This is a genomic window from Burkholderia sp. PAMC 28687 (assembly GCF_001577465.1).
In the GTDB taxonomy this organism is placed as follows: Bacteria; Pseudomonadota; Gammaproteobacteria; order Burkholderiales; family Burkholderiaceae; genus Caballeronia.
Genome location: NZ_CP014505.1, coordinates 285076 through 342746 on the forward strand (window position 1 = coordinate 285076; position 57671 = coordinate 342746).

The following is a 57671-nucleotide window of genomic DNA, read 5'->3' on the forward strand; positions in this document are numbered from 1 at the left end:
CTCGTGGTCTACGGGTTTTTTGCGGTCGTCATCTCGAAGTTGTTCTTCCCGTCGGGCAATGATTCCGTGTCCATCCTGCTGACGCTCGGCACATTCGGCGTGTCGTTTTTCATGCGGCCGCTGGGTGCGATCGTGCTCGGCGCCTACGCCGACAAAGCCGGCCGCAAAGCCGCGCTCACCCTATCCATACTGTTGATGATGGTGGGCACGCTGATCATCGCCGTGTTGCCGACGTATTCGTCAATCGGGATTGCCGCGCCGTTGATCCTGGTCCTCGCACGCTTGATGCAAGGCTTTTCGGCCGGCGGCGAGTTCGGCAGCGCGACGGCGTTTCTCGCCGAACACGTGCCGGGGCGGCGTGGCTTTTTCGCGAGCTGGCAGGTTGCAAGCCAGGGGTTGACGACGCTGCTAGCTGCCATCTTCGGCGTGGTACTGACCGGGAATCTATCGCCGGAACAGATGAATTCGTGGGGCTGGCGCATGCCGTTTTTCTTCGGCTTGCTGATCGGGCCGGTGGCCTACTACATCCGCACACGGCTCGATGAAACGCCTGAATTCCTTTCCGCCGTCACGACCGCGACGCCGTTGCGCGACACGTTTGCATCGAACAAGGAGCGCTTGCTGATTGCCATTGGCACGGTGGTGCTGGGAACGGTGGCGACCTATCTCGTGTTGTTCATGCCGACCTACGCGATTCGCCAGTTGGGCCTTGCGCCCTCGGTTGCATTCACGGCGATCCTGCTGACGGGCGCGATCCAGATGGTGCTGTCGCCGCTGGTAGGCCATCTCTCCGATACCCACGGCCGCACCCGCATCATGCTGATCTCGGCCGTGCTGTTGCTCGTGTTGATCTATCCGCTCTTCTCGTGGCTCGTCGCGCATCCGGCGTTCGGCAACCTGCTGGTCGTGCAAGCGGTGCTCGGCGTCCTGATGACCGGGTACTTCGCCGCGCTGCCGGGATTACTCTCGGAGATGTTTCCGGTTGCCACGCGCACGACGGGGATGTCGCTGGCTTATAACATCGCGGTGACGGTGTTCGGCGGGTTCGGGCCGTTCATCATCACGTGGCTGATTGCATCGACGGGATCAAAGGCCGCGCCGAGCTTCTACATGATTTTCGCGGCCGTGATCAGCCTTGTAGCGTTGATGGCGGCGCGCAAGAGACTGGGGTTCAAGTGACAAGTCGCGGGGCCGCGCGCTTACGAGTGGCGCTTTTGTTGCGCCTGCATGTAGGCGCGCAAAAGCTTGTTGATGCGTGTCTGGTAACCCTCGCCTTGTTCCTTGAACCAGGCCAGCACGTCGGCGTCGAGACGCATGGTCACCGCCTGCTTGGGCGGTCTCTGCAACTCGGCGTTCAGGAAGAACTCGTCGCCCAGTTCGGGCATCTCGCTTGTATCGATGCTGGAATCCGGCATGGTTTCCAGGCGCTTCCAGTCGGTCTTCGTGGTTTTGCTCATGATTGTGTCCCTGCTTCAATTGCCGCGATCATTGAGAAATGGCGTCTCCATAGCGTTTTATCTCGGGTCGCGTTGCCTTGCGTGCTGAAATAATCCGTACGATGTCGCCGTCGCGCTCTACATATACGGCCAGCGCCACGATCAGTTTCATCCACCCCAGTGCAATCCAGCGATCTTCGTCGAAATCCTCGCGGCGATCCGCAGCGGTCAGCACTGGATGCTTGAAGATTTCGATAGCATCATTGAAGTCGACGCCGTGTTTGCGGACGTTGCTTCGATTCTTTGCTTCATCCCACTCGAATCGCATAGCGCTTCCTGTATTTACGATTGTACATACATCGAACCAGCTTAGGAACCACTTGGGCTTGCTACGCGTGGCTATCCGCGTCAGCTCCACCAAATGTTACAAATGCCCGCCAAAAAGCGAAAAAGGCCAATTCTTTCGAATCGGCCTTCGTACTTCCTTACTTCCAGTCTCTAATCCTGCGCCTTCAAACCTCTGCTCCGGCGTTCGGATCGCCCGGATCGAATTTCGGCTTCTTGTCCTTCACCAGATCTTCGCGCTTCACGCCAAGCCACATGGCCAGCGCGGCGGCAACGAACACCGACGAATAGATCCCGAACAAGATACCCACCGTCAACGCCAGCGCAAAATAGTGCAGGGTCGCGCCGCCGAAGAAGAACATGGACAGCACCATCATTTCGGTACAGCCATGGGTGATGATGGTTCGCGACATGGTGCTCGTGATTGCGTGGTTGATCACCTCGATCACCGTCATCTTGCGCTGCTTGCGGAAGGTCTCGCGAATCCGGTCGAAGATGACCACCGACTCGTTCACCGAGTAACCCAGCACCGCGAGAATCGCTGCGAGCACCGACAGCGAAAACTCCCACTGGAAGAACGCGAAGAAACCGAGAATGATCACCACGTCGTGCAAGTTGGCGATCACGCCGGCCACTGCGTATTTCCATTCAAACCGGAACGACAGGTAAATCACAATGCCGATCACCACGCATGCCAGCGCAAGCAGGCCGTTGGTCACGAGCTCTTTACCGACCTGCGGACCGACGAACTCCACGCGCTGCAACTGCACCTGCGCGTCCTGGTTCTTCAGCGCGCTCATCACCTGATCGCTCTGCTGCGCCGACGTCAAGCCCTGCTTCAACGGCAAGCGAATCAACACGTCACGCGAGGTGCCGAAGTTCTGCACCTGGGCATCGGGATAACCGAGCGCGCCCAGCGTGCTGCGTACCGGTTCGAGGGGCACGGCTTGCGGGTATTGCACTTCCACCACGGTGCCGCCGGTGAATTCCACCGACAGATGCAACCCGCGATGCAACAGGAAAAATACAGCGGCAAGAAACGTGATGAGCGAGATCGCGTTGAACAGCAACGCTCGCTGCATCAACGGCAAGTCGCGGCGAATACGAAAGAATTCCATGATTTATTCTCCGGGACTCAGTTGGACGAGCCGGGTTTTTTCGGTTCGACACCCGGACCCGAGCGGCGGCGAACAACCGGCTTGCCGTTGCGAAGCGCGGGCGCAGCCTGCTTTGGCGGACGTGCGGGAACCGGCGCCTTGACGCGGGCGGCCGGCTGGATGATTTCGTCGACAGGGGAGTCGTCGCCGCGCTGATTCGCGAGGTACGCCGCTGTTGCAGCCGCCGTATCGCCGCCTTCCGGACGCCATACCTGTCCAATCGCGAGCGATTGCAGCTTCTTCTTGCCGCCGTACCAAAGGTTCACCAGACCGCGCGAGAAGAACACTGCCGAGAACATGGACGTCAGGATGCCGATACAGTGCACGACCGCAAAGCCGCGAACCGGGCCCGAACCAAACGCGAGCAGCGCCAGGCCGGCAATCAGCGTGGTCACGTTCGAGTCGAGAATCGTCGCCCATGCGTGCGAGAAGCCGTTCTGGATCGCGAGCTGCGGCGGCGCGCCGTTACGCAGTTCCTCGCGGATCCGTTCGTTGATCAGCACGTTTGCATCGATTGCCATACCGAGTGCCAGCGCAATAGCCGCGATACCCGGCAGTGTCAGCGTGGCTTGCAGCATGGAGAGAATCGCGACCAGCAGCAGCAGGTTCACCGACAGCGACAGCATGGAGATCAGGCCGAACAGCATGTAGTACGCGATCATGAAGACAGCGATGGCGGCGAAACCGTACTGCACGGAATCGAAGCCCTTCTTGATGTTGTCGGCGCCCAGGCTCGGGCCGATCGTGCGTTCTTCGATGATGTCCATTGGCGCCGCGAGCGAACCTGCGCGCAGCAACAGCGCGAGATCGGTTGCGGCTTGCGGCGAGGGCTGGCCGGTGATCTGGAAGCGGTCGCCGAGTTCCGACTGGATTGTCGCGACCGTCAGCACTTCGCCCTTGCCCTTTTCGAACAGGATCATGGCCATCGGCTTGCCGATGTTGTCACGCGACACGCTGCTCACCGAACGCCCGCCGGCGGCGTCGAGGCGAATGTTGACGGACGGACGCTGATGTTCGTCGAATCCCGCCGATGCGTCGATGATCCGGTCACCCGAGAAGATCACCTGCTTGCGCACGAGAACGGGGCCGGTGTTGCCTTGCGTGAAGAGTTCGTCGCCCGGGGGGACTGGATCGTTCGGACCGGGATGCGTATTGGTCGGATCGGCGAGACGGGCTTCAAGCGTGGCGGTCCGTCCGATGATGTCCTTCGCCTTCGCCGTGTCCTGCACGCCCGGCAACTCGACCACGATGCGGTCGGAGCCTTGCTGCTGGATCACCGGCTCGGCCACGCCAAGTTCGTTCACGCGGTTATGCAGCGTGATGATGTTTTGCTTGAGCGCGGCGTCTTCAACCGTCTTTTGCGCAGCCGGCGTGAACGTGCCGACCACCTGGTAACCGTCGCTGCCCTGACGCGTCGCCCATTGCAACTCGTTCAGGCTGGTCGAAAGCAACGTGCGCGCGGAATCGGCTGCGGGCTGGTCGGAGAAATTCACCACCACGGCCTGGTTCACGCGATTCACACCGCCATCGCGGATGTTCTTGTCGCGCAAGAGGGCGCGTGCGTCCGTGGCGTTCGAATCCAGCTTCTTGTTCAGCGCGCCTGCCATGTCCACTTGCAACAGGAAGTGAACGCCGCCGCGCAAGTCGAGGCCGAGATACATCGGCAATGCATGCAACGCGGTGAGCCAGCGCGGCGAAGCTGCCTGCAGGTTCAACGCGACGACATATTGCGGATCGCTCGGATCGCTGTTGAGCGTTTTCTGCAACAGATCCTTCACGCGCAGTTGCGTGTCCGTGTCTTTCAGGCGCACTCGGATGTTTGCATTGGCCGACGAGTTGTCGAACGTGACTTCGTCAGGCGTGATCTTGCTCGCCGACAGCGCGCTCTCGACATTGGCAAGCGTTGACGAATCAAGCTTGACCGTTACTTTGCCGCTCGATACCTGCACCGCCGGCGCTTCGCCGAAAAAATTGGGCAGTGTATAGACGAGGCCGATGACGAGCGCCACCAGCATCACGGCATATTTCCAAAGTGGGTAGCGATTCATGGGGATGGCCGAACAGGAGAGTTGGCGAGGAGGGGATAAGCGATGCGTCCGGCAATGAGCGGGCTGTCGGTTTTTGAACCGAGAGCGCGCGGGCCGCGCCGGACGCGAGACAAGTTGGCCTTACAGCGACTTGATCGTGCCTTTCGGGAGGATGGTCGTGACAGACGCCTTCTGGATGGTGATTTCCGTGCCTTCCGCGATCTCAACGCCTACATACGCGTCCGTCACCTTCGTCACCTTGCCGACAATACCGCCGTTCGTTACGACTTCGTCACCCTTCGCCATCGCGCCCAGCATGTTGCGATGTTCCTTCTGACGCTTCATTTGCGGGCGAATCATGATGAAGTACAACACAGCGAACATCAAGATCAGAGGCAGAAAACTCATGATGCTCGATTGCGCACCGTCGGCGCCTTGTCCGAAGGCTCTTGAAATAAAATCCACGTCGGTCTCTCCGTTATAACGATCAGAAAATTAGCCCGCTATTCTAACACCGGGCTTCGCCGCACAAGCGCGGAATGCGCTTTGTGATCAAGCTGTTAAAGGGCGGCGTAAAGCAATTGTAATGTTTATTGCGTCGGCTGAAGATCGAATGACTGAACGTTGGCCATCAGGTCGACGTTTTTGTCAGTCGATTCCGCGTGCGCGGTTCTCGTGAAACACCTTCACGAACGCACCGAACATGTGGTTTTCGATCGAATCGCGGATTTCCTGCATCAGTTGCAAGTAGTAATGCAGGTTGTGGATCGTGTTCAGTTGCGAGCCGAGGATCTCCCCCACACGATGCAAATGGTGCAGATAGCCGCGCGTGAAATTGCGGCACGTGTAGCAGCCGCAGCTTTCGTCGAGTGGCTTGAGTGAATTCTTGTGCGCGGCGTTGCGGATCTTTACGTCGCCAAAACGCGTGAACAGCCAGCCGTTGCGCGCATTGCGGGTCGGCATCACGCAGTCGAACATGTCCACGCCAGATGCCACGCCCGCGACCAGGTCTTCCGGCGTGCCCACGCCCATCAGGTAATGCGGTTTGTCGGCGGGAAGCTTCGGGCCGATATGTTCCAGCACCCGCATCATGTCTTCTTTGGGCTCGCCCACCGACAAGCCGCCGATCGCAAAGCCGTGGAACCCGATGTCCGCCAGTCCGGCCAGCGATTCGTCGCGCAAGTCTTCGAACATGCCGCCCTGAACGATCCCGAACAGCGCGTTCGGGTTGCCGCCTTTGGCGAATTCATCGACGGAACGCTTTGCCCAGCGCATCGACATGCGCATGGAGTCAGCCGCGTCCTTGTGCGGCGTGGGTACGCCGATGGTGGCGTAGGGGGTGCATTCATCGAACTGCATCACGATGTCCGAATTCAGCACTTTCTGAATCTGCATCGAGATTTCCGGCGATAAAAACAGCTTGTCGCCATTGATGGGTGACGCGAACGTCACGCCGTCTTCGGTGATCTTGCGCAGATCGCCGAGGGAGAAAACCTGGAAACCGCCGGAATCGGTGAGGATCGGCCGGTTCCAGTTCATGAACCTGTGCAATCCGCCATGCGCCGCAATGGTTTCGAGCCCCGGGCGCAGCCACAGGTGAAACGTGTTCCCGAGGATGATCTGCGCGTGCATTTCCTCGAGTTCGCGCGGCGCGACGGCTTTCACCGTGCCGTATGTGCCGACAGGCATGAAGATCGGCGTTTCGACCACGCCGTGGTTCAACGTGACGCGGCCACGGCGGGCCTGGCCGTCAGTGGTGATCAGGTCGAACTTCAGGCCGTTTTCGGGGCGGGTTGTGACGTTGGTTACTTCTTTCATGCAAAGCTCCTGTGCAACCAGAGAACAGTCCGGCGCAGATTGGTAATTTATTGCCGCGTCAGCAACATCGCGTCGCCGTAACTGAAAAACCGGTACCGCTTTTCGATCGCGTGCGCATATGCGGCGCGGATCGGGTCCATGCCGGCGAACGCGGAGACGAGCATCATCAGCGTCGATTTCGGCAAATGGAAGTTTGTGACGAGCCGGTCAACTACGCGAAACTGATAACCCGGCGTGATAAAAATATCGGTCTCGGCGCTGGTTTCGGCGAGCGGCCGGCCGGCTTCGTCGGCGTCGCGGGCGGCGGCTTCGAGGGCGCGCATCGACGTGGTTCCAACTGCGATCACGCTATTTCCACGCGCTTTCGTGGCCGCGATCTTGTCGGCAAGCGCCTGCGGCAGCCTGTACCACTCGCTGTGCATCTTGTGCTCCGCGAGGTTTTCCACGCGCACCGGCTGGAACGTGCCCGCGCCGACGTGCAGCGTCAACGTCGCGCGTTCCATGCCGCGGGCATCGAGCGCTTCGAGCAGGTTTGCATCGAAATGCAGGCCCGCCGTGGGCGCTGCGACCGCGCCGGGATTGGCCGCATAGACCGTCTGGTAGCGGGTTTCGTCGTAGGCATCGGGATCGTGTTCGATGTACGGCGGCAACGGCAAGCGCCCATATTGCTCGATGAGCGTCAGGCAATCCGCCGGGAAATGCAGCGTGTAGAACGGTTCCACGCGCTCGCCGACGGTGACTTCGAACGCATCGGCGAGGACAATCTTCGTGCCCGGCTGCGGACTTTTGCTCGCCCGGATCTGCGCAAGCGCGGTCGTCGCCCCCGTCAGACGCTCGACGAGCACCTCGATGCGCCCGCCGCTGGCTTTCTGGCCGAGGAACCGCGCCTTCAGGACTTTGGTATCGTTGAATACCAGCAGGTCGCCGGGTTCCAGCAGACCGGGGAGTTCCGTGAACTGGCGGTCGGTGAAAGCGGGCGAAGCCGCGCTGTTGTCCACCTCGAGCAGACGGCTCGCGCTGCGCTCGGTGAGCGCCGTTTGCGCGATCAGCTCGGGCGGCAGATTAAAATCGAAGTCGGAAAGCGTGAACATTGGGAAAGCGTATCTGTGCGCGATGGTCCGCGCGGTATTTTGCAAAAATGCGTGCAAGGCGGCGCGCGACGGCGCTGTGGTGATGAATGCCCGGCGGCCGCGAAACGAGGCTTCGCCGTGCCGAACGAAGCCGATATTGTACTTTGAAGAGATTAGATGCCCTTGTCCGACCGCCGTTTGCTCGTCGATCCCGACGCCGAAATTGCTCCTGAAGCAGCGGGCGAACCGGACGCGCCCATACAAAAGCCCAAGCGCGCACGCGCGAGAAAACTCGCCGATCTTGAAATCGCGGACAAGGTCCAGCCGCTCAAACCCGCCGCGCCGACGCCCAAACCCGTCGATAAACTCGCGAAGCTCGGTTTGAAATCGGATATCGATCTGGTGCTGCATCTGCCGATGCGCTATGAAGACGAAACGACCATCACGCCGATCGGCCATCTGATCCCGGGCGACAACACCCAGACCGAAGGCGTCGTATTCGACAACGAGATTGCCTACCGGCCGCGCCGCCAGTTGCTCGTGAAAATGCACGACGACGCTGGCGACGAACTCACGCTGCGCTTCCTCAATTTCTACGGCTCGCAGGTCAAGCAGATGGCGATCGGCGTGCGTTTGCGGGTTCGCGGCGATGTGCGCGGCGGCTTCTTCGGCATGGAGATGGTCCATCCGCAAGTGCGTCCTGTCGATGAAGACACGCCGCTGCCCCAGGCGCTCACGCCGGTTTATCCGAGCACAGCGGGCGTGTCGCAGGCGTATTTGCGCAAGGCCATCGACAGCGCGTTGTCGCGTGTTCATCTGCCGGAACTGCTGCCCGAGAAAATCGCCCGCGCGCATCTTCAGCCGCTGAACGTTCCCGGCCTGCTCGACGCCGTAAGAACGCTGCACCATCCCCATGCCGATTCCGATGAAAACGCGCTGATCGACGGCACGCACCCGGCGTGGACACGTATCAAGTTCGAGGAATTGCTCGCACAGCAGTTGTCGTTGAAGCGCGCGCACGAGGAGCGCCGCACGCGCGCCGCGCCTGTGATGCCGCGTTTGCATGACGCGCCTGAATCGCTCGTCGCGCGGTTTTTGAAGACGCTGCCGTTCAAGCTGACCGGCGCGCAGGAACGGGTGTGCGCGGAGATCTCGGGCGAACTGACGTTGCCGCATCCCATGCAGCGTCTGCTTCAGGGCGATGTGGGCAGCGGCAAGACCATCGTGGCTGCGCTGGCTGCGGCGCAGGCCATCGACGCCGGTTATCAGGCCGCGCTGATGGCGCCGACCGAGATCCTCGCCGAGCAGCACGCGCGCAAGCTCCGCGCGTGGCTTGAACCATTGGGCGTGACCGTCGCGTGGCTTGCCGGTAGCTTGAAAGCGAAAGAAAAGCGCGCGGCGCTCGAAGCCGCGGCGTCCGGCGCGGCGCAGCTCGTGATCGGCACGCACGCGATCATTCAGGACGCGGTGGAGTTCGCGCGCCTGGGTTTTGCGATCATCGATGAACAACATCGCTTTGGCGTGGCGCAGCGGCTTGCATTGCGCGCCAAGGCGCAAAACGCCGGCGATGGCGTGCAGAATTTCCAGCCGCATCAACTGATGATGTCCGCCACGCCGATTCCACGCACGCTCGCGATGACGTATTACGCGGATCTGGATGTATCGACTATCGACGAGTTGCCGCCGGGCCGCACGCCGATCCTGACCAAGCTCGTTTCCGATAACCGCCGCGACGAAGTCATCGCCCGTGTGCGCGAGGCGGCGCTGACCGGCCGGCAAGTGTATTGGGTTTGTCCGCTGATCGAGGAAAGCGAGACGTTGCAGTTGCAGACGGCGGTGGAAACCTACGAGACGCTGGCCGTGGCGCTCCCCGAATTGCGAATCGGGCTCGTGCACGGCCGTTTGCCGCCCGCCGAAAAAGCCGCCGTCATGGACGCGTTCACGCGCGCCGAAGTCCAGTTGCTGGTTGCAACGACCGTGATTGAAGTGGGCGTGGACGTGCCGAACGCGTCGCTGATGGTGATCGAGCACGCCGAGCGTTTCGGCCTCGCGCAGCTTCATCAGTTGAGAGGGCGCGTGGGGCGGGGAAGCGCCGCGTCCGTATGCGTGCTGATGTACGCGGGGCCTTTGTCGCAGACGGCGCGCGCCCGATTGCAGACCATGCGCGAAACCACCGATGGCTTCGAAATCGCGCGCCGGGACCTCGAAATTCGCGGGCCTGGCGAATTTCTCGGCGCACGGCAATCCGGCGCTGCGATGCTGCGCTTTGCCAGCCTGGAAAACGATGGCTGGCTGATCGAGCCCGCGCGCGCGGCGGCCGATCAGATGCTCGCGCAATTCCCTGAAGCCGTGACCAGCCATCTCGCCCGCTGGCTCGGCGCACGCGAGCAGTACCTGAAAGCGTGAACGCGGCGGGGTTCCGCGGGTCTTAAGCATTCGCATGAAACGCAAGACTGCGTTTTTGGCGCGACTATTCTTGCGCGAGTTGGCGAATCCACCCGACGGGTGTATAAGTCAAATCCTATCGATTCATTGACTCTGATTGGCCCCTAATGACCCTTACCGAATTGAAGTACATCGTTGCAGTGGCCCGCGAGCGGCATTTCGGCCGTGCGGCCGAGGCGTGTTTCGTAAGCCAGCCGACTTTGTCGGTGGCAATCAAGAAGCTCGAAGACGAACTGAACGTACAGATTTTCGAACGCGGTACCAGCGAAGTCAGTGTGACACCCATCGGCGAACAGATCGTGACTCAGGCGCAGCGCGTCCTGGAACAGACGCTCGCGATCAAGGAAATCGCCAAGCAGGGCAAGGATCCGCTGGTCGGGCCGCTGCGGCTGGGCGTGATCTATACCATCGGGCCGTATCTCCTGCCCACGCTCGTCAAGCAGATGATCAAGCGCGTGCCGCAGATGCCGCTGATGCTGCAGGAAAACTACACGCTCAAGCTGATCGAACTGCTGAAGCAGGGTGAAATCGATGTCGCCATCATGGCGCTGCCGTTTCCCGAAACTGGCTTGATGGTCCGTCCGCTCTTCGATGAACCGTTCGTCGTTGCCATGCCTGCCGGTCATCCGTGGGAAAACCGCGAGAAGATCAACGCCGATGACCTTAAGCTCGAAACCATGCTGCTGCTCGGCAGCGGCCACTGTTTCCGCGACCACGTGCTCGGCGTATGTCCCGAGTTGATGCGGTTTTCGCAGAACGCGGACGGCATCCAGAAGACGTTCGAAGGGTCATCGCTGGAAACCATCCGGCATATGGTCGCAAGCGGCGTGGGCATTACCGTGCTGCCGCGCATGTCGGTGATGGAAGTGAAGCCGCATGCAGCGGGCGTCGATGCCGGTTTGCTCAGCTACGTTCCCTTCAATGACCCCGTGCCGGATCGTCGTGTCGTGCTCGCGTGGCGCAAGAGCTTCACGCGGATGCCGGCCATCGAAGCGATCTGCGATGCAATCGCCGCCTGCAATATTCCCGGCGTAACGCGGCTTGAACTACCCGCCGCAGTCAATTAAGCGTTTCTGCCGCGCCTGTCCTGGCGCGGCCTCTGAATCCATCCCTATTTTTCAAGTCCAACCGTCCCGAGCATTCGTTCGACCTATCGGATAGATTAAGTTAATTGAATTATAAAAATAGATAGCCTTTGTTATGCTTCTTCCCATGGGTCGGCACCGATCCAGCAAAACAACGCCAGAGGAAGCCATGACGATGATCGCTCGCCGCGCCACGCAACTTACCGCGAGTTATCGCGAAGCACGCAGCGTCGTGGTCGACGTGCTGGCCAGTTTCGCCGGCACGTGCTGAACAAACCCCGCAAGACGCAATTCGCCGAATACATTTCAGGAGCACTCGATGACCAATCGCACCCTTACCACCGCAGCAGGCGCGCCAGTCGGCGACAACCAGAATTCCGTGACCGCCGGCCCGCGCGGCCCGATTGCGCTGCAGGATTTCTGGCTGATCGAAAAGCTCGCGCACTTCGACCGCGAAGTGATTCCGGAGCGCCGCGTGCATGCCAAGGGATCGGGCGCGTTCGGCACGTTGACGGTCACGCACGACATCTCGCGTTTCACGAAAGCCAAGGTGTTCGCGGAAGTCGGCAAGCAGACGCCGATGTTCATGCGCTTCTCGACGGTTGCCGGCGAGCGCGGCGCAGCCGACGCCGAGCGCGATGTGCGCGGTTTCTCGATCAAGTTCTACACGGAAGAAGGCAACTGGGACGTGGTCGGCAACAACACGCCGGTGTTTTTCATCCGTGATCCGCTGAAGTTTCCCGACTTCATCCACACGCAAAAGCGCGATCCGTACACCAACATGCGCAGCAACGTGGCGGCGTGGGACTTCTGGTCGCGGCATCCGGAGTCGTTGCATCAGGTCACCATCCTGATGAGCGACCGTGGCATTCCGAAGAGCTACAGGCAGATGCATGGTTTCGGGTCGCATACGTATTCGTTCATCAACGCGAACAACGAGCGGTTCTATGTGAAGTTCCACTTCAAGTCGCAGCAGCCGCTCGAGAATTTCACCGACGCCGAAGCGTCGGCCGTAGTGGGCAGTGATCGTGAAAGCGCGCAACGCGATCTGGTGGACAACATCGATCGCGGCAATTTCCCGAAGTGGAATTTCCGCATCCAGGTGATGACGGAGGCAGAAGCGGCGACGTATCGCATGAATCCTTTCGATATCACCAAGGTATGGCCGCACAAGGATTTCCCGCTGATCGACGTGGGCACGCTCGAGTTGAATCGCAACGCAGGCAACTATTTCGCGGATGTGGAGCAAGCCGCTTTCACGCCGGCGAACGTGGTGCCGGGCATCGGCTTCTCGCCGGACCGCCTGCTGCAAGGCCGTTTGTTCTCGTATGGCGATGCGCACCGGTATCGTCTGGGCATCAATCACCATCAGATTCCGGTGAATGCGCCGAAGGCCGCTGTGCAGAACTCGTTTCATCGCGATGGCGGCATGCGTGTCGATGGCAACAGCGGCGGCCGCGTGAACTACGAGCCGAATCGCTTCGGCGACTTCTCGCAGGACGCGAGCGTGAATGAGCCGGCATTGGCGGCGGGTGCGGTGGAGCGCTACGACCATCGTGAAGACACGGACTACTACAGCCAGCCGGGCGACCTGTTCCGTCTCTTCGACGACGCGCAAAAGCAGCGCTTCTTCGGCAACATCGCGCGGCATATCCACGGCGTGCCGAACGAGATCGTGAAGGTTCAGATCGAGCACTTCCGGCGCGCCGACCCCGCGTATGCGGCGGGTGTGGTGAAAGCGCTGGCGGCATTGGGCCAGGTAGTCGAGACCGCCGACGCGGAGCTTGAAGCAGCAATGAAGTAAGCAGACCGGGGCGCTTGAGAAAAAGCGTCCCATCGATTGAAAACGCAGGACTCAAGGAGAAACGGCGATGACACAAGCGATCATGAATATCGAACGGGCGGTAAGCGGCTTTGAGGCCAAAAGCCTGAACGCGTCGCGCGGCGTGCGGCTCGCGATCGGTTTTGGCATCGTCGCGGCGAGTTACGCGGCGGTGGTTATCGAAGGATTGCGTGGTGCGGGGCTGGTCTGACGGACTTGTGCGATCCCATTGATGCGCGTCGTATCGACGCGCCCGATAACCCTCCGGACCCGCGCTGCACGGCGGGTCCGGCTGCGTTTCTAAGATAAACTCACGAACGCCCGGCGGAACCCGATCCACGATCTGGATCAGTCATTCGCCCGCATTGTTCGTATCACTCTCACGGAGTCACCATGGCGAAGAAAATCGCATCACCGGCTGTGAATATCGGTATCAGCGACAAAGACCGCAAGAAGATTGCCGATGGCCTGTCGCATCTGCTGGCCGACACCTACACGCTGTATCTGAAGACGCACAATTTTCACTGGAACGTCACGGGGCCGATGTTCAACACGCTCCACCTGATGTTCGAAGGTCAATACACGGAACTGGCGCTGGCGGTGGATGCCATCGCCGAACGTATCCGCGCGTTGGGCGTGTATGCGCCGGGCAGCTATCGCGAGTTCGCGAAGCTCTCGTCCATCCCGGAAGCCGATGGCATTCCGGCCGCCGAGGAGATGATCCGTCAATTGGTGGAAGGGCAGGAAGCCGTGGTGCGCACCGCGCGCGCAATCTTCCCGCTAACCGATAACGCCAACGACGAACCGACGGCCGATCTGTTGACGCAGCGCATGCAGATTCACGAAAAGACGGCGTGGATGTTGCGCGCGATGCTGGCGGAGTAAGACGCCGGCTGAGTATCACTTAGATTGCGATAAAGGCCCCGCGCTCGTCCGAACGCGGGGCCTTTTGCTGTGCGCGCCGCTCTAAACCGCGCTGCCTTAAAATACCGTCACTGTCATTCGGTGCAACCTGCCATGCTCGCTCGTCTTCCGCTTTATCTCCGCCTCGTCCGCATGGATAAACCCATCGGCAGCCTGCTTTTGCTGTGGCCGACGCTCAATGCGTTATGGATTGCATCGGATGGGCACCCATCGCCCATGCTTCTGCTGATCTTCGTGCTCGGCACGCTGCTCATGCGCTCGGCGGGTTGCGCGATAAACGACTACGCCGATCGCGATTTCGACAAACACGTGAAGCGCACCGAAAACCGGCCGATCACGTCCGGCAAGATTGCCGCGTGGGAAGCGGTGGCGCTGGCGGCGGTTTTATCGGCGATTGCGTTCTTGCTGATCCTGCCGCTCAACACGCTGACAAAAGAACTCTCGGTGTTTGCGCTTTTTGTCGCGGGAAGTTATCCGTTCACCAAGCGGTTCTTCGCCATTCCGCAGGCGTATCTGGGCATTGCATTCGGATTCGGCATTCCTATGGCGTTCGCCGCCATTCAGGATCACGTGCCGCCGCTCGCGTGGATCATGCTGGCCGCGAACGTCTTCTGGTCGGTCGCCTACGACACCGAATACGCGATGGTCGATCGCGACGATGACATCAAGATCGGCATCAGGACGTCGGCCCTGACGTTCGGCCGCTTCGATGTCTTTGCGATCATGCTTTGTTATGGCGTGACGCTCGGGATCTATGCGTGGATTGGCGTGACCCTGGCGTTCGGCTGGATGTACTGGATCGGCTGGGCGGCGGCGGTGGCGTGCGCGATCTATCACTACACGCTGATCAGGAACCGCGAGCGCATGTCGTGCTTCGCCGCGTTCAAACATAACAACTGGCTGGGCGGCGTCTTGTTCGCGGGCATTGCGGCGCATTACGCGTTTTTTCGCTAGGTCGGCGATCAGTTGGCGGCTTGATCACTGCTGCGGGCTTTGACCCGCAGCGGCGTTTTCTCAGGCCTTGCCCAGTTCCTCGCCCATCTCTTTCGCCCGCGCATCCGCGGCCAGTGCGCCGCGCACGATTGCATCCTTGACGCCCTGTGCATCGAAGGAAGCCAGCGCCGCAGCCGTCGTTCCGCCCTTCGATGTGACCCGCTCTCGCAACACACTCGCCGGTTCACCTGATTGCGCCGCCAACTGTGCCGCGCCGGTAAATGTCGCGACGGCGAGCGCCCTCCCTTGCTCTTCATCCATGCCAAGTTGACGCGCAGCTTCCTGTATTGCTTCGATGAAATAGAACACGTACGCCGGACCGCTGCCCGAAATGGCGGTGACGGCGTCGATCTTCGCTTCGTCGTCGAACCAGACGGTTTCGCCTACCGCTTCCAGCACCTTCGACGCCAGCGCCTTCGCTGCATCGTCCACGCCGGGCAACGCGGCCAGACCCGTCACGCCCATGCCGATCAACGCGGGCGTGTTCGGCATCGTGCGCACGATTTGCGTGTAGCCGCCAAGCCAGCGCGACAGGTCGGCCGCGCGAATGCCGGCCGCAATGCTGATCACCAGTTGCTTCGACAACACCGGCTGCAGCGCCGCTGCCACGTCCTTCAAGACCTGCGGTTTGACGGCAAGCAGAATGGCGTCGTATTCGCTCAGCTTCGAGTCGATCGATGCGCCTGTCGCCGCACCGAATTCCTTCTCTACGCGTCCTCGCGCTTCCTCGCCCGGATCGACGACATAAAGATCCGCCGCCGCCACGCCACGCTTGATCAGGCCGCCGATAAGCGCCGACGCCATGTTGCCGCCACCAATAAACGCAATTTTCATAGTGAGTTCAGATCGAAAGTCAGTTGGAGTAATCGCGTGCGCCGAAGATTGCCGTGCCGATGCGAACCATCGTCGCGCCTTCCAGGATCGCGGCTTCGATATCCGCCGACATGCCCATGGAAAGCGTATCCAGTTCAAGGCCGTCCGCGCGCAAGGTGTCCATGAGTTCGCGCAGACGCTTGTGCGGTGCGCGTTGTTCATCGAGTGTGGCGGCTGGTTCGGGAATCGACATCAAGCCGCGCAGCTTGAGATTGGGCAAGGCCGTGATCGCGTGCGCAATCGCCAACGCTTCTTCAGGCGCCACACCGCTTTTCGATTCCTCGCCGCTGACATTCACTTGCAGACAGACGTTGAGCGGCGCCATGCCGTCCGTGCGTTGAGCCGATAGCCGCTCGGCAATCTTCAGCCGGTCGACGGAATGCACCCAGTCGAAATTCTCGGCGACGACCTTGGTCTTGTTCGACTGCAATGGTCCAATGAAATGCCACTGGATCTGTCTGCGCAAGTCGGCGAGTTCGGCGATCTTCGCGACCGATTCCTGCACGTAGTTCTCGCCGAACGCGCGTTGTCCCGCGTCGAATGCGGCGCGGACATCGCCGGCAGGGAAAGTCTTCGATACCGCCAGCAACGCGACCGATGCCGGTTCGCGCGACGCTTCAGCCGCCGCTTTCGCTATGCGTTGACGAACTTCGTCGAGATGAAGGGCTATGTGAGAGGACATGGAAACGGACGCCGCAAGAAAAGCAGAGATCCGATTATACGGACGTGAGGCGGCTGCACGCCTCGCGCCGGCTGCCGTCAGCCATACAGCAGATGTTCCACGAGCTGGATCCAGTGCACGACAGGTGTCGATGTGCCGCTTTGCAAATGCGCGATACACCCCACATTCGCGGACACGATCATCTGCGGTTCGAGTTTCTCGAGCTTGTCGATTTTCTGGTCGCGCAACGTGTACGAGAGTTTGGGCTGCAGCACCGAGTAGGTCCCGGCCGAGCCGCAGCACAAGTGGTTATCGGCGGGAAGGTGAACTTCCATGCCGAGCGCCGTCAGCAGGTTTTCAACGCGGCCTCGGATCTGCTGGCCGTGCTGCAGCGTGCACGGCGGGTGAAACGCGACGGTATGGACGGCGCGCCGCCTCACCATCGCGGTCAGTTCTTCTTCGTACTGCGGCAGGATTTCAGCGAGGTCGCGCGTCATGTCCACGATCCGCGCGGCCTTCTCCGCGTAAGCCGGATCGTTGCGCAGCAAATGCGCGTACTCCTTGACCGTCGCGCCGCAACCGGATGCATTCATCACGATCGCCTCGACGCCGCTTTCAACATAAGGCCACCACGCGTCGATGTTGTTGCGGATATCGTCGAGGGCGTCGTCGTTGTAGCCCAGATGCAGGCGGATCGCGCCACAACAGCCCGCGTCCGGCGCGGTCAGCATCTGGATGCCCAGTGCATCGAAGACGCGCGCCGTTGCCGTGTTCACGTTGGGCATCATGGCCGGCTGGACGCAACCGGCGAGCATCAGCATCTTGCGTTCGTGGATGTTGGTCGGCGCTGCGAGCGGCCGTTGCGCCACGGGAATCTTGGCGCGCAAGGTCTTTGGCAGGAGCGGCCGGAATTGCTGGCCGAGCTTCATTGCGGGGGTGAAGAGCTTGCTGTTCGGCAGGAAGTTTGCGAGCAACTTGCGCTGCACGCGCTGGCCGAATGGCCGCTCGACCTTCTCCTCCACGATCTTCCTGCCGATTTCCACCAGCCTTCCATATTGCACACCTGAGGGGCACGTGGTTTCGCAATTGCGGCACGTAAGGCAGCGGTCCAGGTGCAGTTGCGTGCTGCGTGTCACGGGCGCGCCTTCCATCATCTGCTTCATCAGGTAGATGCGGCCGCGCGGGCCATCGAGTTCATCGCCGAGAATCTGGTAGGTCGGACACGTCGCCGTGCAGAATCCGCAATGCACGCACTTGCGCAGGATGGCTTCGGCTTCGTCGCCGTCGGCCGTGTTGCGCATGAAATCGGCGAGGTTGGTTTGCATTGCGTGGGTCGGTCAGCTTAAAAGTCGGGGTAGAGACGGCCGCGATTGAAGATGCGCGCGGGATCGAACGCAGATTTCAGGCCACGATGGATTTTCATCATCGGCGCGGGCAGGGGGGTGAAGACGCCGGCATTGCGGTCGTATGATGAACCCGAGCGGAAGATGGTCGCGTGTCCGCCGGCCTGCTTCGCGCTGATGCGCACGGTCTGCGCGTCGGCGTCGGTGATCCACCAGCGTTGCGCGCCGCCCCATTCCATCAGGTGCGGACCCGGGAGATGCATGGGCTCGGCAATCGATGGCAACGACAACCGCCACAACGCCGATTTCGGCGGCAGCACGGCAAAAAACGGATCGGACTGTTCGCGCAGGCCGCACCAGAAACGATCGGCTTCTACTGCGTCGACCACTTCGCCCCCGAGCGCCGTGCGCGCCGATTTCACAGCGGCTTCCGCGCCGCCGAGCCGCAACGCGAGCGTGTGGTCGCGCCACGCGCTGCCGGTGATCGGCAACGGATGGCCGCCCCATTCGTTGAGCTTGCGCACGGCATCGGTATCGTTCATCTCGAACTTGAGCGTGATTTCGGCGACCGGTTTCGGCAACACTTTCACCGATACCTGCAGAATCATCCCGAGCGTTCCAAGCGATCCGGCGAGCAGGCGCGAGACATCGTAACCCGCAACGTTCTTCACCACCTGGCCGCCGAAATGCAGCACGTGGCCCTGGCCGTTCATCACCACGGCGCCCAATACGAAATCGCGCGGCGCGCCGGCCGCGGCGCGCCGCGGGCCGGCGAGTCCTGCAGCAATGCAGCCGCCAATGGTTGCATCGTGGCCAAAGTGCGGCGGCTCGAACGGCAGCATCTGGTTGCATTCGTCGAGGCGCGCTTCGATCTCGCGCAGTGGTGTGCCGGCCTTCGCGGTGATCACGAGTTCGGCCGGGTCATGTTCGATGATTCCGCTGTGCGCGCGTGTATCGATGATTTCGCCTTGCAACGTCTGGCCGTACCAGTCCTTCGTACCGCCGCCGCGAATCCGCAAAGGCGTGTTGCTCGCTGTCGCGGCGCGCACGCGCTCGGACCAGCTCGCGACAATGTCTTCCTCGTTCATGGTGTCCTGCGTGTTGATGCTGGCCGTCTGCTGGCCAAATGGCTAGTTTTTGATGCTCCAGACCAGTGTATCGGCGCGTGCTGGTAAGGCCACTCGTATAAACGTGGATATGTTTCCTGCATCTGAACGGCCGCTGATGCCGGTGCGGCCGTTTAGTTGCCACGTCTGAACACGATGCCTAAAAGCGCGGAATTTCCGGATGCGGGAGCAAACCGCCGCGGATGTGCATCTTTCCGTACTCGGCGCAGCGCGCGCGCGTGGGAATGCCTTTGTCCGGATTGAGCAGGCCGGGAGGATCGAAGGCGCGCTTGATTGCGTGGAAAGTGTCACGTTCCTCCGGCGAAAACTGCACGCACATGGAATTGATCTTTTCGATCCCCACGCCATGCTCGCCCGTCACCGTCCCGCCGAGTTCCACGCAGGCTTCCAGGATGTCCGAGCCGAACGCTTCAGCGCGATGCCATTCGTCGAGATCGTTGCCATTGAAGAGAATGAGCGGATGCATGTTGCCGTCGCCCGCATGGAACACGTTCATGCAACGCAGCGCGTACTTGACTTCCATCTCTTCGATACGCGCAAGCAAAGGCCCGATCTGGCGGCGCGGCACGGTGCCGTCCATGCAGTAATAATCCGGCGAGATCCGCCCGGCTGCCGGAAACGCGTTCTTGCGCCCGGACCAGAATTTCAGCCGTTCGGCTTCGGAACGCGAAATCTGGATGCGGTTTGCGCCGAACTCGCGCAACACGGCCGTCATGCGAACGATTTCTTCGGACACTTCGTCTTGCGTGCCATCGGATTCGCACAGCAGGATCGCCTTGGCTTCAAGGTCGTAGCCGGCCTTCACGAATTCTTCGACCGCGCGCGTCGCGGGTTTGTCCATCATTTCGAGGCCGGCCGGGATGATCCCCGCCGCGATGATCGCCGCGACCGCGTTGCCGCCTTTCACCACGTCGTCGAAACTCGCCATGATGACTTGCGCCGTTTGCGGCTTCGGGATCAGCTTGACGGTGATTTCGGTGACGATCGCGAACATGCCTTCGCTGCCAATCAACACCGCAAGCAGATCGAGCCCGGGTGCGTCCAGCCCGAGTGAACCGAATTCGAGAATGTCGCCTTCCATCGATACAGCCCGCACCCGCATCACGTTGTGACACGTCAGGCCGTATTTGAGGCAATGAACGCCGCCGGAATTTTCACTGACGTTGCCGCCGATCGTGCACGCAATCTGCGATGAAGGATCGGGCGCGTAATAAAGCCCGTACTGCGCGGCGGCTTCGGAAATGGCGAGATTGCGCACGCCCGGCTGGACGGTCGCGGTGCGCGCATACGGATCGACTTCCATGATCTTGCGAAACCGCGCAAGAGACACCACGATGCCATGCCGTATCGGCATGGCGCCGCCCGACAAGCCCGTACCGGCGCCCCGCGGGACGATGGGCACGTCGAGCCGCGCGCAAATCTGCACGACGCGCTGAACCTGCGCCTCGGTTTCCGGCAATGCAACGGCAAGCGGCAAACGTCTATACGCGGCCAGTCCGTCGCATTCGTACGCGGCCGTGTCTTCCTCGCGATACAACAGGCAATGCGTCGGCAGCACGGCCATCAATGCCTGGACCACTTCGCGCTGGCGTTGCGCGAGAATTTCCGGCGAAAGCTCGGCGGGTGCGTTCATGTCTCCTCCCGGCGGTTTGTGCGCTGGAGCATTTCCAACAGCAGATCGCCTGATCTTGCACCTGGGCGTCCCCGCCGTCGATTGGGCTAATTACGGGGACGGAGCGCGTTTTCCCTGAGACGCCGAGTTATCAGGCGTCGTACGTAAAGATCTTGCCTGGATTCATCAGGTTGTTCGGATCGAGCGCGTGTTTGATCGAGCGCATCACGCTGATTGCGTCTTCGCCATGTTCTTCGATCATGAACTGCATCTTGTGCAGGCCGACGCCATGCTCGCCGGTACACGTTCCGCCCATGCGCAGCGCGCGCTGCACGATCCGGTGATTGATGCGTTCGGCTTCTTCGAGTTCTTCTGGCTTCGCGGGATCGAGCAGCATGGCGACGTGGAAATTACCATCGCCGACGTGGCCAACTATCGGGCAAGGCAACGTGCTCGCCTTCAGATCCTGTTCCGTCTCCATCACGCATTCGGCCAGGCGCGAGATCGGCACGCATACATCCGTGGTCACTGCGCGGCAACCGGGTTTCAATTGCAGCATCGCGAAATAGGCGTTGTGGCGCGCGTTCCACAGGCGGCTGCGATCTTCCGGGCGCGTCGCCCACTCGAAATCCGTGCCATGGTTTTCGGCAATGATCGCCTGCACCGTTTCCGCTTGCTCCTTCACGCTGCTTTCCGTGCCATGGAATTCGAAGAAGAGCATTGGCGATTCGCGGAAAGTCATGTTCGAGTGGCGGTTGATCGAACGCACGGCGAGCGAATCCAGGAATTCGACGCGGGCGACCGGCACGCCCATCTGGATTGTTTCGATGGTCGCGCGCACGGCGTCGCCCATCGACGGAAATGCGCACACCGCTGCCGATACCGCTTCGGGCTGCGGATAAAGCCGCACGGTGATCTCGACGATCACGCCAAGCGTGCCTTCCGAGCCGACGAACAAGCGCGTCAAGTCATATCCCGCCGATGATTTGCGCGCACGCGTGCCGGTCTTGATGACGCGGCCGTCGGCGAGTACGACGGTCAGGCCGAGCACGTTCTCGCGCATGGTCCCGTAACGCACGGCATTCGTGCCCGAGGCGCGCGTGGCGGACATCCCGCCAATGCTTGCGTCTGCGCCCGGGTCGATCGGGAAGAACAGGCCCGTGTCCTTCAATGCTTCGTTCAACTGTTTGCGCGAAATCCCGGGCTGGACCGTGACGGTCAGGTCTTCGGCGTCTATCGACAAGACGCGGTTCAGGCCGGACATGTCGATGGACACACCACCCTGCACCGCCAGCAAATGACCTTCAAGCGACGAACCATTGCCGTACGGAATCACCGGCACATTGTGTTCGGCGCACAGCTTCACTACGGTCTGGACTTCTTCCGTGCTCGTCACGAACACGACGGCATCGGGCAATTGCGGGTCGAACGGGGATTCGTCGCGGCCGTGGTGCTCGCGCACGGCAGCCGTGGTCGAAATGCGATCACCAAAAGCAGTTTTCAGCGCATCGAGCAGGGTGGCAGGAAAGGTGCGGCGAACGGCGATTGGAGGGACGGGATGGTTCACGGCATGTCTCCGGACATCGATGTGACGGACGTTGGGATGCACGAAATCCGGCAATGACGTGCGGGATTCATGCGTTTTATGCGTCTATTTTACGCCGATACCCCAAGTCCAGCCGATGCCCGGTCGATGCCCGGTCGATGCCTATAATGAACACGGACGCTGACCTTCGTTCGCGTCAACCTGGGAGACAACATGGGCAATCGCCTGAGCAAGATAGCGACGCGCACCGGCGACGACGGCTCGACCGGCCTCGGCGACGGCAGCCGCGTGCAGAAAGACGACGCGCGGATCGCGGCCATTGGAGACGTCGATGAACTGAATTCGCAGATCGGCGTGCTGTTGTGCGAAAAACTCCCCGACGATGTCCGCGCGGCGCTGGTCGCGATCCAGCACGATCTCTTCGACCTTGGCGGCGAGCTTTGCATTCCCGGCCATTCGATGATCGAAGAAGCGCATCTTGCGCGTATCGATGATTGGATCAACGAGTACAACGCCAACCTGCCGCCGCTGAAGGAATTCATCCTGCCGGGTGGATCGCGGGCGGCAGCGCTTGCTCACGTTAGCCGGACGGTTTGCCGTCGCGCGGAACGCTCGATCGTCGCGCTTGGCCGTGTGGACAAGATCAACGCCGAGCCGCGAAAATACGTGAACCGGCTTTCTGATTTGCTGTTTGTCCTGTCGCGCGTGCTGAACCGCGTAGATGGCGGGTCGGACGTGTTGTGGAATCACGAACGCAAGCTGTAAAGTAAAAAGGCTGCGAATCCGTCTTCGCAGCCTTTTCATCTTCAGTTGCCGTTACCACGCGCCACACGGCGCTGCTTCACGGCGGCGGCCAGCCCTTCCAGCACGCCCAGACTGTCTTCCCAGCTAATGCATGCGTCGGTCACGCTTTGACCGTAGACCAGCTCGCAGCCTTCCATCAGATCCTGACGCCCCGCGACCAGATTCGATTCCACCATCACGCCGACGATCCGCTCGTCGCCACCGGCAATCTGCTTGCCAATATCGGCGCAAACCGGGATCTGGTTCTCGTGCTTCTTCGAGCTATTGGCGTGGCTTGCGTCGATCATCAAGCGTGCCGCCAACCCTGCCTTGCCGATGTCGCTGCATGCGGCGTCGACACTTTGCGCATCGTAGTTCGGCGCCTTGCCGCCGCGCAAAATGATGTGGCAATCCTCGTTGCCGGCCGTCGACACGATCGCCGAATGCCCGCCCTTCGTCACCGACAGGAAATGGTGCGGCTGCGACGCGGCCTTGATCGCATCCACGGCAATCTTCACATTGCCGTCCGTCCCGTTCTTGAAGCCGACCGGGCACGACAATCCCGAAGCCAGTTCACGATGCACCTGAGATTCTGTCGTCCGCGCACCGATCGCGCCCCACGAAATCAGATCCGCGATGTACTGCGGGCTGATCATGTCGAGGTACTCGGTGCCGGCCGGCAACCCCAGTTCGTTGATGTGCAACAGCAGTTCGCGGGCGGTGCGCAGACCGTCATTGATTTTGAAGCTGTTGTCCATGTACGGGTCGTTGATCAGGCCCTTCCAGCCCACCGTGGTACGCGGCTTTTCGAAGTACACCCGCATCACGATTTCCAGCTCGCCCGCGAAACGCTTGCGCTGCTCGACCAGACGGCCGGCGTATTCCATCGCTGCCTTGGTGTCGTGAATCGAGCACGGTCCGATGATCACGATCAGCCGGTCTTCCATGCCGTGCAGGATGCGATGCATCGACTGGCGCGAGTTGTAGATGAGGTTCGAAACCGGCTCGGCGCACGCGAACTCGCGGATCAGGTGAGCAGGGGGCGTCAGTTCTTTCAATTCGCGGATTCGGACATCGTCGGTGTTGTGCGGGGGCATGCTGGTTCTCCAGGAACTCGTTTTGGTGCTGTGTTCAATGTGATGAAAGAAAAAGGCATAAAAAAACCGCCAGACTCGGCTGGCGGTTTTTCGGGAAACTTGGGTTCAGCACAAACGACTCACCCCTCTCGATCCGCCAGCGGCTTGAGATGCCAAAAGAAATAAAAATAAAACTTGGCGGACATGAGGTTTCGGTCTTTGGTAAAAATTGAACGTCTTGCTTTATAACCCCAAACTTGCGCGGGTGGCAAGTTGCAAGTTATTAAAATGCGGATAATCCGCATGCATTATGCTATTTTTGCGTGAGACGTGAAGGTTTCATGCGGGTTTTCCGCATGCCGCGCTTGCTTTCGACAAGCGGCGCGGCATGCGGAAGAGTGGAAGAGTCAGGTTAAACCGTGCCGCCCACCGTCATCTTTTCGATGCGCAACGTCGGCTGGCCCACGCCCACCGGCACGCTCTGGCCTTCCTTGCCGCACACGCCCACGCCGCCGTCGAGCGCCATGTCGTTGCCGATCATGGTCACGTACTTGAGCGATTCCGGGCCGCTGCCGATCAGCGTTGCGCCCTTCACCGGGTACGTCACCTTGCCGTTTTCGATCATGTACGCCTCGGACGCCGAGAACACGAACTTGCCGTTGGTGATGTCGACCTGACCGCCGCCGAAATTCACCGCATACAAGCCGTTTTTCACCGATGCCAGGATTTCGCCCGGATCTTTATCGCCGTTGAGCATGTACGTGTTGGTCATGCGTGGCATGGGCAGCGCCGCGTACGATTCACGTCGTGCATTGCCCGTCACCGGCATTTTCATCAGGCGCGCGTTCAGCGAGTCCTGGATGTAGCCCTTCAGGATGCCGTCCTCGATCAGCGTGGTGCACTGCGTGGGATTGCCTTCGTCGTCGATGTTGAGCGACCCGCGGCGATTCGGCAGCGTGCCGTCATCGACAACCGTGACGCCTTTCGCCGCCACCCGCTCGCCGATCCGGCCAGCAAACGCCGACGAGCCCTTGCGGTTGAAGTCGCCTTCCAGACCATGGCCGATGGCTTCGTGCAGCAGCACGCCGGGCCAGCCTGGTCCGAGCACGACGGTCATGGCGCCTGCCGGAGCGGGACGCGCGTCGAGATTGACCAGTGCCGCGTGCACGGCCTGATCGACGTAGGTGGAGAGAATTTCGTCGGTGAAGTAAGCGTAGTCGTAGCGACCGCCGCCACCGCCGCTGCCAATCTCGCGGCGTCCGTCCTTCTCGGCGATCACCGTCACAGAAACGCGCACGAGCGGCCGGATGTCGGCGGCCAGGGCGCCGTCGCTGCGCGCGACCAGCACGACGTCGTACTCGCCCGCCAACCCTGCCATAACCTGAACGATGCGCGGGTCGCGTCCCCGCGCCATCTGCTCGACGCGCTCGAGCAATTTCACCTTGGCGGTGGCATCGAGCGACGAAAGCGGATCCGACGGCAGATAAAGGTCGCGGCCGAACACGCCGGTCAGCGAACTCGCCGATTTGATCTTGTGTTTGCCCCCGCCTGCTTTCGCGATCGCGCGCGTCGCCATGGCCGCCTGGCGAATGGAATCAGCCGACAGATCGTCCGAATACGCGAACGCCGTCCGGTCGCCCGACACGGCGCGAACGCCCACGCCCTGGTCGATGCTGAAACTGCCCGATTTGACGATGCCTTCCTCCAGGCTCCACGCCTCGCTGCGGGTGGACTGGAAATAGAGATCCGCATAGTCAACGCGGTGCGTGAAGATCTCTGCCAGCGTGCGCGTAATGGTGGATTCGTCTAGGCCGTAAGGCGTCAGAAGAATCTCTTTCGCGGTGGCGAGATTTCGGATGCCGGGTTCGATGATGTTCATTCGGTGCCTGTGGCGAAGTCTGTAGGGATTAAAAGCATTCTAACGTCGGAGCATTTATGCCACACCCTGACCAAATGGAGGGGTACTCCGAAAAAAACAAGCCAACTAAACAAGCTAGCTCCCAAGCTAGCCCAGTACGCGATGACGAAAGGCCGGCAGGCTCTGCCGGACAGACGCGATGCGCGCTTTATCGATATTTCCCGCCGCCACGCCCGGGCCTTCTTCCACCACGGCCACGATCTCGCCCCACGGGTCGATCAGCATGCTGTGGCCCCAGGTGCGGCGCCCGTTCTCGTGTTTGCCGCCCTGCGCTGCGGCGAGCACGTAGCACTGGTTTTCCACCGCACGCGCCTTGAGCAGCGTTTCCCAGTGCGCCTCGCCGGTTGTATACGTGAAGGCGGACGGCACGACCATCAACGCGCAGTCGCCCATCTTTCTATAGAGCTCGGGAAAACGCAGGTCATAGCACACCGACAAACCCACCCGTCCGAACGGCGCTTCGAATGTACGCACTTCGCTGCCCGGGCAGATGGTGCGGGCTTCATCGAAGGATTCCGAGCCTTTTTCGAAGTTGAACAGGTGGATCTTGTCGTACCGGGCGACCGGCTTGCCGGTGGGATCGAAAACGAGCGTGGTATTGAGCACACGCGACGCCTCCGATGATTCCAGCGGCAACGTCCCGCCGATGATCCAGACCCGATGCTCGCGCGCGGCATCGGACAAGAACTGCTGGATCGGGCCCTGGCCGAAGGTTTCGCGGATCGCGAGCTTGTCCGTGTCCTTGAAACCCATGAAGCAGAAGTACTCCGGCAGCAGCACGAGCTTCGCGCCGTCACGCGCGGCTTCGGCGATCAGCCGTCCCGCTTCCGCGATATTTCGGTCGCGATCCGCCACGCTGACCATTTGCAGCGCGGCGACGCGGAAATTTTCGGGGATGCTTTCGCTCATGTCAGCCTTTCAGAAAGGGCACGATAAATGATCGATTTGCCGTCAACGCAAGCCATTAGCGCGACAAGCGCGCTCAATCCGCCTCTGCGGCAGCAGGAATTTCGATCTTACCCTGATCGCCTTTGACCCGCTGAATGACGGGTTTCGACCACGGGCCGGTAATGGAATAGTCGCGGGTAAAGGCTTTGCCAATCGACTTCGACAACACCAGATCCCCGGCCAGCGTGGCGAGGCCGAGCAGCGGATTGATCACGGCCGCGCCAATGGCCACCGCGCCCGCACTGATCGTCGGGATGACCTTGGCATGCAAGTCCTGCGTGTGCTTCGGCAGATCGACGAGACCCGTCAGTTCGACGCGCGCCGGCGGGGTGACCATCTTGAAATCGTCCGTCCGTCCGATGCCATCCTGAACCGTCGCGGTGCCGGTGATCTTCTCGAACGGCAGGCCCTTGCCGACGACATCCTGGAAGTTCAGCGTAAGAAAGTGCGCGAGGCTCTGCAGGCTGAATACGCCGAGCCATTTGACCGCCGCCGCGTTTTTGACTTTCAGGATCTGGCCGTGCTCGAAATCGACGGCGACCTTGCCGTTGAGCGTGGGCATGTCGATCGCGGCGGGACTGCCGTCCCAGCCGAGCTGGCCCGTGACCGAGCCCTTGCCATTCTCCACCGTCTGCGGCAAACCCATGCGCTCGACGAGCGCGCCGGCATCGAGGATATCGAGCTTGAAATCGACTGCCGTGCGGCGCGGGGCGTCATCGTCGGAAGCGGTTTCCGGATGCGCTCCGGCGCCCGGAATCGTGCGCCAGTTGGCCGTGGCGGAAAGCCTCGCGTCCGGATTCTCCAGGTCGAGCTTGTCCAGATGCCAGACCGGCACGCCGTCTTCCACGCCGTTGCGCGCGTTGACTTCCAGCCGCCCGAGCGTGCGTTCGCGCACCACGAGTTCGTTCACGATCAAGTCGATGGACGGCATGTTGCTCGGCGGCGGCCTGCGGATCATTTGCCCGACCATGTCGTTCTCCGTCTTGTCCGGGATCACGACCTTGGCGAAGCGCGCCTGCAGGGCGCCCGGACTCTCCTTGGTCGCGCCGGGCAGCCATTCGACATATCCCGATACCTGATTCGACGCGATGTTCGCCTTCCACTTGCGGTCGTCGTCACCATCGCCGCGCGTGGCGCCGATGGCCACGTTTTCCCAGCGCCGGGCGAGCAGCTTGAGCGTGGTGAAGTGCAGGGCGATGCGGTCGGGAACGAACTGCTTCGCGACTGCGGAAGGGGCCTTGCCATCCGCCAGCCGGACAGGCGGCGCGGCGGCAGGGACAGGGGCAGGGGCTGGCATTGGCCCGAGATCCGAGATGGTCTTGCGCCAGGCATCGGCATCGAGTTCATCCAGGTCGACCGCTGCTGTCACGCCTTCGGCCGGAAGATCCGCCGGCTTGTTCACGCCGATGGCGCCGCGCTCCACAACGGGCGCCGCCTTGCCTTCGCGCTTGAGCAGGTAGTGCGCATTGACGGGCCCGAGCGTGAGCTTTGCATCGTGTTCCACCTGCGATCCGGCGACGGGCGCGAAGGTGAACGTGAAGGGCATCGGCGCGCCCTGGGCCTTGTTGAACGGCGCAGGGAAATCGAGGCCGAGGCCCGTCAGATCGGAGTTCGCTTCAACGCGCGGCAACGCGTTTTTTACGCCGCGCACCCGCAGGTCGTAAGGCGCTGTGCCGCTGAGGTGTTTGAGCAGCGCCACCGTCTGCGCCTGATTGCGCAGGTTCAGGCTTTGGGCCGCGTCCGCACCGATACGGCCAGTGACATCGAATGCATAACTGCCGTCGGGTTTCACGCCGCCCGTACCGCGCACGTCGCCGCCGAGGAACTTGCCGGTGATGCCATCGAGCGATGCGGTTTTTTCTCCGAAGCTCGCGCGGCCTCTCAGATTCGACAGGGGCGGAAACGCCTCGTATTCGAGATCGTTGCCGGCGAACGTGAGCGAGCCCTTGTAACCCACGCGTTGCCGCTGACCGGGCGGCGGCGCGACGCGCGGAATCTGCAATTGCAGCGCGAGCGCGGCATTGCCGGTCGCGTGGATCTTGGTCGCGACATGTTGCGAGAGCGAGCCGAGCGAACTGTCTTCTACATAGCGCAGCATGTCGGTGATCGGACCGTGCGCGTCGGCATCGATGATCAGTTTCGATTCACGATTTCCCAGGTCTTCAATGCGCCCCGTGGTCTTGCGCACGCCTATGCCCAGGTAATGACCGCGCGTGATATCGAAGCCGAGTTTGTTTTCGGCGAGATGAAACGTCCCGTCGATACCATCAAAGGCCGGCCATTGATTCGGAGTGCCGTTTGCCATGGTCTTGGGCGGGTAGGGCGTGGGCTCGAACTTGCCGCCGGTGAACGGCGCGACGATGCGGAACTTGCCGGCATCGGGGAAACGGGAATAGGGAAATTTCGTCAGGTCGCCATGAATCTCGATGGTGCCATTACGCGAGACGCCCGCCTGCAACGCGTGGCCAAGATACATGCGCAGCTTCTCGCTGATGCTCGTCGGCAAGAAGTGGGTGAGGCTCGTCACCTTCAGATACTCGGCCGTCGCCTTCAGGTCGAGCGAACCGCGCCCTTCGCCTTCGTTCTTGTAATCGGCCGTGGCGCGGGCTTCGGCGTCGGCGTTCTTCACGTGCAGATTGTCGATATGCGCCGTGATCGCCTTGTGCGGCTTGCCGGGGGCGTTGGCGACGGTCCAGGTCACGCGGCCATCGATCTGATCCATGACGAGGCGCGGGTTGTCGAAGACGCCGGGAAGCGTGATCGCGGTATTTTTCGTATCGATGACCGCGCTGCCGTGGTCCTGGTCTGCGTCGATCCTGCCCCACAGGTTTTCCACGCCTGGAATCCCGGCGCGCGGATGATTGTTCACCGTCAGGCCCGGCGGCGGTTCCTGCGCCAGCACGCTCACGCCGCGAAGGTCCCCCTTGACGGTGTAACGCGTGGGCGGCTCGGTGCCTTTTTCGCGTTGCGCCTGCGCCTGAGCAGGTGTGGTCGGCGCGGGACGTTCGGTTTCCAGCGTGTAGTTGGCAATCTGTCCGTGCGGATCGAAGCGGATCAGGTCGTTCTGCACCTTCGACGGCAACGGCAGCGCGCGCATGAATTCGCCAAGAATGCCGAGATCCACGAAATCGCCCGACACGCCGAACTTCTGCCCGAGATTCACGGACGCCGCGCGGTATCTGCCGGTAAGCGTGTGCATGGCAAGCAACCGGGACACGGGCGTGCCGTCGGACATCGGTTTCTGGCCGAGCTCGGCTTGCAGATTGGCGAGATGCAGCGTGTATTCGTTGTCCTGGAAGCCGAGATCCCAATTGAATTTCGCGATGGGCATGTCGAGGCGCGGCTGCGTCGGGCGCACGCGCAGCGCGATGTCCGAACCCGTCAGGTCGCCGCCCGCCGTCTTCAGTTTGCCGTCTGCAAAGTCGAGCCAGATGCGGTTATCGAAGCGGCCGCTGTAGGTCGCGAACGGCATCTTCACGTAGTGCGCGAGCGTGGGTAGATCGACGGGTCCCGTCGATAAATACGCGTCTCCCGTCCAGTTCTCCGGACGGCCCGCCGTGCTGAACCGCGTATGGGTGAAATCCGCGCGGAAATCGAGCGGACCATGCAGCACGTCGCCATCCGGCGGCGCCTGAAGCGCGAGGCGGTGGCGATTGCCATCGGTGAGAATCGCGAGCTTGATGCGCTTGAGCGCAAGTTCCGGCGCGCCGCGCTGCGCGTCATGCCAGCGCAGCGTGCCGTCGCGCAGCACGATGGCTTGCTGGCTCAACAGCCAGGTCATGAACGTATTGTTGCCGGTGTGTTTGGCCGGGATCGGCACGCCGGCCACGCTGAACGTGCCGTCCTTGTTACGCGCAATGATGACGTCGGGTCCATCGACCGTCAGGTTCGAGAGCACCGGGATGGGCCCGAGCAGCGAACGCCACGCGACCGTCGCGCTCGCGTGCGGGACAGCGACGCCGGGTGAACCGTCGGCGGCGTCGATGCGCAGGTTGTCCATATCGAAGGAAGGCTGCAGGCCGGACCATTTCGCGGTGATCCGTCCAAGGCGTAATTGCGCATGAATTTTCGCCGATACCATCTGCTCGATGCGCGGCCTGAACGCATCGATCTGAGGCAGCACGGCGTAACGCAAGACCAGGTAGATACCGGCGACCGCGAAATACACCATGGCGACCAGCACCAGAAGGACTTTGAGCGCCCGCGTCAAAACGCGCTCGACTCGACCGCCAAGCTTCATTGGTACAGCTTCTGGCAGGTCGGCAAATTCCTTTTGGTCGGACATGCGGCGGCGGATCGGCGATATGGTAGGTTTTCGAGATTTGACGTTGAAATGTAACACAGCGCGCAGTTCAAAAAACTGCGGAGAGACGCTACGATGCGCCCGCTGAGCCGCGCCGGATGGACCTTTCCCGTCTTCTGCGCACTTTGTTACAAAAGCCCCGGCAACGAGCCGGACATGTTTGCAGAGCAATGACCGAGCCCGACTTTCCATGACCGAAGCATCCTTGCTGAGTTCCAGCGCCTCGAACTACGCGGCGCGCCTCTACGCCGCGCGTCCCGAACTGCCGGCGCACATCGCGCAATGGTCGAAGGCGCCGGTCCGGCGCGCGTGGATCGAGGAGCGTCTGGACGCGTTGTGCAACGTGTGTGCAGGCGGTGCCCGGTTCGATGAAGCCCGGCTCAAGACCGCGTTGCGCAGGCTTCGTGGAGAGGTTTTCTGCACGGTGATGGAACGCGATCTTGCCGGTCTCGCCGACGTCGCGGAAGTTACCGGCGCCATGACCGACCTCGCGGAGCTGACCATTCGGCGGGCGTTGGCGGTTTTGTCGGCGGATCTGGAGACCACCTTCGGCGAGCCGCGCGGACAGGACGGGCAGCGCCTGACGTTGGGCGTCGTCGGCATGGGGAAACTGGGCGGACGTGAATTGAATGTGTCGTCGGATATCGACCTGATCTTCGTTTATGAGGACGATGGCGAGACGACGGGCGGGGAACGCGCGGCTTTATCGACGCAAGAATATTTCACGCGGCTTGGGCGCAAGCTGATCGGCGCGCTGGCTGAAGTGACGGAAGATGGCTATGTGTTTCGTGTCGATATGCGCCTGCGTCCGAACGGCGATGCCGGTCCGCTGGCCTGCGGACTCGGCATGCTCGAAGAATATTTCTACGTGCAGGGCCGCGAATGGGAGCGCTATGCATGGATCAAGGGGCGGCTGGTTTCCGAGGGCGAAAGCGAAGCGGCGCAACGGCTCGCCAGGCAACTCGAGGCGCTGTCCACGCCATTCATATACAGGCGGTATCTGGACTACGGCGTGATCAGCGCGATCCGGTCGCTGCATGTCCAGATTCGCCAGGAAGCGCAGCGCCGTGCGTCCATGCGCCCCGATAAGGCCGACGACATCAAGCTCGGCCGCGGCGGAATCCGGGAGATCGAATTCAGCGCGCAAGTCTTCCAGTTGATCCGGGGCGGCCAGCTTGCCGATCTGCGGATTCGTCCGACTTTGTCCGTGCTGGAGAAGGCCGTGGCGTACGGACTGATCGCGCCCGCCGTCTGCGCCGAGCTCACCGAGGCATACCTCTTCCTGCGTAAGCTCGAACACCGCTTGCAATATAGAAACGATGCACAGACGCACGCCATGCCGGTCTCGCCGGAGGACCGTTCGGTGCTTGCCGAAACAATGGGTTTCTCCAGTTACGAAGCGCTCAAGGACGCGCTGGAAGCGCATCGGGCGCGCGTCGAATATCAATTCGACCAGACTTTCGCCGACAAGGTGAACGGCGACGGCGGTTGCGGCGTGGCGGAGGATTCGGCGGCTTCGTGGGTCTGGAGCAGCGCGCTCGCCGACGACAGCGCTGAGGAACGACTGCGCGAACGTGTGACGGAACTTGGATTTACCGATGCCCCCGCCGTGCTCGCGCGCTTGCGCAGCGTGTGGACATCGACACGATACGAAGGCTTGCCCGAGCGCAGCCGCGAACGCTTCGACATCATTGCGCAACGCGCGCTCGAAGCCGCGCAGCGAGCGCAGCCGCCCGAGCGGCGCGGCGACACGATCGCGCGGCTGTTCGATTTGCTCGAAGCGGTCAGCCGGCGCGGCGCTTATCTCGCGCTCCTGACCGAATATCCGGCCGCGCTGGAGCGGGTGCTGGCGGTGCTGGGTGCATCGCGCTGGGCCGCGGGGTATCTGATCCGCCATCCGCAACTGCTGGATGAATTGCTCGACGACGAAGTCATTTCCAGCCCGTTCGACTGGCAGGAATTCCGCACGACCTTGCGCGCGCAAATGGCCGCCGCCGATGGCGCAGAACAGCAAATGGACTTGTTACGCCACGCGCACCAGGCCGAGGTGTTCCGGATCTTGCTGATTGATCTGAGCGGCAAGATCACGGTCGAGCACGTGAGCGACCTGCTGTCGGCGCTGGCCGATGCCGTGCTCGATGTCACCATCGAAACGGTGTGGGCGCAGTTTCCGAAGCGGCATCGCGAAGTGCCGCGCTTTTCCGTGATTGCATACGGGAAACTCGGCGGCAAGGAGCTGGGTTATGCGTCGGACCTGGATTTGATCTTCCTCCACGACGACCCCGACGATTCCGCCAGCGATATCTACGCCATGTTCGCTCGCCGCCTCGTGACGTGGCTCACCACGGCGACCGGTGCCGGCACCTTGTTCGACGTTGATCTGCGCCTGCGTCCAAACGGCGAATCCGGTCTGCTGGTGACAAGCGTGGAGTCGTTCCGGCGCTATCAGATTCGTGAAGGCGATGCCGCGAATACGGCGTGGGTCTGGGAACATCAGGCGTTGTCGCGTGCGCGTTATTGCGCCGGCGATGCCGAAATTGGCGCGCGCTTCGAAGAGATTCGCGCGCACGTCCTGACCATGCCGCGCGACGCCAATGCCCTCGCTCAGGAGATCGTCGCGATGCGCGAGCGCGTGTACGCCGGCCATCCGAACAAAAGCAAGCTCTTCGACCTGAAGCATGATCGCGGCGGGATGGTGGACATCGAGTTCATCGTGCAGTTCTGGGTGCTGCTGCACTCACGCGAGGACGGCGAGTTCGTGCGCAATCTCGGCAATATCTCCCTGCTGGGACATGCCGCGCGCTTTGGCGTGATGAGTGACGAAGAAGCGGAAACGGTGGCGGCGGCTTATCGACGGTACAGGAAGTTGCAGCACACGCTGCGGCTCGATGGCATGGAAAAGGCGCGGGTCGAGCCAGACGTGGTCGCAGCCGAGAGGGAGGCAGTGAGCGGGCTTTGGGCGCGGGTGTTTGGGTAGTACGAGTCGCGGCGTTTACTTGACCAGGCGAATCGGACTCGCTTTGTACTCAGCTACCGTTTCGTCATTGGTAGCAAGATGATGCCCTCGACCGTTGCTTGCGCAATCAGCAGCCGATCGAACGTGTCTTTGTGGTGGTCGGGCAAGTTGGCGACTGCCGCAGTGTGCGCGCTGCCGATCACCAATTCGATGTAGCCATTGTCCAACAGCGCCCGGCGAAACAGATGCGAATCGACTTTGAAGTCGGGTCTTCCCAGCCCGTTCTTGATTGCCACTTCCCAGACGCTGGCCGCATTGAAGAGTAGTTCGTTTTCCTCATCCTCAAAAAGCTCCTTGGCCTTAGCTGACTTGGGTTAGTCTGCCACGAGCGCAAATCGTTGAGTTTTGATGCTACGCGCTGATTCACGCCGCCAGCATTTCCTTCGCGTGCTTGCGCGTGGTGGCCGTGATCTCAAGTCCGCCCAGCATGCGTGCGACTTCTTCCACGCGCTTCGATTTATCCAGAGGCGTAACCGTGCTGACCGTACCGCCCGATGAATCACCGGCTTTCGCCACCTGGAAGTGATGATCGCCGCGCGCCGCGACTTGCGGCAAGTGCGTGACGCACAGCACTTGCCGGTCGCGTCCAAGTTGATGGAGCAACCGCCCGACGACTTCCGCTACGCCGCCGCCAATTCCCGTGTCCACTTCGTCGAAAATCAACGTGGGCGTCGGGCTCGCCGTGCTTGCAATCACCGCCAGCGCCAAACTGATCCGCGCGAGTTCCCCGCCCGATGCAACCTTCGCCAGCGGCCGCAGCGTCACGCCGGCGTGACCGGCCACGCGGAACTCGATCTGCTCGAGCCCGTACGCGCCGCCTTCGGCAAGCGGCACGAGCGCGACCTCGAAGCTTCCGCCGGCCATCGATAATTCCTGCATCCCCTGCGTAACCGCCTTGCCGAGCGACTTCGCGGCTTTTGCGCGCGCTTTCGACAACACCGTCGCTTCAGCCAGATAAGCTTCCTTCGCTTTCGTCACTGCGGCGCGCAACGCGTCGAGATCGGCGGCGGCGTCGAGAGCGGCCAACTGGCGGCGGCGCTCCGCATGCTCCTCGGGCAACGCTTCCGGCTGCATGCGGAACTTGCGCGCGGCCGAATGCAACTGATCCATCCGATGCTCGACCTGTGCCAGACGGTTCGGATCGAGTTCCAGCCGCTGCGCGTAATGCGACAGCGAATACGACGCCTCCTGCAACTGGATCTCGGCGGGTTCGAGCGACGCCAGGACATCGGCGAGTGCGGGATCGATATCAGCGAGACCACGTAGTTTCGACACGATCGCGGCAAGTTGCGTGATCATGGCTTCGTCGGATTCGGACAGCGAGTTCAGCGCGCCTTGCACGCCATCGATCAAACTCGCCGAATGCGATAACCGGTGATGCTCCCCGCTGACGTCTTCCCATTCGCCGGGCTGCGGCGCGAGCTTGTCGAGTTCGCTCAGTTGCCATGCCAGGCGCTCCCGCTCCAGTTGCAACTCGCGGTCGCGGTTTTGCGCAAGTTCCACCGCGTGCGTAGCGTCGCGCCAGACCCGATGTGTCCGCGCCACTTTCTGCGCGGTTTCGAGCAGGCCGGCGTGGGTATCGAAGAGTTCGCGTTGCGCGTCAGGACGCATCAGCAATTGATGCGCGTGCTGGCCGTGAATGTCGACGAGCATTTCGCTCAGCTCGCGCAACTGCACGAGCGTGGCCGGCGTCCCGTTGATGAACGCTCGCGAGCGGCCGCCCGAATCCACGACGCGCCGGAGCATCACCGTGTCGCCGTCGCCGGTTGCGAGCGCATGTTCGTCGAGCCACTGCACGACCTGCGCGTGCGTTGAAAACTCCGCGGTGATATCGGCGCGTGCCTCACCCGTACGCACGATGCTCGCGTCGGCGCGGGCGCCGAGCGTAAGTGCGAGGGCATCGATAAGAATCGATTTCCCCGCGCCGGTTTCACCCGAAAACACGGTGAAGCCGCGCTCGAACTCGAGGTCGAGCGCAGAAACAATGACGAAGTCCCGAATCGATAAATGACGGAGCATGGGTGTTTAGAGTTTCGAAACGTCTTCGTGCGAAGGATATTCGTTCCAGTGCAGCTTCTTGCGCAGGGTGGCGTAATGGCTATAACCCACCGGATGCAGCACCGGCACGGTATGCCGCGAACGCCGCACTTCGATTGTGTCGTTCAGCTCGACGGCAGTGAATGACTGCATGTCGAAGTTCACGTTCACATCACGCCCGCCGATGATCTGGATATCGACCTGGGAGTCGTCCGGCAGCACGATTGGCCGATTGGACAGCGAATGCGGCGCAATGGGTACGAGCACGAATCCCCCCAGTTGCGGATGAAGAATGGGTCCGGAAGAAGACAGCGCGTAAGCGGTCGACCCGGTTGGCGTCGCCACGATCAGTCCGTCCGAGCGCTGGTTGTACATGAAGCGCCCGTCCACGGAAACACGCAGTTCCGCCATGCCCGAAAAGCCGCTTCTGTTCACCACTACGTCGTTGAACGCCAACGCGTGGTAGATCGGCTGGCCGTCCCGGACAATGCGCGCTTCGAGCAGGGTCCGCTCTTCGCGCTCGAAACTGCCTCCCAGCATTTGCGGAACGAGTTCCTGCATTTCGGCAAGCGTAATGTCCGTGATGAAGCCGAGCCGACCGTGGTTCACGCCGATCAGCGGCGTCCGGTACGGCGCCAGTTGCCGCCCGAGGCCAAGCATGGTGCCGTCGCCGCCCAGCACGACCGCGACGTCCGCGCGGGCGCCGATCTCGGGCGCGGTCAACGCCGGATAATCGGTCACGCCGACTTCCTGCGCCGTATCGGCTTCGAACACGACGTCGAAGCCGCGCTTCGCGATGCAGGCGGCGAGCGCCGTCAACGGCTCCCTGATGCCGGGCGTATTGTTGCGCCCTACGAGCGCGACGGTCTTGAATTGGGTGCCAATATCCATGGCGGCATTACACCATAGGTGAGTGTCGAAAAGAACCGCGGGCCGCGTCGGGATTACCTTTGGACCAGATCTGGCTTGTTCCCGGGCTGTCACGGGGCTGTCCCGTTACGGTAAGCTCCGGCGCGGCAGTTAATTCTCGTTAGAATGATGTGCAACATGAATTGATGACGGACGAATGAAAAAGGGTGGTTTGCTCTTGTTCAGCCGATCACCGCGTTCGCTGCTCCAACCACGTTGAGCTAAAATTTCCCCATGCTAGACCCACGTGCCCAGACCCTCCTCAAAACGCTGATCGAGCGATATATCGCAGAAGGTCAGCCGGTCGGTTCTCGCACGCTGTCGCGTTACTCCGGCCTCGAGCTCAGTCCCGCCACCATCCGCAACGTGATGTCGGACCTGGAGGACCTCGGGCTGGTGGTGAGTCCCCACACGTCGGCGGGCCGGATTCCCACGCCACGCGGCTATCGGCTCTTCGTGGATACCATGCTGACCGTCGAAACCACCGACGACGAAGCCATGACCTCCGCGGTCAAGATCAAGCTGCAAGGCGGCGAACCGGCAAAGATCGTGGCTGCCGCCGCGAGCGTTCTTTCTAACCTCTCTCAATTCGCGGGCGTCATTCTCACGCCGCGCCGCAGCCATATGTTCAAGCAGATCGAGTTCATGCGGCTGTCGGACAAACGCATTCTGCTGATCATCGTCACACCTGAAGGTGACGTTCAGAACCGCATCATGGCGACACAGCGTGACTATTCGCCGTCGCAACTCACCGAGGCGTCGAATTACATCAACGCGAATTTCGCTGGCTTGTCCTTCGACGAAGTACGCCGCCGACTTCGCGAGGAAATCGACGCGCTTCGCGGCGACATGACAACGCTGATGCAGGCAGCGGTGGCCGCGAGCGTGGACGAGACCGATCCCGGCGAGACCCTGCTGATTTCCGGCGAACGCAATCTGCTGGAAGTGGCGGACCTCTCCTCCGACATGGCGCGGCTGCGCAAGCTTTTCGACGTATTTGATCAAAAGACGAGTCTCCTTCAATTACTCGACGTGTCGAGCCACGCCCAGGGCGTGCAGATATTCATTGGCGGCGAGTCGAATCTCGTGCCGATCGAGGAAATGAGCGTGGTGACCGCGCCATACGAGGTGAACGGGAAGATCGTCGGCACGCTCGGCGTGATCGGACCTACACGCATGGCGTACAACCGCGTCATTCCAATCGTCGATATCACCGCGCGGCTCTTGTCCCTCTCGCTCAGTCAACAATAAGCCGGTTCCGAAGGGGGAAAATCCCGCAATCCCCCGTCCGACAACTCATCTTGCCCCGTGCGAAGCCGGCGCGCCACTAGGCCGATCGGCCGATGTTGCGTTCCGAAACGCGCCGCTATAATGGGTTTTACTCAATCACGCTGGCTTGCCGAGCTTCTCTTATATGCGCTACGACCTCGAGTTGCCCTCGCAGCCTTCCGCTTCGCACCGCGTTGCCGTGCTGCTGATCAACCTCGGCACGCCGGACGCGCCCACGCCGAAAGCGGTGCGCAAGTACCTCGCCCAGTTCTTGTCGGACCCGCGCGTGGTGGAGATTCCCGCAATTGCGTGGCAGGTCATCCTGCGCCTGGCAATCCTGCCGTTTCGCGGCCGTGCGTCGGCGAAGAAATACGCTCAGGTCTGGTTGCCGGAAGGCTCGCCGCTGCGCGTCTATACGGAAAAGCAGGTTGAGGGGCTACGGCGACTCTTTGCCGTGAACGACTACCATGTAATCGTCGATTACGCGATGCGCTACGGTTCGCCAGGCATTCCTGCGATGCTGAACCAACTCAAGCTGGAAGGCGCTGAGCGCGTGTTGCTCGTGCCCATGTACCCGCAGTATTCGTCATCGACCACGGCAACCGCCTTTGACGATGCGTTCAATGCGTTGCGGCGCGTACGTAATCAGCCGGAATTGCGCACGATTCGCCATTACGCAGACCATCCGGCGTATATCGGCGCGTTGGTCGAGCAGGTTCGCGAATACTGGCGCCAGCACGGGCAGCCGGACTTCGCTTCGGGCGACAGACTGGTGCTCAGCTTTCATGGCGTTCCCAAACGGACAATGGACCTCGGCGATCCGTATCACGACCAGTGTCAACAGACGGGTTCATTGTTGATGGCCGCACTCGGGCTTTCGCCGGTCGAATGCCGCGTGACATTCCAGTCGCGGTTTGGTCCCGCTGAATGGTTGCAACCGTACACGGCTCCTACGCTCGCCGAACTGGGCGCCGCCGGTGCGAAGCGCGTTGACGTGTTCTGCCCGGGCTTCACGTCGGATTGCCTGGAAACGATCGAAGAAATTGGCATTGAAGTGCGCGATGACTTCCTGAAGGCCGGCGGCAAGGAGTTTCACCGGATCCCCTGCTTGAATGCATCGCCGGCGTGGATCAAGGCGCTCGGGGAAATCGTCGCGCAGCATCTGCAAGGCTGGCCGGTTCAGACGCCACAAGCCTTGAGCGCCGCTGCATAAGGTTCGAGCCATGAACTACGCCATCTCAACCGATTCCAGCGCACGCCTTCGTATCGACAAATGGCTGTGGGCGGCGCGTTTTTTCAAAACGCGTTCGCTCGCAAGCGATGCCGTAGAGAAGGGTCGCGTGCGGATTGGCGGCGCGAACGTGAAGCCATCGAAGGACGTGCGGGTCGGCGATCTGGTGGAGATCGAGATCGAGCACGTGCTCTGGCAAGTGGACGTGGTGGGGATCTGTGAAGTACGCGGTCCGGCAACGGTTGCGCAGACGCTTTATAAGGAAACAGTTTCAGGCCGGGAGAAGCGCGTGGCGGAGAGCGAGCGCAGAAAGACGTACCGGGAACCGGCGGCCGCGCTGCAAGGCCGGCCGACCAAACGGGACCGGCGAATTATCGACAAACTTTCAGGTGCTGACTAAACAGGCTTTCCATGGTAGCGGATACGCCGCCATACTCCACATTGTGGTCGTTCACTGCGCCCGACATGCAGATAGTCGTTGTGCCGCCAACGAGTACCAATGCGACCACCGCAATAGCTAAGGTCAGTTTCATGGCACTCCTCGTGGCAACGCAAACGGCTCGAAATACGGACGCTGACGTTGGCTCAACAGCTCGCTTCAGCGAATAAACAACTTGGAATCTGGCTTTCGTAAGATTAGGGTTAACTAGTGCTTCCGAAGACATGATCGAAGTGTAGGTGACGTGATCGTCCGGCTCAATCTCAATCTGATCACTGGCTGAAAATGGTTGTAACGGGCCGTTTCCGGACTGTAGAAACGACGCCGAAAACCGCGTGCAACCCCTTGAAAACGCTCACGCCAGCCTCAAGTACGTTTTCAGGGTAAGCATCGACGTGCCTCGATTCATTCTTGCTACCTGCCGTTACGACCGTGGTGTTTTAGCAACGTTGGCGCGGCAGGTATCATCGGCAGCTTTCCGATGGATCGAAACCGCAACGGTGCTTTCGATTTCATCCGTTTTCATCCTTAGCAAAAATCTCAAGCGACATGGAAAACACGCAAGACAACTCCGCGAGCCAGAATTCCACGCCCGGCGACGAAACGGCGGCTCAACATACCCAGCAGCCGAACCCGGCAGACGCAGCTTTTGCGACGGAAGCGGGCGACGTGAACGAAACCGAAGCTCTGCTCGCCGAAGCGCAGGCCAAGGCTGCGGCGTTGCAGGAAGAGTTTCTGCGCGCGAAAGCAGAAACCGAAAACGTGCGGCGCCGGGCGCAGGAAGACGTCCAGAAGGCGCATAAATTCGCGATCGAAAACTTTGCGGAAAACCTGCTTCCCGTGCTCGACAGCTTGGAAGCTGCGCTTGCGCACTCATCGACCGATCTTGCGAAAGTTCGCGAGGGCGTCGAGTTGACGCTGCGCCAGTTAACCGGTGCGCTTGAAAAAGGGCGCGTGGTCGAAATCAATCCGGTAGGCGAAAAATTCGACCCGCACCGTCATCAGGCGATTTCGATGGTTCCGGCCGACCAGGAGGCGAACACGGTCGTTACGGTGCTGCAAAAAGGCTACGTGATCGCGGACCGCGTCTTGCGACCGGCGCTCGTGACCGTCGCCGCGCCGAAATAGACATCGGCAGGCTGGAATCACCTTCGTCATGGCCAACATCCCCGTCGATGCGACTGCGTTTTCCGTTTTCGAGATGCAGGAATTGAGCGCTGAGACGTTCGATTCCGGCTTGGTATCGGCGGGAGACGAGTTGGCTGTGGTGTTTTTCTGGGGTTTCGAGTGCTTCAACTGCGAGATTGCCAAGAAAGCGATGCTCGCCAAGCCGGACGAGATCCGGACGCTCGGCCTCAAGTGGTTTCACAGCAATGTCTACGAGCACCGGGACCTTGGCCGGCGTTTCATGCTGCATGGCGTGCCGACGTGGTTTTTCTTTTACCGGGGCAAGCGCCTTGGGCGCGCGACCGGATGGCATGGACTCGGGCAATTCGAGGCCGCCGTGGAAGCAGCCCGCGAGAAGATCCGGATGCTCGACGCGAAGGTATGAGCCGATCTTCCAAGAAAGTTGCAGTCAGGATAAAAAAAATGAGGTTGCGTCGGTTTTTGGTCTTGAAAACGATGCGAACGCTCTTATTTGGCGTACAGGGTTAAATTTTGGGCATCGAGAAGCGTTTTTGAACGATAAACACGTTGAAAACGCAAATCCGGATGCGCTGCGATCAAAGTCAGGAGAGTGATAAAAATGGGCAGAATCATTGGTATCGATCTGGGCACGACGAACTCGTGCGTGGCGATCATGGAAGGCAACACCGTCAAAGTGATCGAAAATGCGGAAGGCACGCGTACCACGCCGTCGATCATTGCTTATGTCGACGACAACGAAATCCTCGTTGGTGCGCCGGCAAAGCGTCAGTCGGTGACAAATCCGAAAAACACGTTGTACGCAGTCAAGCGGCTGATCGGCCGTCGGTTTGACGAAAAGGAAGTGCAAAAGGACATCGCGTTGATGCCTTACAAGATCGTGCGCGCCGATAACGGCGACGCCTGGGTTGAAGCCCGCGATCAAAAGCTGGCACCGCCGCAAATCTCGGCCGAAGTGCTGCGCAAGATGAAGAAGACCGCTGAAGACTATCTCGGCGAAGAAGTGACGGAAGCTGTGATCACGGTTCCGGCGTACTTCAACGACAGCCAGCGTCAGGCCACGAAAGATGCAGGCCGTATTGCTGGTCTGGACGTGAAGCGCATCATCAACGAACCGACTGCAGCCGCGCTCGCGTTCGGCTTGGACAAGAACGAAAAGGGCGACCGCAAGATTGCCGTCTATGACCTGGGCGGCGGTACGTTCGACGTGTCGATCATCGAAATCGCAGACGTTGACGGCGAAAAGCAGTTCGAAGTGCTGTCCACGAACGGTGACACGTTCCTGGGCGGTGAGGACTTCGACCAGCGCGTCATCGAATACATCATTGTCGAGTTCAAGAAGGAACAAGGCGTCGATCTGTCGAAGGACGTGCTCGCGCTGCAACGCCTGAAGGAAGCGGCGGAAAAGGCGAAGATCGAGTTGTCATCGGCGGCTCAGACCGAGATCAACCTGCCGTACATCACGGCTGACGCGTCGGGTCCGAAGCACTTGAACCTGAAAATTACGCGTGCGAAGCTGGAGTCGCTAGTCGAGGAATTGATCGAGCGCACCATGGAACCGTGCCGTGTCGCTATCAAGGATGCAGGCGTGAAGGTCGGCGATATCGACGACATCATCCTGGTCGGCGGTATGACGCGTATGCCGAAGGTGCAGGACAAGGTCAAGGAATTCTTCGGCAAGGAACCGCGTCGTGACGTGAACCCGGACGAAGCCGTGGCTGTTGGCGCCGCGATCCAGGGCCAGGTTCTGTCGGGCGATCGCAAGGACGTGTTGCTGCTGGACGTGACGCCGTTGTCGCTGGGTATTGAAACCCTTGGCGGCGTGATGACGAAGATGATCAACAAGAACACGACCATCCCGACGAAGCACGCACAAGTCTATTCGACCGCCGACGACAACCAGAGCGCCGTGACCATCAAGGTTTTCCAGGGTGAGCGCGAAATGGCGGCAGGCAACAAGCTGCTGGGCGAGTTCAACCTCGAAGGCATTCCGCCGGCAGCACGCGGCACGCCGCAGATCGAAGTGAGCTTCGACATCGACGCGAACGGCATTCTCCACGTCGGCGCGAAGGACAAGGCGACCGGCAAGGAAAACAAGATCGTCATCAAGGCGAACTCGGGTCTGTCTGACGCCGAGATCGACAAGATGGTGAAGGATGCTGAAGCGAACGCTGACGAAGATCATCGTCTGCGTGAACTGGCCGACTCGCGCAATCAGGGCGACGCGCTGGTGCACAGCACGAAGAAGGCCGTGGCTGAGTACGGCGACAAGATTGAAGCGGCCGAGAAGGAACAGATCGAAGCTGCGTTGAAGGATCTTGAAGAAGCGCTCAAGAGCACGGCGAGCGACAAGGCCAGCATTGACGCGAAGATTGAAACGCTGTCCACGGCGTCGCAGAAACTCGGCGAAAAGATGTACGCCGACATGGCTGCAGCGCAAGGTGCTGCGGGCGCGGCGGCTGGTGCAGCGGGCGGTGCAGGCGCGCAGGCGGCGCCGGAGCAGCACGACGACGTTGTCGATGCCGACTTCAAGGAAGTGAAGAAGGACTAAGTCGATTGAATCGCGAAAGCGTGTCATCGGCGAAGGTTGAACCGGTCTCGTGCGACTTCGTGCGGGACCGCGATGGAAGATGTCTTGCGAGAAGTTGAGCGCAAGTACGAAGAACGCGCCTGGCGAGCCAATTGGCTCCCCGGGCACGTTGTTTTTTAGAGGGCGCGGCGCTTTGTGCGAATTATTGTCGCCGGTCACAGGCTGACCGGGCGAATCGTACGAAGGCGAAGCGTCGACAAATCACATGAGTCGCAAGACTCCAGGCATCCAAGAGGGAGCTGTCGGCCTGATCGAAAAGATCGGGCGCGGTGGCGCTGAACCGATATGGCGAAACGGGATTACTACGAGGTTATGGGCGTCGCGAAGAACGCGAGCGACGACGAAATCAAGAAGGCGTATCGCAAGCTTGCGATGAAGCATCACCCCGACCGCAATCCGGATAGCAAGGATGCGGAAGAGCGTTTCAAGGAGGCCAAGGAGGCCTACGAAATGCTCTCGGATCCGCAAAAGCGCGCGGCTTACGACCAGTACGGACATGCCGGCGTCGATCCAAACATGGCCGGTGCTGGCCAGCAGGGTTTCGGCGGGTTCGCCGATGCCTTCGGCGATATATTCGGCGACATCTTCGGGCAGGCGGCCGGGGGCGGCGCGGGTGCAGGCGCCGGACGCGGGCGCGCAGGTCCACAGGTTTATCGTGGTGCAGATTTGCGCTACAGCATGGAAATTTCGCTGGAGCAGGCAGCGCACGGGTACGACACGCAAATTCGTGTACCGAGCTGGGTCAATTGCGAGATCTGCAAAGGCTCGGGCGCCAAGGCCGGCACGAAACCGGAAACATGTCCGACGTGTCACGGACAAGGCACCGTGCGAATGTCGCAGGGTTTCTTCAGCATCCAGCAAACGTGCCCGAAGTGTCACGGCACCGGCACCTTCATTCCTGAACCGTGCGGTCATTGCCACGGCGCGGGCAAGGTGAAGGAAACGAAGACGCTGGAGGTGAAGATTCCGGCGGGTATCGACGACGGCATGCGGATTCGTTCGTCGGGTAACGGCGAGCCGGGCATCAACGGCGGTCCGAGCGGCGACTTGTACGTCGAGATTCACATCAAGCAGCATTCGGTGTTCGAGCGCGATGGCGACGACCTCCATTGCCAGATGCCGATTCCGTTCACCACGGCGGCGCTTGGCGGCGAGATCGAAGTGCCGACGCTGGCCGGGCGCGCGAGCTTTACGGTGCCGGAAGGTACGCAGTCGGGCAAGACGTTCCGTCTGCGCAGCAAGGGCATCAAGGGATTGCGTTCGAGTATCGCCGGAGACTTGTATGTGCACGTCCAGGTCGAAACGCCGGTCAAGCTCACCGATCAGCAACGCGACCTGCTCAAGCAGTTCGAGCGTTCGCTGACGGAAGGCGGCTCGCGTCATAGTCCGCAAAGCAAGAGCTGGTTCGATCGGGTGAAGAGTTTCTTCGATTGAGGCACTGATCATGCAGCAACGCGGCGAGGTTTTCGCGCTGCTCGACGATTGCGACTCGACCGCCGGAAGGCGGTCGAGCCGCCTTTACGCCGGCTTCGTGCGCGAACGGTCGTGTCACGAAGCGGCAGAGCTGGACGACGTGTGCGCGAGCGTCAGGCGAGACCTGCACGATGGTTTGCACGTGGTCGTGCTGGCGGACTACGAATTCGGCCGCAATCTGCAGTTGGCGCAGCCCGGCAATGCCGCGCTGCGCTTTTTGTTGTTTCGCGAATGTACGTTTTTGTCGCGGGAAGAGGCCGAACAGTGGCTCGCTGAAAATGACAACGGATTGGCTGACCAGCCGTCGGTGGCGGGAGTGGCGAACATCGAATCGAGTGTGACGCCCGATGCGTTCGAACATGCCATCGCGGGTGTGCAGGAGGCGCTGCAGGCGGGCGACTCGTATCAGATCAATTACACATTCCGTCTCGCGTTCGATGTGTTCGGCTCGGCCATTGGGTTGTACCGAAGGCTGAGGGAGCGGCAACCGGTACGCTATGGCGCGTTGATCGCGATGCCCGACGGGCGTGACGTGTTGTCGTGCTCGCCGGAGTTGTTCATCGAACGTGAGGGTGATTTACTTCGCGCCCGACCAATGAAAGGCACCGCGCCGCGCAGCGCCGACCCAAAATGGCTGCGAGACGATCCGAAAAATCGCGCTGAGAACGTGATGATCGTGGATATGTTGCGCAACGACATGGCGCGCGTGGCCGTGACCGGAAGCGTCCGGGTGCCGCAATTGTTCACGGTCGAGGCGTACAAGTCGGTGTGGCAAATGACATCGACCGTGGAGGCGCGTTCGCGGCCCCGCACCTCGTTCGCCGATATCCTGCGCGCGCTGTTGCCGTGCGGATCGATCACGGGCGCGCCGAAACACAAGACCATGCAATTGATCGACGCGCTCGAAAGCACGCCGCGCGGTATTTATACCGGCGCCATAGGCTGGCTGGACGCGCGTGATGACTTCTGTTTGTCCGTGCCGATCCGCACGATTGAAATCGAGCATGGCCGGGGCAGGATGGGTATCGGCGCGGGTATTGTGCTGGACAGCGTCGCCGCCGATGAATTCGAGGAGTGCCAATTGAAAGCGCAATTCCTGACTGACTCCGATCCGGGTTTCCAGCTCTTCGAGACCACATTCGCAACGAAGGACGGGATTCGCCATTGGGGCCGGCATCTGGCGCGGTTGGCATCGAGCGCCGGGTGGTGCGGGTTTCCGCTTGACCGGACTGCGCTGCGAAGTCTTGTCGATGAAACCTGCGCCGGGTTTCAACAAGACGCCTCGTACAGACTCAGGATTGCACTGGCGAAAAGCGGCGAGATCAACGTAACGAGCGCGTCCCTTGCGCCGTTGGCGGAGCAAACGGTGAGCGTGTTGCTGGCATCGGAATATGGCTTTGCGCCGCGCTCTTCCAATGATCCGTTGCTCGAACACAAGACGACATCGCGTGAGGATTACGACCGTGCATGGCGCGAGGCCGAAACGCATGGCGCGTTCGATATGCTGTTCTTCAACGAGCGCGGCGAGCTGACGGAAGGCGGGCGGTCGAACGTATTCTTGAAGCGCGATGGCCGGTGGAAAACGCCGCCGCTCGGCGCGGGATTGCTGCCGGGCGTGATGCGCGGCGTCTTGCTGGAAGAGCTGGAAGCAGAAGAATGCGCGCTGACGCACGAAGATTTGAACCGCGCCGAAGCGCTGATGATCTGCAACGCGTTGCGCGGCGCAGTGGCCGCGCGGCTGAAACGCAAGAGCTAAAAAGCTTTAAAAAGTATGCTCCGGCCCGGGAAAACTCTTGTCCTTCACGGCCTGAACGTACGCTTCAACCGCCGCAAAAATACTCGGCTGGCCCTGCATGAAATCCTTCACGAAACGCGGCCGTTTGCCGGGAAAGATTCCCAGCATGTCGTGCAGCACGAGCACCTGGCCTGAACAATCGATACCCGCGCCTATGCCGATCGTCGGGATAACCAATTGTTCCGTGACCTCTCGCGCGAGCAACGTAGGCACTGCTTCGATCACCAGCAATTGCGCGCCGGCTTCCTGAAACGCCAACGCGTCGCGACGCATCTGGTCGGCGCCGGCATCGGTCTTGCCCTGCACCTTGAAGCCGCCGAACGCGTGCACGGATTGCGGCGTCAAGCCAACGTGCCCGCACACCGGAATGGAGCGATCAACCAGGAATCGCACGATCTCCGCCGACCATTCCCCGCCTTCGATCTTCACCATCTGCGCGCCGGCGCGCATCAGCTTCACGGCGTTCGCGTAAGTCTCTTCGCGTGAGCCGACCGTGCCGAACGGCATGTCCGCCACCACGAGCGCATTCTTGTTGCCTCGTACGACGGCAGCGGTGTGATACGCAATGTCATCGAGCACCACGGGCAACGTCGTGCCATGGCCCTGCAGCACATTGCCAAGCGAATCGCCGATCAACATCACGTCCACACCCGCGCGGTCGAGCAGCGCGGAAAAGCTGGCGTCGTAACACGTCAGCATCGTGATCTTTTCGCCGGCTTCGCGCATGGTCCGAAGCTTCGGAACGGTGATCGCGGTGCGGCTGGTTTCCTGCAAATACGCCATGGCAATTTCCACATCGACTAGATAAGAGACGGCACGCTGGCGCGCCGCCCGGACGGACTTAGAGTGACGTGCCCTTGACAAAGAATTCCTTGCGCCCGCGCATGGTTTCAATACGTTCGATCAGCAGCGCCAGATCGGCTTCCGATTCCAGCGGGTTCAAATGCTCGGCGTTCACCGTCAATAACGGCGTGGCGTCGTAGTGATAGAAGAAGTCATTGTAGGCGTCGCAGAGGGCGCGCAGGTAGGCATCGGGGATCTGCAGCTCCATGGGCACCGCGCGTTTCTGGATGCGCGCGAACAGCACCTCCGGACTGGCCTGCAGATACACCACGAGATCGGGCGCCGGCGCCGGCGCATTGAAGCGCCTCGATACCTCGCGGAACAGCTCGAACTCGTCGTCCGCCAGCGTCAGCCGTGCGAACAGCGCGGTTTTCTGGGTGATGAAATCCGTGATCAGCGGCGTGAGCGCGGATTGCCCGACATGTCCTGCGCCGCCCACGAGCGCCGCGCCGATTTCCTGAGCCTGTTGCGCGCGTTGCAACGCGAACTGCAATTGCGTGGCGAGCGCGTAACGCGAGTTGTCGCGATAAAACCGTTCGAGAAACGGATTCTCCTGCTGGCGCTCGAAAAGCGTACGCATGGACCAGCGCTCCGCGAGCAGCCGCGCGAGCGTGGTCTTGCCGACGCCAATCGGCCCTTCTATCGCTATGTATCTGTGCGGCGGGCGCAATTGCGGCGCGGTGACGGTAAGCGGCGTGCTCATGGCGTTTTCGTGGTTGTGAGGCTATGCGCGAGAGAGCGTTCAGGCTTCGCGACGGGATGTGCAGCGGGAGGCGAAAAGCGGGCACAGATGCGTCGCCACTTTTTCGATGCGTTGGTCTTCGACCGATGCCAGGAACGCATCGGCGCGGCCGCGCTGGGCGATGATCACCTCGCTATCGAGTTCGATCAGCGGCACGAGTGCAAACGCGCGTTCGGTGAGACGCGGGTGCGGGACCACGAGATCGGCTTCTTCAATGCATGAGTCGCCGAACAGCAGGATGTCGAGGTCGAGCGTGCGCGGCGCGTTGCGGTATGGCCGCTCGCGCCCGAAGTGCTCTTCAATGGAATGGCACAGCCGCAGCAAGTGTCGCGCGGGCAGGGTGGTATCGATCTTGACGACACAATTGAAGTAGTCGTCGCCACCAGCGTCGATCGGCGCGGTGCGATAGAGGCTCGATTTCGCGAGCACGCTGATCGTGTGTTGCTGAGCAAGACACACGACTGTGTCTTTCAGGGTCTGGCGCGCATCGCCAAGGTTTGCGCCCAGGCCCAGATAAGCTACCGTCATGGCATGAATCCTACGACTGTCGTTCGGCGAAACACGACGCGAATGCGCTGCCTAGCATGCACAAAGCAGGCGCAAAGCACGCGCACGGGCCGCGTCAATCGTCGCCGTGCCGCACGTCGCGCTCTTCGCGCACATCACGTTCTTCACGAGCCGATGCGTCCCCGCTGCTCGCGCCGCCCTCCATTCCGTCACCCGGCCTGCGGCTTTTGGCGTTGCTGCTGCGCCGCCGTCGTTTCTTGGGTGCCCGGTCCTTCCCGCCTTGCGAAACAAGTGACTCTCGCGCAGCAGCGTCCCCTTCGATGAAATCCGTCCACCACTGGCCAACCGATGCATCCAGTTCGCCCGATTCACACCGGAGCAGGAGGAAATCATAACCCGCCCGAAACCTTTGGTGTTCCAGCAGCTTCATCGCGCTGCGGCCGGAGCGTTTTTCAAGCCGATGTTGCAGGCCCCAGATCTCCCGCATATCCGATGAAAACCGCTTGTGGATAGCAAGCTTTTCGGTCTGCATGTCAAGCACGTCGTCCATCGCGCGATGCAACGCCGGCACGGGGAACTCACCGGCGAGCGTGTATTGCTGCCAGCGCGACTGCATGTCGTTCCAGAGCAGCGTGGCGAAGAGGAACCCCGGCGATACCCCTTTGCCCGCACGCACGCGCTCGTCAGTGTTGGTCAGCGCCAGCGTGATGAATTTCTCGCCGTGCGTGGATTCGAAAATCACGTCGAGCAGAGGCAATACGCCGTGATGCAAACCTTCAGCGCGCAAACGCGTCAGGCACGCGAGCGCGTGGCCTGAGAGCAGCAGCTTGAGCATCTCGTCGAAGAGACGCGCTGCAGGAACATTGCTGATCAGATCAGCCAGTTCCGCAATCGGCGCGCGGGTCGCGGACTCGATCTCGAAGCCGAGCTTCGCAGCAAAACGCACCACGCGCAGCATGCGCACCGGATCTTCCCTGTAACGCGTCGCGGGGTCTCCGATCATGCGCAGCAACCGCGCGCGGATGTCGGCCATGCCGTCGTGATAATCCAGCACGGTTTGCGTCGCCGGATCGTAATACATGGCGTTGATCGTGAAGTCGCGGCGCGTGGCGTCTTCGTGCTGCTCGCCCCAGACGTTGTCGCGCAGCACGCGGCCGCTGGCATCGACTGCATGCGTGCGTGTGTCCATCTCGCCGCGTCTCAAACGTGGCGGAGGTGGCGACGGCGGCGCGTCGGCGGGGGTATCGACGAGAGCGCGGAACGTCGATGTCTCGATGATGTCCTGCCCGAACTGCACGTGCACGATCTGAAACCGCCGACCGATGATGCGCGCCCGGCGAAACAGTTTTTGCACCTGGTCGGGCGTGGCGTCTGTTGCAACGTCGAAGTCCTTCGGCGCCACGTTCAGCAGCAGGTCGCGCACGGCGCCCCCACGATGAACGCCCGATGCCCGGCTTGTTGCAGCCCTTCGGTCACACGGATCGCGTTCTTCGAGATCAGCGACGGGTCGATGCCATGCACGTCCGCCGACAGGATCACCGGCACGTTCGGATCGCGCCTGGTTTCGGCCGGCGCCGCCTTCTTGCGCGTGGTCTTGCGGGCAGGTTTTACATCGTCGCCGGATGCAGCAACGAGCGGGGCGGTCGCCGGAGCGTCCTCTTTGGCGCTTTCCTGGCCGAACAGCTTGCGGATGAGTTTTTTAATCACGTGGGGAGAAGATTTCCAGGATGCGCCAGCCGCGGGACTGCGCATGAGCGCGCAGGGTGTCGTCGGGATTGGTCGCGATCGGGTCGGTGACTTTCTCTAGCAGAGGAATGTCGTTGTGCGAGTCGCTGTAGAAGTAGCTGTGTTCGAAGTCGCCCAGGCTTTTTCCCATGGAAGCGAGCCACATTTCGGTACGCACGATCTTGCCTTCGCGAAAGCTCGGCGTGCCCGTGGGGCGGCCGGTGAGCTCGCCGTTCGGGATATTGTCGACCGTTTCGACCTCGCAGGCGATCAGCGCGTCAATGCCGAATGCCTGGCCGATCGGCGCCGTGATGAACGCATTCGTGGCGGTCACGAGACAGCAGAGATCGCCCGCTTCCTGGTGTTTGCGCACCAGTTCGAGCGCGGCGGGCTGGATGGCCGGCGTGATGACCTCGCGCATGAACTGCGCGTGCCAGTCGTCCAGTTGCGTGCGCGGATGCCGCGCCAGCGGGGAAAGCTGGGCGTTCAGGTAGGCGTGGATATCGAGCGTGCCGTCCTTGTACTGCGCATAGAACGCGTCGTTTTGCTTCGCGAACTTTTCGGCATCGACAATACCGAGCCTCGCCATGAAGCGACCCCATTCGTGGTCGCTGTCCGTCGGGATGAGGGTGTGATCGAGATCAAATAGGGCTAGGTTCATGGGAGCGCATTTTACTTGAAGCGGGTGGAAGCGTTCGGCGGGCTGTCGGGACGGCGCGTGCCTGCCGTCCAGGGTCAGAAAAGCTCGGTTTGCGGGCGCGGCGCTTCATCTTCCTTTTTGGCGAGCATCGTACGCAGCAAGGGCAGGGTGACCGCGCGCTTTTGCTCCAGCGAAAAGCGGTCGAGTTCGTCGAGAAGCTTCATCAGGCTTGGCATGTCGCGCCGGAAATGGGTGAGCAGGTAGGCCGGCACATCATCCGCCAGATCGATACCGCGTTCGCGCGCCGCGTGTTTCAGCGCGGTGGCCTTGCTTTCGTCGGAAAGGGGCGTGAGCTGGAAGACCAGTCCCCAGCCGAGGCGCGTGCGCAAGTCTTCTCTCACCGATAACCCTAGCGGCGCCACGTTCCCCGTCGCCACGAGCGCACTGGAAGGATGGGCGCGCACCTCGTTGAACAGGTTGAAAAGCGCGATTTGCTGTGCGCCCGAGAGGCGTTCGCAGTCATCGACGGCGTAGATGTTGGCGTTCGGGTCGAAGGTGAATGCGGCGAGCGGCGCCTGCGGACTCAGGAAACGCGCGCGGCCGTTGGCTTCGTGCATCAGCGCCTGCAGCAGGTGGCTGCGGCCGCTGCCCGCCTCGCCCCAGACGTAGAAGGTCCGGTCGGCCACCGGCCCTGCGGCGAGCGCGCCTTCGAGTTCGCGCAGGCGCGTGACCAACTCGTGGTTGCCGGCGGCGAAAAAATTGTCGAAGGTGGCGAGCGGCGGCGTGCCGAGATCGAGCGTCAGTTGGCGTTGCACGGGCAATCGGTTCCGTCAGGGCGTGTCTTGAAAACGGCGCGCTCAACTTTGCTGATGTCCGGCATGAACCGGTGCAAAAGGCATTGAGCGCAAGGTCGAGACACCCGCCGGATAGGCGTGAGTCTCAAAAAGGGGTGGAACGGTACTTTGGAGCCGCGGCCGGGAACTGCGAGAAATCAGGTTGGACGGCCAGCATCGGTTAAAATCTCATTTTACCGACCTTCTCGCCGATCCCCCATGAATCAACCGAAATCCGCCCCAGAGCGCACGGGCGCACCCGCCCAAGGTTTGTCCTATCGCGATGCGGGCGTGGACATCGATGCCGGCGACGCGCTCGTCGACCGGATCAAGCCATTTGCCAAGAAAACCATGCGCGACGGCGTGTTGGGGGGGATCGGCGGATTCGGCGCGCTGTTCGAAGTGCCCAAACGCTACAAGGAGCCGGTGCTCGTGTCCGGCACCGACGGCGTGGGCACGAAGCTGCGCCTTGCGTTTCAACTGAACAAGCACGATACCGTCGGCCAGGATCTCGTCGCCATGAGCGTGAACGACATTCTTGTGCAAGGCGCCGAGCCATTGTTTTTCCTCGATTACTTCGCCTGCGGCAAGCTGGATGTGGATACGGCCGCGACTGTGGTGCAGGGCATTGCGCAGGGTTGCGAGCTCGCCGGTTGCGCGTTGATCGGTGGCGAGACCGCCGAAATGCCGGGCATGTATCCCGATGGCGAATACGATCTGGCGGGATTTGCGGTTGGCGCGGTGGAAAAGAGCAAGATTATCGATGGCTCGACCATCAAGCCGGGCGATGTGGTTTTGGGTCTGGCTTCGTCGGGGATTCATTCGAATGGGTATTCGCTGGTGCGCAAGATCATCGAGCGGGCAAAGCCGGATCTGAATGCCGATTTCGATGGCCGAACGCTTGCTGATGCACTGATGGCGCCGACGCATATTTATGTGAAGCCGTTGTTGTCGCTGATGTCGCAGATGGCCGTGAAGGGCATGGCGCATATCACCGGCGGCGGGCTGGTCGAGAATATTCCGCGGGTTCTGCGCGATGGCTTGACCGTTGAGCTGGATCATCGGGCGTGGCCGCTGCCGCCGTTGTTCTCGTGGCTGCAGAAGCACGGCGGTGTGGCTGATGCGGAGATGCATCGAGTGTTCAATTGCGGGGTCGGGATGGTCGTTGTTGTTGATGCGGCTGACGCCGAAGCTGCAACGGGGATCTTGTCGGCGGCAGGGGAGCAGGTTTGGGCGATCGGGCGGGTTCGGGAGTCGAAGGCTGGTGAGGCGCAGACTGTGGTGGTTTGAGTTTTCGCTGGCGCTCGGAGAGGGGTTTTGGTCGGTTGCGGTTGGGGTTGGGGTTGGGGTTGGTGCTGGGTTGCTGCTTTTTAGGCTACCGCGCGGTTTGATCTGGCTGATTTTTTTAGCACTATTAGCCACTGTGCGTGGCGGCACTTCATTTCTTTGTCCAACGGCGACAAAGAAACGAAGCAAAGAAAACGCCTTTCCACCGACGGCACATAAGTGTCCCGAGCGTGCAGTGATAACTGTTTGGTACTTCACAAGAACGCTCGACGCCGCAATCAAGAACACTTGAAACCCTCCCCCTCCGAAAATGGCAACCCACACGCTTCGCCACCAGTGTGGGAATCCGCTAATTAGGCCTCCGCGCTGCGCGCGCTGGCGCCCAAACGGAGGGCAAGGCTGTACTGGTTCCGTTGCGCCCGCGCCTGCCAGGGATCCCGGTCGCGAAGCCTCGGGTTCAGGATGCTGTGGAGCCGTTATGGGCTTCGCCGTTAGTATGCCTTGGCGAGGTTTTCGTATTGACTGCCACAGTTACTGGTGGCGAAGCGTGTGGGTATCTGTTGCCGGAGGGGGAGGGGTTCAACTGTTGGTGGTTATGGCGTCGAGCGTTCTTCTGAAGTACCAAACAGTTGTACGTGCACGCTCGGGACACTTAAGAATTCGCGGTTGGAAGGCGTTTTCTTTGCTTCGTTTCTTTGTCGCCGTTGGACAAAGAAATGAAGTGCCGCCACGCACAGTGGCTAATGGTGCGAAAAAGATCAGCCAAGACAGAACGCGCGAAGACCTAAAAAGCAACAACCCGGCATCAACTCCGACCACAAAGAACACTGTCCCAAGCGCCAGTGCAAAACCCGTGAAATGAAGTGCCGCCACGCACAGTGGCTAATGGTGCGAAAAAGATCAGCCAAGACAGAACGCGCGAAGACCTAAAAAGCAACAACCCGGCATCAACTCCGACTCCGACCCCGCCCCCCCGCCCAAGGCGCCAAAAAGCGTCCAAAAAATACACATCACCCCTGAGGCATTGGCGCCAGCAACGCCTCAATATCCTCCGCCGAGAACTTGGCCCCGGCTACTGCGTCCTCACGCAGAATACTATCGGCGAGAGCGGCCTTACGGTCCTGCATCGCCACGATGCGCTCCTCAATACTCCCCGCCACGATCAACTTGTACACGAACACCGGCTTCAACTGCCCCAACCGATGCGCACGGTCCGTCGCCTGATTCTCCGCCGCGGGATTCCACCACGGATCGTAGTGAATCACGGTATCGGCGGCGGTCAGGTTCAACCCAACTCCACCTGCCTTCAAACTGATCAGGAACAATGGCACTTCGCCATCCTGAAAACGCGTCACCGGCGTCACGCGATCACGTGTATCGCCCGTCAACGTCACGTACGGCAAACCGGCTTCATCGAGCGCGGCGGCGATGATCGCAAGCATCCCCGTGAATTGCGAAAACAGCAGCACACGCCGTCCTTCTTCAAGCAACTCCGGCAGCATATCGAGCAGCAAATCAAGCTTCGCCGATTCCTCCACGCGCTTCGCCCGCGTGAGCTTCACCAGCGACGGATCGCAGCAAACCTGACGCAGCTTCAACAACGCCTCCAGCACGACGATATGGCTGCGCGCCAAACCTTGATCGGCCACCGCCATTCGCACCTTTTCCTGCATCGCGATTCGCACGGTCTCGTATAAATCCCGCTGCGAACCCTCGAGCGATACAGTCCGCACAATAGTCGTCTTCTGCGGCAATTCCTTTGCGACTTCGTCTTTCCTTCGACGCAACATGAATGGCCGGATCCGCCGCACGAGCAAATCACGGCGCACCGGGTCCTCGTATTTTTCGATGGGCGTGCGCCAGCGTTTGGTGAAATCTTTCTGCGTGCCAAGGAATCCCGGCAGCAGGAAATCGAACTGCGCCCACAACTCGCCCAGGTGATTTTCAAGCGGCGTACCCGTCAGACAAAGCCGATGCCGCGAACTCAAATCACGAATCCCCTTGGCAGCCTTGGTCGCGACATTCTTCACGGTCTGCGCTTCGTCGAGGATCAGCAAGTGATACTCGTACAGCGACAACATGGCCAGGTCGCGCCACAACAGCGGATACGTGGTCAACACGAGATCGTGCTCGCTGATCTGATCGAAGCGATCCTTGCGTTGGGGGCCATGCAGGTCGAGCACGCGAAGATCGGGTGCAAACTTCTTCGCTTCCTCTCGCCAGTTGTGAACGAGCGTAGTCGGCAGCACTACGAGCGCGGGACGGTCGAGCCGGCCCGATTCCTTTTCAACGAGAATGTGGGCGAGCGTCTGCACGGTCTTGCCGAGTCCCATGTCATCGGCAAGCACGCCGGACAGGTTGCGTTCGCGCAAATACTGCATCCAGTTGAGGCCTTCGCGCTGATAGACGCGAAGCTCTGCGTTCAAGCCGCGAGGGACCGGGACTTCACGCAATCCCGGTCCTTCCTGCAATCGTTGCGCGAGTTCACGGATGGAGACATCACCGTGGAACTGCCAGCGGCCGGTGTCGGTGAGCGCTTCCAGACGGCCGGCGTCTTTTTCGGAGACGCGCAGCGGTTGCGTACCGAGGGTATCGAAGAGATCGATCAGCACGCGCACCACCGGCTTGATCCGCGATGCACGCAGCCGCAGTCGTTCGCCGAGATCGGTGTTGAGTTCGATGCCTTCGTCATCCGGAATCGAATCGATCGCCCCCGCCAGCCAGCGCCGGTCGCGCTGGAACAGGTCGGCGAGCAGCGGCTCCAGCCGCACGCTCCGTTCCCCGACGGCAATGCCGAGTTCGAGGTCGAACCAGCCGTCGGTGCTGTGGTGCGCGGTGCCCTGGATATCGTCGATCTCGATGAAATCGAAGCGGAATTCCGGCGACATGGAAATGCGCCAGCCGTCCTCGCGCAACGACGGCACGGTGTCGCTCGTGAACAAGGCCCAGGCGGCCGATGCCGGCAAGCCGAGCACGCCGGCCGGAATGGCCTTCGGTCCGAAGCGCTGGTGCGCCGGAATCTTGCGAAATCCAAGCTCGTAGAGCTGGTTCGAATACCGCGTTTCCACGTCGTGACGGCGCTTCACCTGGACCATGTCGCCGGACTCCGTGCGCAAGATCGTAGTGGCGTGCGTGGGGTCGATGCTGAAGCCGCTGTAATCGAAACTCAGCAGGGCGAAATCCAGCACGCTCGCCCCCGTGCGTTCCTCACGCGGCCGCCATGTTCCGCTGATGGACTGCGTGTCGAGCACGAGCACGGGCACCGGTTCAATATCGACGATCTGTAGATTCAGCGTTTCGTGGCCCGGAGGCGGCGGCAGGTCGGACGCGACCTCGCGCAACATGGCGCCGACAAGCGGCGCTTCGGCGAGCGAGATGGGCGGCATCGCGAGGTAATCGACGAGTTGCCGCGCCGGCTGAGGCATGTCGACGATGCCGGCTTCGCGCGTTTCGGCATCGGCGAACCACAACGGTTCGGTCGTGATGACGAAGGTCGATGCCGGCTCCGTTTGCAGCACGGGCCGCACGCGGTCGTCCGGGTCCGGCGTCCATTCAATGCGACCCGGCCGCGCTTCGCCCTGCGTCAACGGCCGGCGCGGTTCGCCCACATCCCGCGACGAAGGCGTGGCCGTGAAAAGGCGTCCGGTTGCGAGCATGCGCTGCAGCAGATCCGCGCCTTCTTCGCCGTGCAGGGCGAAGCCGCCGAAGTCGTTGCGCGTGCGTCCGATGATCAGCGCACGAAGAATGGTCAGGTCGTCGTCACTGACGAATTTCGGCTGTTTGACGAGCGCTGAGTCGAGATTGGTCCAGGGCCGGTCGAGCGTCTGGAGCGAGCCGTCCGGACTCAGGCGCACCTTGTGCAGCGCGACCTCGGGCA

The 57671-nt window shown here is 61.2% G+C and carries 44 protein-coding genes and 2 pseudogenes (2 of these 46 only partly in view); 18 read left to right on the forward strand and 28 right to left on the reverse strand.

All coding sequences use genetic code 11. The features are described from left to right. Positions 1-1179, forward strand: partial view of an MFS transporter gene (locus tag AX768_RS01375; RefSeq protein WP_061998460.1) — the 3' portion only. The gene continues 96 nt to the left of window position 1, outside the view; 1179 of the gene's 1275 nt are visible here — the last part of the coding sequence; its start codon lies beyond the left edge, outside the window; the stop codon is at positions 1177-1179. Positions 1180-1199: 20 nt separating this feature from the next. Here AX768_RS01375 and AX768_RS01380 read toward each other — a convergent pair whose 3' ends face one another. The 7 genes from AX768_RS01380 to queA all read right to left on the reverse strand — a co-directional run bounded on the left by AX768_RS01380 (position 1200) and on the right by queA (position 7874). Further along, entirely contained in the window at positions 1200-1457 is a 258-nt protein-coding gene (locus AX768_RS01380) for a BrnA antitoxin family protein (RefSeq protein WP_061998461.1), read from the reverse strand. A gap of 28 nt (positions 1458-1485) precedes the next feature. Beyond that, positions 1486-1764 carry a BrnT family toxin gene (locus AX768_RS01385; RefSeq protein WP_061998462.1) on the reverse strand — a complete coding sequence of 93 codons (279 nt, stop codon included), beginning with the start codon at positions 1762-1764 and terminating at the stop codon, positions 1486-1488. A 184-nt stretch (positions 1765-1948) separates the two neighbouring features. Continuing rightward, positions 1949-2899 carry a protein translocase subunit SecF gene (secF, locus tag AX768_RS01390; protein ID WP_061998463.1) on the reverse strand — a complete coding sequence of 317 codons (951 nt, stop codon included), beginning with the start codon at positions 2897-2899 and terminating at the stop codon, positions 1949-1951. A gap of 17 nt (positions 2900-2916) precedes the next feature. Then, entirely contained in the window at positions 2917-4986 is a 2070-nt protein-coding gene (gene secD, locus AX768_RS01395) for a protein translocase subunit SecD (RefSeq protein ID WP_061998464.1), read from the reverse strand. Between the two features lie 120 nt (positions 4987-5106). Beyond that, positions 5107-5430 carry a preprotein translocase subunit YajC gene (yajC, locus tag AX768_RS01400; RefSeq protein WP_061998465.1) on the reverse strand — a complete coding sequence of 108 codons (324 nt, stop codon included), beginning with the start codon at positions 5428-5430 and terminating at the stop codon, positions 5107-5109. A gap of 183 nt (positions 5431-5613) precedes the next feature. Next, positions 5614-6783: a tRNA guanosine(34) transglycosylase Tgt gene (gene tgt / locus AX768_RS01405; RefSeq protein WP_061998466.1), complete on the reverse strand. Its 1170-nt coding sequence runs from the start codon at positions 6781-6783 to the stop codon at positions 5614-5616. A gap of 47 nt (positions 6784-6830) precedes the next feature. Further along, positions 6831-7874: a tRNA preQ1(34) S-adenosylmethionine ribosyltransferase-isomerase QueA gene (gene queA / locus AX768_RS01410; RefSeq protein WP_061998467.1), complete on the reverse strand. Its 1044-nt coding sequence runs from the start codon at positions 7872-7874 to the stop codon at positions 6831-6833. 156 nt (positions 7875-8030) lie between these two features. Between queA and recG the strand changes: the two genes are divergently transcribed. From recG to ubiA, 6 genes are all read left to right on the forward strand, one after another. Next, positions 8031-10259 carry an ATP-dependent DNA helicase RecG gene (gene recG / locus AX768_RS01415; protein ID WP_061998468.1) on the forward strand — a complete coding sequence of 743 codons (2229 nt, stop codon included), beginning with the start codon at positions 8031-8033 and terminating at the stop codon, positions 10257-10259. 146 nt (positions 10260-10405) lie between these two features. Further along, complete coding sequence (locus AX768_RS01420) at positions 10406-11365, forward strand: hydrogen peroxide-inducible genes activator (RefSeq protein ID WP_061998469.1); 960 nt, start codon at positions 10406-10408, stop codon at positions 11363-11365. Between the two features lie 337 nt (positions 11366-11702). Continuing rightward, on the forward strand, positions 11703-13187 hold the full coding sequence (locus tag AX768_RS01425; RefSeq protein WP_061998470.1) for a catalase: 1485 nt from the start codon (positions 11703-11705) through the stop codon (positions 13185-13187). A 67-nt stretch (positions 13188-13254) separates the two neighbouring features. Further along, positions 13255-13416, forward strand: coding sequence for a hypothetical protein (locus tag AX768_RS32515; protein WP_155524150.1), 162 nt, complete (start codon positions 13255-13257; stop codon positions 13414-13416). A 182-nt stretch (positions 13417-13598) separates the two neighbouring features. Then, on the forward strand, positions 13599-14090 hold the full coding sequence (locus AX768_RS01430; protein WP_061998471.1) for a Dps family protein: 492 nt from the start codon (positions 13599-13601) through the stop codon (positions 14088-14090). Positions 14091-14222: 132 nt separating this feature from the next. Continuing rightward, entirely contained in the window at positions 14223-15083 is an 861-nt protein-coding gene (ubiA, locus tag AX768_RS01435) for a 4-hydroxybenzoate octaprenyltransferase (protein WP_061998472.1), read from the forward strand. Between the two features lie 60 nt (positions 15084-15143). Here ubiA and proC read toward each other — a convergent pair whose 3' ends face one another. The 6 genes from proC to AX768_RS01465 all read right to left on the reverse strand — a co-directional run bounded on the left by proC (position 15144) and on the right by AX768_RS01465 (position 22305). Then, a complete protein-coding gene (proC, locus tag AX768_RS01440; protein WP_061998473.1) occupies positions 15144-15956 on the reverse strand; it encodes a pyrroline-5-carboxylate reductase in 813 nt (270 codons plus the stop codon). 19 nt (positions 15957-15975) lie between these two features. After that, positions 15976-16677, reverse strand: a complete 702-nt coding sequence (locus AX768_RS01445) for a YggS family pyridoxal phosphate-dependent enzyme (RefSeq protein WP_061998474.1) — start codon at positions 16675-16677, stop codon at positions 15976-15978. Positions 16678-16754: 77 nt separating this feature from the next. After that, positions 16755-17981: a glycolate oxidase subunit GlcF gene (glcF, locus tag AX768_RS01450; protein ID WP_061998475.1), complete on the reverse strand. Its 1227-nt coding sequence runs from the start codon at positions 17979-17981 to the stop codon at positions 16755-16757. Positions 17982-17998: 17 nt separating this feature from the next. After that, on the reverse strand, positions 17999-19087 hold the full coding sequence (gene glcE, locus AX768_RS01455; RefSeq protein WP_061998476.1) for a glycolate oxidase subunit GlcE: 1089 nt from the start codon (positions 19085-19087) through the stop codon (positions 17999-18001). 178 nt (positions 19088-19265) lie between these two features. After that, on the reverse strand, positions 19266-20759 hold the full coding sequence (locus AX768_RS01460) for an FAD-linked oxidase C-terminal domain-containing protein (protein ID WP_061998477.1): 1494 nt from the start codon (positions 20757-20759) through the stop codon (positions 19266-19268). Positions 20760-20889: 130 nt separating this feature from the next. After that, positions 20890-22305, reverse strand: a complete 1416-nt coding sequence (locus tag AX768_RS01465) for an FAD-binding oxidoreductase (RefSeq protein ID WP_062000684.1) — start codon at positions 22303-22305, stop codon at positions 20890-20892. 192 nt (positions 22306-22497) lie between these two features. On the opposite strand from AX768_RS01465, the gene AX768_RS01470 reads away from it, so the two are divergent. Further along, positions 22498-23049, forward strand: a complete 552-nt coding sequence (locus AX768_RS01470; protein ID WP_061998478.1) for a cob(I)yrinic acid a,c-diamide adenosyltransferase — start codon at positions 22498-22500, stop codon at positions 23047-23049. Positions 23050-23090: 41 nt separating this feature from the next. On the opposite strand, the gene aroG is transcribed toward AX768_RS01470, so the two are convergent. The 4 genes from aroG to AX768_RS01490 all read right to left on the reverse strand — a co-directional run bounded on the left by aroG (position 23091) and on the right by AX768_RS01490 (position 31294). Beyond that, a complete protein-coding gene (aroG, locus tag AX768_RS01475) occupies positions 23091-24164 on the reverse strand; it encodes a 3-deoxy-7-phosphoheptulonate synthase AroG (RefSeq protein ID WP_061998479.1) in 1074 nt (357 codons plus the stop codon). 391 nt (positions 24165-24555) lie between these two features. Further along, the gene (tldD, locus tag AX768_RS01480) at positions 24556-26022 is read right to left on the reverse strand and encodes a metalloprotease TldD (RefSeq protein WP_061998480.1); all 1467 of its coding nucleotides are present in this window, start codon (positions 26020-26022) and stop codon (positions 24556-24558) included. Positions 26023-26148: 126 nt separating this feature from the next. Further along, positions 26149-26970: a carbon-nitrogen hydrolase family protein gene (locus tag AX768_RS01485; protein ID WP_061998481.1), complete on the reverse strand. Its 822-nt coding sequence runs from the start codon at positions 26968-26970 to the stop codon at positions 26149-26151. 73 nt (positions 26971-27043) lie between these two features. After that, positions 27044-31294 (reverse strand): YhdP family phospholipid transporter, encoded by a 4251-nt coding sequence (locus tag AX768_RS01490; protein WP_061998482.1) that lies wholly within the window; start codon positions 31292-31294, stop codon positions 27044-27046. Positions 31295-31502: 208 nt separating this feature from the next. On the opposite strand from AX768_RS01490, the gene glnE reads away from it, so the two are divergent. Further along, positions 31503-34289 (forward strand): bifunctional [glutamate--ammonia ligase]-adenylyl-L-tyrosine phosphorylase/[glutamate--ammonia-ligase] adenylyltransferase, encoded by a 2787-nt coding sequence (gene glnE / locus AX768_RS01495; protein WP_061998483.1) that lies wholly within the window; start codon positions 31503-31505, stop codon positions 34287-34289. A 53-nt stretch (positions 34290-34342) separates the two neighbouring features. Here glnE and AX768_RS33560 read toward each other — a convergent pair. The 3 genes and pseudogenes from AX768_RS33560 to AX768_RS01510 all read right to left on the reverse strand — a co-directional run. After that, positions 34343-34579 (reverse strand): annotated as a pseudogene (locus tag AX768_RS33560) (type II toxin-antitoxin system VapC family toxin); the annotation flags it as partial. A 112-nt stretch (positions 34580-34691) separates the two neighbouring features. Then, entirely contained in the window at positions 34692-36347 is a 1656-nt protein-coding gene (gene recN / locus AX768_RS01505; RefSeq protein ID WP_061998484.1) for a DNA repair protein RecN, read from the reverse strand. A 6-nt stretch (positions 36348-36353) separates the two neighbouring features. Beyond that, the gene (locus AX768_RS01510; protein WP_061998485.1) at positions 36354-37256 is read right to left on the reverse strand and encodes an NAD kinase; all 903 of its coding nucleotides are present in this window, start codon (positions 37254-37256) and stop codon (positions 36354-36356) included. A gap of 252 nt (positions 37257-37508) precedes the next feature. Between AX768_RS01510 and hrcA the strand changes: the two genes are divergently transcribed. From hrcA to AX768_RS01525, 3 genes are all read left to right on the forward strand, one after another. Further along, on the forward strand, positions 37509-38525 hold the full coding sequence (gene hrcA, locus AX768_RS01515) for a heat-inducible transcriptional repressor HrcA (RefSeq protein ID WP_056356176.1): 1017 nt from the start codon (positions 37509-37511) through the stop codon (positions 38523-38525). Positions 38526-38688: 163 nt separating this feature from the next. Continuing rightward, positions 38689-39756, forward strand: a complete 1068-nt coding sequence (hemH, locus tag AX768_RS01520) for a ferrochelatase (protein ID WP_061998486.1) — start codon at positions 38689-38691, stop codon at positions 39754-39756. Positions 39757-39766: 10 nt separating this feature from the next. Further along, positions 39767-40174 (forward strand): RNA-binding S4 domain-containing protein, encoded by a 408-nt coding sequence (locus tag AX768_RS01525; protein WP_061998487.1) that lies wholly within the window; start codon positions 39767-39769, stop codon positions 40172-40174. Here the strand turns inward: AX768_RS01525 and AX768_RS33565 are convergent. Continuing rightward, the gene (locus tag AX768_RS33565) at positions 40146-40307 is read right to left on the reverse strand and encodes a hypothetical protein (protein ID WP_162916028.1); all 162 of its coding nucleotides are present in this window, start codon (positions 40305-40307) and stop codon (positions 40146-40148) included. The two genes, AX768_RS01525 and AX768_RS33565, sit on opposite strands and share 29 nt — an antisense overlap. Before the next feature lie 455 nt (positions 40308-40762). On the opposite strand from AX768_RS33565, the gene grpE reads away from it, so the two are divergent. The 5 genes from grpE to AX768_RS01550 all read left to right on the forward strand — a co-directional run bounded on the left by grpE (position 40763) and on the right by AX768_RS01550 (position 47178). Next, complete coding sequence (grpE, locus tag AX768_RS01530; RefSeq protein WP_061998488.1) at positions 40763-41341, forward strand: nucleotide exchange factor GrpE; 579 nt, start codon at positions 40763-40765, stop codon at positions 41339-41341. 28 nt (positions 41342-41369) lie between these two features. Then, complete coding sequence (locus AX768_RS01535) at positions 41370-41765, forward strand: thioredoxin family protein (protein WP_061998489.1); 396 nt, start codon at positions 41370-41372, stop codon at positions 41763-41765. 195 nt (positions 41766-41960) lie between these two features. Then, positions 41961-43910 (forward strand): molecular chaperone DnaK, encoded by a 1950-nt coding sequence (dnaK, locus tag AX768_RS01540; RefSeq protein ID WP_061998490.1) that lies wholly within the window; start codon positions 41961-41963, stop codon positions 43908-43910. Positions 43911-44234: 324 nt separating this feature from the next. Continuing rightward, on the forward strand, positions 44235-45383 hold the full coding sequence (dnaJ, locus tag AX768_RS01545; protein ID WP_061998491.1) for a molecular chaperone DnaJ: 1149 nt from the start codon (positions 44235-44237) through the stop codon (positions 45381-45383). A 10-nt stretch (positions 45384-45393) separates the two neighbouring features. Further along, positions 45394-47178, forward strand: coding sequence for a chorismate-binding protein (locus AX768_RS01550; protein ID WP_061998492.1), 1785 nt, complete (start codon positions 45394-45396; stop codon positions 47176-47178). A gap of 6 nt (positions 47179-47184) precedes the next feature. Here AX768_RS01550 and panB read toward each other — a convergent pair whose 3' ends face one another. From panB to hda, 6 genes and pseudogenes are all read right to left on the reverse strand, one after another. Then, positions 47185-48000 carry a 3-methyl-2-oxobutanoate hydroxymethyltransferase gene (gene panB, locus AX768_RS01555; protein WP_061998493.1) on the reverse strand — a complete coding sequence of 272 codons (816 nt, stop codon included), beginning with the start codon at positions 47998-48000 and terminating at the stop codon, positions 47185-47187. A gap of 58 nt (positions 48001-48058) precedes the next feature. Continuing rightward, the gene (locus AX768_RS01560) at positions 48059-48763 is read right to left on the reverse strand and encodes a deoxynucleoside kinase (RefSeq protein WP_061998494.1); all 705 of its coding nucleotides are present in this window, start codon (positions 48761-48763) and stop codon (positions 48059-48061) included. A 39-nt stretch (positions 48764-48802) separates the two neighbouring features. After that, positions 48803-49330 carry a 2-amino-4-hydroxy-6-hydroxymethyldihydropteridine diphosphokinase gene (gene folK / locus AX768_RS01565; RefSeq protein WP_061998495.1) on the reverse strand — a complete coding sequence of 176 codons (528 nt, stop codon included), beginning with the start codon at positions 49328-49330 and terminating at the stop codon, positions 48803-48805. 94 nt (positions 49331-49424) lie between these two features. Further along, positions 49425-51016 (reverse strand): annotated as a pseudogene (gene pcnB, locus AX768_RS01570) (polynucleotide adenylyltransferase PcnB). Continuing rightward, positions 51009-51695 carry an HAD family hydrolase gene (locus AX768_RS01575; RefSeq protein ID WP_061998496.1) on the reverse strand — a complete coding sequence of 229 codons (687 nt, stop codon included), beginning with the start codon at positions 51693-51695 and terminating at the stop codon, positions 51009-51011. Before AX768_RS01575 ends, pcnB begins: the two are co-directional and overlap by 8 nt. A 74-nt stretch (positions 51696-51769) precedes the next feature. Beyond that, complete coding sequence (hda, locus tag AX768_RS01580; RefSeq protein ID WP_062000685.1) at positions 51770-52489, reverse strand: DnaA regulatory inactivator Hda; 720 nt, start codon at positions 52487-52489, stop codon at positions 51770-51772. Between the two features lie 237 nt (positions 52490-52726). On the opposite strand from hda, the gene purM reads away from it, so the two are divergent. Further along, the gene (purM, locus tag AX768_RS01585; RefSeq protein WP_061998497.1) at positions 52727-53797 is read left to right on the forward strand and encodes a phosphoribosylformylglycinamidine cyclo-ligase; all 1071 of its coding nucleotides are present in this window, start codon (positions 52727-52729) and stop codon (positions 53795-53797) included. A 1007-nt stretch (positions 53798-54804) separates the two neighbouring features. On the opposite strand, the gene AX768_RS01590 is transcribed toward purM, so the two are convergent. Then, positions 54805-57671: the 3' portion of a DEAD/DEAH box helicase gene (locus AX768_RS01590; protein WP_442857248.1), read on the reverse strand. 445 nt of this gene lie beyond the right edge of the window; only the last 2867 of its 3312 coding nucleotides appear in the window; its start codon lies off the right edge, out of view; the stop codon is at positions 54805-54807.

Bases quoted from the DNA above. Each gene is read 5' to 3' on its own strand.
- secD (WP_061998464.1), bottom strand. From the start codon at position 4,986: ATGAATCGCTACCCACTTTGGAAATATGCCGTGATGCTGGTGGCGCTC.
- secF (WP_061998463.1), bottom strand. From the start codon at position 2,899: ATGGAATTCTTTCGTATTCGCCGCGACTTGCCGTTGATGCAGCGAGCG.
- ubiA (WP_061998472.1), top strand. From the start codon at position 14,223: ATGCTCGCTCGTCTTCCGCTTTATCTCCGCCTCGTCCGCATGGATAAA.
- AX768_RS01485 (WP_061998481.1), bottom strand. From the start codon at position 26,970: ATGAGCGAAAGCATCCCCGAAAATTTCCGCGTCGCCGCGCTGCAAATG.
- dnaK (WP_061998490.1), top strand. From the start codon at position 41,961: ATGGGCAGAATCATTGGTATCGATCTGGGCACGACGAACTCGTGCGTG.
- AX768_RS01525 (WP_061998487.1), top strand. From the start codon at position 39,767: ATGAACTACGCCATCTCAACCGATTCCAGCGCACGCCTTCGTATCGAC.
- dnaJ (WP_061998491.1), top strand. From the start codon at position 44,235: ATGGCGAAACGGGATTACTACGAGGTTATGGGCGTCGCGAAGAACGCG.
- AX768_RS32515 (WP_155524150.1), top strand. From the start codon at position 13,255: ATGACACAAGCGATCATGAATATCGAACGGGCGGTAAGCGGCTTTGAG.
- glcF (WP_061998475.1), bottom strand. From the start codon at position 17,981: ATGCAAACCAACCTCGCCGATTTCATGCGCAACACGGCCGACGGCGAC.
- AX768_RS01560 (WP_061998494.1), bottom strand. From the start codon at position 48,763: ATGAGCACGCCGCTTACCGTCACCGCGCCGCAATTGCGCCCGCCGCAC.
- folK (WP_061998495.1), bottom strand. From the start codon at position 49,330: ATGACGGTAGCTTATCTGGGCCTGGGCGCAAACCTTGGCGATGCGCGC.
- proC (WP_061998473.1), bottom strand. From the start codon at position 15,956: ATGAAAATTGCGTTTATTGGTGGCGGCAACATGGCGTCGGCGCTTATC.
- AX768_RS01490 (WP_061998482.1), bottom strand. From the start codon at position 31,294: ATGTCCGACCAAAAGGAATTTGCCGACCTGCCAGAAGCTGTACCAATG.
- AX768_RS01425 (WP_061998470.1), top strand. From the start codon at position 11,703: ATGACCAATCGCACCCTTACCACCGCAGCAGGCGCGCCAGTCGGCGAC.
- queA (WP_061998467.1), bottom strand. From the start codon at position 7,874: ATGTTCACGCTTTCCGACTTCGATTTTAATCTGCCGCCCGAGCTGATC.
- tgt (WP_061998466.1), bottom strand. From the start codon at position 6,783: ATGAAAGAAGTAACCAACGTCACAACCCGCCCCGAAAACGGCCTGAAG.
- AX768_RS01550 (WP_061998492.1), top strand. From the start codon at position 45,394: ATGCAGCAACGCGGCGAGGTTTTCGCGCTGCTCGACGATTGCGACTCG.
- AX768_RS33565 (WP_162916028.1), bottom strand. From the start codon at position 40,307: ATGAAACTGACCTTAGCTATTGCGGTGGTCGCATTGGTACTCGTTGGC.
- AX768_RS01535 (WP_061998489.1), top strand. From the start codon at position 41,370: ATGGCCAACATCCCCGTCGATGCGACTGCGTTTTCCGTTTTCGAGATG.
- AX768_RS01470 (WP_061998478.1), top strand. From the start codon at position 22,498: ATGGGCAATCGCCTGAGCAAGATAGCGACGCGCACCGGCGACGACGGC.
- hrcA (WP_056356176.1), top strand. From the start codon at position 37,509: ATGCTAGACCCACGTGCCCAGACCCTCCTCAAAACGCTGATCGAGCGA.
- AX768_RS01420 (WP_061998469.1), top strand. From the start codon at position 10,406: ATGACCCTTACCGAATTGAAGTACATCGTTGCAGTGGCCCGCGAGCGG.
- panB (WP_061998493.1), bottom strand. From the start codon at position 48,000: ATGGCGTATTTGCAGGAAACCAGCCGCACCGCGATCACCGTTCCGAAG.
- glcE (WP_061998476.1), bottom strand. From the start codon at position 19,087: ATGAACGAGGAAGACATTGTCGCGAGCTGGTCCGAGCGCGTGCGCGCC.
- recG (WP_061998468.1), top strand. From the start codon at position 8,031: ATGCCCTTGTCCGACCGCCGTTTGCTCGTCGATCCCGACGCCGAAATT.
- grpE (WP_061998488.1), top strand. From the start codon at position 40,763: ATGGAAAACACGCAAGACAACTCCGCGAGCCAGAATTCCACGCCCGGC.
- aroG (WP_061998479.1), bottom strand. From the start codon at position 24,164: ATGCCCCCGCACAACACCGACGATGTCCGAATCCGCGAATTGAAAGAA.
- AX768_RS01380 (WP_061998461.1), bottom strand. From the start codon at position 1,457: ATGAGCAAAACCACGAAGACCGACTGGAAGCGCCTGGAAACCATGCCG.
- AX768_RS01430 (WP_061998471.1), top strand. From the start codon at position 13,599: ATGGCGAAGAAAATCGCATCACCGGCTGTGAATATCGGTATCAGCGAC.
- tldD (WP_061998480.1), bottom strand. From the start codon at position 26,022: ATGAACATCATCGAACCCGGCATCCGAAATCTCGCCACCGCGAAAGAG.
- AX768_RS01445 (WP_061998474.1), bottom strand. From the start codon at position 16,677: ATGTCCTCTCACATAGCCCTTCATCTCGACGAAGTTCGTCAACGCATA.
- recN (WP_061998484.1), bottom strand. From the start codon at position 36,347: ATGCTCCGTCATTTATCGATTCGGGACTTCGTCATTGTTTCTGCGCTC.
- hemH (WP_061998486.1), top strand. From the start codon at position 38,689: ATGCGCTACGACCTCGAGTTGCCCTCGCAGCCTTCCGCTTCGCACCGC.
- AX768_RS01385 (WP_061998462.1), bottom strand. From the start codon at position 1,764: ATGCGATTCGAGTGGGATGAAGCAAAGAATCGAAGCAACGTCCGCAAA.
- glnE (WP_061998483.1), top strand. From the start codon at position 31,503: ATGACCGAAGCATCCTTGCTGAGTTCCAGCGCCTCGAACTACGCGGCG.
- AX768_RS01575 (WP_061998496.1), bottom strand. From the start codon at position 51,695: ATGAACCTAGCCCTATTTGATCTCGATCACACCCTCATCCCGACGGAC.
- AX768_RS01510 (WP_061998485.1), bottom strand. From the start codon at position 37,256: ATGGATATTGGCACCCAATTCAAGACCGTCGCGCTCGTAGGGCGCAAC.
- purM (WP_061998497.1), top strand. From the start codon at position 52,727: ATGAATCAACCGAAATCCGCCCCAGAGCGCACGGGCGCACCCGCCCAA.
- AX768_RS01460 (WP_061998477.1), bottom strand. From the start codon at position 20,759: ATGAACGCACCCGCCGAGCTTTCGCCGGAAATTCTCGCGCAACGCCAG.